We start from the raw sequence: 57,259 nt of genomic DNA, 5'->3' as shown, positions 1-57,259 counted from the left end.
TACGGTTAGCGCCACTACTGCAGATAGTACAGTGCCGCAAAATTTGGGGCAGATTTCGCTGGCAAAATTCATTAACCCAGCGGGCTTGGAAGCGGTCGGTGGCAACTTGTTTAAAGAAACCGAAGCCAGTGGTCAGGCAGAAGAGTTGATTCCCGGTGAAGATGGGGCTGGAAGCATTAAACAAGGGGCGCTTGAGGGTTCCAACGTGCAGGTAGTGGAAGAAATGGTCGATATGATCACCACTCAGCGTGCTTATGAGATGAATGCAAAAGTGGTTTCTGCGGCTGATGACATGCTCAAGTTTGTCGCTCAATCAGTATAAGTGGTCGCGTTACGCGTAAGGATTTTTGACATGACATGGCGTTCAATATTGATCACTGCAATGCTATTGCTCGGCGTAACCGGATGTTCTGTCCGTCAAGAGTTCGTGCCGCCAGAGCCCGACGAGCAAAAATACGCTCCACCAGTGCTTAACTACGATTTACCAGAAGCGGAGGGCGGCAGTCTGTATCGCCACCGCTATAACTTAACCTTGTTTCAGGACCGTCGAGCATACCGTGTCGGTGACATGCTGACGATTTTGCTTGCTGAAGAAACGCAATCCAGTAAGAAAGCCGATACCAAATTTGGCAAATCGTCGAGTGTAAACTTTGGAGCAGCCACCATTGGCGGTAAAACGCTGGATGAAACCGCGGTTGGTCTCAATGGTGACCGTAATTTTGATGGCTCCGCCGCCAGTTCGCAGGGCAACAGCTTGGAAGGGGCGATTACCGTCACCGTACATGAGGTGTTGCCTAATGGCGTATTGCGAGTCAGTGGAGAGAAATGGATTCGCCTTAATCAAGGGGACGAATTTATTCGCGTAACAGGGATCGTGCGCATTGATGATGTCGACCGTTACAACCAAGTATTTTCCCATCGTATTGGTGATGCCCGTATCACTTACTCAGGACGTGGCGCATTAGCCGACAGTAACTCAGCTGGGTGGTTAACGCAGTTCTTTACCAGCCCATGGATACCTTTTTAATGAATCGACAACAAATAATGTGCACCACGCTGTTTTTGGTGCTGACACTAGGCATGGTGACGACGACAAAAGCAGAGACGCCGATTCCAATTATGGACTTGGTGGATGTGCAAGGCATCCGCAACAACCAGTTGGTCGGCTATGGTTTGGTGGTGGGATTAGACGGTCAGGGTGACCGTAACCAAGTCAAATTTACCGCTCAGTCCATCATGAACATGTTGCGTCAATTTGGCGTACAAATTGATGATGCCGACAACCCAAAACTGCGTAATGTGGCGTCGGTCAGTGTCACGGCGATGGTCGATCCAATGGCGGGGCCGGGACAAGCCTTAGATATTGTCGTGTCTTCTATTGGTGATGCGAAAAGCCTGCGAGGCGGCACGCTTTTACTTACGCCATTACGCGGCGTCGATGGAGAAGTATACGCAGTCGCACAAGGTAACTTGGTGATTGGTGGTGTATCGGCAGAGGGTCGAAGTGGTTCGAAAATTGCCGTGAATACGCCAACCTCGGGACGCATTCCTAATGGCGCCATACTAGAGCGAGAAATTCCATCAGACTTTAATAGCCGCGACCAAGTCACTTTGCATCTGCGCAAAGCTAGCTTTACCACGGCGAAAAATATTGCTCGTGAGATTAACGCGACGTTTGGGCCAGATGTCGCCATTGCGGTGAATAAAGCGCGCGTGGATATGCGTGCCCCACAAGATACTCAGCAGCGAGTCACCATGATGTCGATGTTAGAAGAAATGAGTGTGGTCGAAGGGCGTAAGCCTGCGCGTATCGTATTTAACTCTCGTTCTGGCACGGTGGTGATTGGTAAAAATGTCAAAGTTAGCGAAGCGGCAGTGAGCCACGGTAATTTGACAGTGACCATTTCCGAGTCACAACGAGTAAGCCAACCGAATGCGTTTGCCGATGGCGACACCGTCGTTGTTGACCAATCAAAAATCGATATTAGTGAAGACCAAGCTCAAATGGTGATTTGGCCGCCTGGCACTGAGCTAAATACCATTGTGAACGCCGTGAACAGTTTAGGGGCTACCCCAACGGATTTGATGTCTATTTTACAGGCGCTGCACGAAGCGGGTGCGCTTAACGCAGAACTTGTCGTGATTTAGGAGAGCAGTATGAAGATAGATACGACGAATTCGGCGATGAAAACGCAAGTGCTGTATCACGACAATGCGGCGTTAGCGAACATCAAGCACAGCACGGATTCTCAAACGGCACTCAAAGAAGTCGCCGGGCAGTTTGAGGCGATGTTCTTGCAAATGGTGCTGAGACAAATGCGCAGCAGCAGCGATGTGCTTGCCGATGAAGACAGCCCATTTTCATCGCAGCAACAAGGGGTATTTCGAGATATGCACGATGGCCAGCTGTCTATTGAGCTAGCCAGAAAGCAGCATTCCGGTATTGCCGACATGCTGGTTAAGCAATTGAGCCCCTCTCATGCAGAAGTGCAGTTCGATACCAACAGCGCGTTGGCCATGGCGTCTGCGAATGATCTGGAAGCAAGCTCACAAGCCCTGCCGATAGAGAACAACAAAGTTGCCTCTGAGGTTAATGCGCCACCTGGCAAGGTCGCCTTTACTTTGCAATCACCGCAAGAGTCTGCCACCACGATGGCATTTTCCCAGCCTCTCATGAGAACAACGGAGCGTGAGCTATTATGAATCTCGTTAACATTGCGTTATCTGGCATGAATGCCAATCGCGTTGCGCTTGATGTGACGGCGCAAAATGTGGCCAATATTAATACCCCAGGCTACAGCCGTCAGCAGGCGATGATGGCGTCCGTCGCTGGGGGAAAGTACAACGCGACTAGCCCGGGCATGGGGGTCGAGGTCACCAGTATTCGCCGTGTTACCGACCAGTATTTAGTGTCTCAAACATGGTCGACTAGCAGCGCTGCCAACTACTCAGCCAGCTACATGAGTAGCATGAGCCAGCTCGAAAGCATGCTCGGTGCTGATGGCTTTAGTTTGAACCAAGGATTGGACTCTCTGTTTGCCTCGCTTAATGATGCGACCTCAAAGCCAGAGTCCACACCACTCAGACAGCAAATTATTAATGAATCTGAAGCACTGGCTCGCCGTTTTAATACCCTGACAGAGTCCTTGCATAATCAACACAAAGATACGCACGAGCAGAGAAATGCCGCAATTTCTCATGCCAACAGTCTTCTGGCCAATATCGCAGAAGTGAACAAACAGATTGTTGAGACCAATGGTACAGGCGGCAATCCTGCTCAACTCATGGATACCCGCGATAACCTCATTGGTTCGTTGTCGGAAGTGATGGCCGTGAAAACCACGAATCAACCCGATGGCAGTGTGCAGGTATCACTTGCCTCTGGGCAGCCTCTCGTCTTAGGCGGTGATGCAGGTTCAATTACTGCGATTCCAGATGCCAGTGATCCGTATTTAGCTCAGCTGCATATAAAGTTTGGTCAACAAACTTTTGCCACCAACGGCGATATTGGCGGTAAGTTAGGCGCACTGCATGAATACCAAATCGACGTACTCAAACCTAATCAAGATGCCTTGAATGACATGGCGATGCATCTCGCCGATGAATTTAATACCACGTTATCGGCGGGTTTAGATCTCAATGGCAATGCGGGTAAGCCTTTGTTTACCTATGACCCTGCCAACCCAGCAGCCAGCCTTTCTATCAGTGATATCAAAGCCGATGAATTGGCCTTGTCTGGCGATGGTAATCCGGGTAACAGCGACAATTTAACCGATCTTATTGCTATCAGTAATAAACCAGTAGCGGTGTCGGGGTTTGGGTCGTTATCACTCAATGATGCTTTTACCGCCATGATTGGTGAAACGGCGATTAAAGCCCGCCAAGCCGAGTCTGATTATCAGGCGAAAAACGCTATGAATGAACAAGCTGTTGCAGCGCGCGATAATGTGAGTGCGGTGAGTAGCGATGAAGAAGCGGCAAACCTGATGACGTTTGCCAATGCTCATAATGCCAACATGAAAGTGATCAGCACTGCGAATCAATTGTTTGATTCCGTGCTGCAACTGTTTTAAGGAGCAATGATGAGAATCAGTGATACCCAATTTAGCCAAATGATGCTGCAAAGCTTGCAGTTAAATAATGCCGGTTTAGGCAAAGTGATGCAGCAAATGGCAACCGGGGATAGGCTCACCAAGCTATCGGATGATCCCATGGCGTCGATCAAGTTGCTCAACTTAGAGCGAGAGGGCAGCGCCATTAATCAATATCATCGCAATATTGCCAACGTTAAAACGACGCTGTCGAGTCAGGAAATTCAACTTGATTCAGTGACAGAAAGCTTACAAAGCATGAGAGAACTCGTGCTTTGGGGTTCCAATGGTACGTTAACCGATGAAGACCGTGCTGGCATGATCACCGAGCTTGAAAGCTTGCGAGACTCTGTCGTGTCTTCGTTTAACGCTCAAGATGAAGAAGGGCACTTTTTGTTCTCTGGGACCAAAACGGATACCGCGGCGGTGTCGAATTCAGGGGCCGGTTATACCATTGATGGCAATAGCGATAAGCGGGTTGTGACCGTCGCCAAGGGCGTGACGATGACGTCCAACATGACGGCACAAGATATTCTTGACCTTGGTGGAGGCAGCAATGTTCTTAATCAAATTGATGCACTCATTGTCGAATTTAAGAACCCGAGCCCAAATTTTAGACCTGAAGTTGATGCCAGCCTTGCGGCGATCGATGATAGCTTGGGTAACGTATTGGGGGCGATGACCGAAATTGGTGGGCGTCATAATAATCTCGATTTACTTGATGACGCACACAGTGAAAGTCAATTATTTGTTGATAAGGTCACCAGCGACATCTCCGCTCTGGATTATGGAGAAGCCTCGGTACGCTTAAGCAATTATATGGCGGCGCTGCAAGCCACGCAGGCCAGTTATGTGAAAATCAATGATCTGTCATTGTTTGATCGAATTTAACGCATGAAGAGTCAATTAGGGAACGTAATATGGCAGTAAGCACCGTGGAAGTAAGACCGCATAGTATTAAATTAAGCGGGCAGGAAACCACTAATATTGCGCCATCCCAAGCGTCTGAACCCAGCTCGTCGCTGTCTAAACGTTACCTAACGCCCCAAGCGAATATGACGCCTACGTCCTATTCGCTTTCTGGTATTTTGCTCACGCAAGGCCAGCAACAGGCAACATCGGTACAAATCGCTGATAAAGCGCTGCATAGTGTGGGGAAAGAGCTGACTCAGATAAAGCGCACGTTAACTCAGGCGCTTAACCAAGGGGCGTCTCCCGCTCTGACCAATGTACTATCTCGGTCAAAACACAATATTGAATCAGCGTTAGAGCAGGCACGTTTTGATGATAAGCGTGTCGTGGATAATGAGCTTAAGCTGAAATTAAACAGTGCGGATGTTAGGCACTTTTCTATTCCTGGCTTAAACGTCAACAGAATGAGCGACCGCACTGAGCAGGTACGTCTTGATTTTTCCGGTCACGGCACGGTTATCATGCAGTTTGATGGACAATCTCAGGGTGATCGCACCGTTAAGCAATTGGATCGAAATTTGATTCCAATGGGTATGCGAGCAAGCCTTGCTCAGGATGGTAATATCGTGTTTCAAGCACAAGAGTCCGCTTACCTTGCGATGCAGCAACAAGTTAACGTTACCGGACAGGGACATCGTTTCCCCGCAGGTCAAGCGAACACGTTTACCGTAAAAGCAGAGCCAGATGGCATCGCTGAACTGCGTTTTGATTTGGGTTCTCGCGAGGGTATTAAACAGTCTATTACCACCGTGAATCAGCACCTTCAGCAAGCCCAATCTAGCCTGAGAGAGAGCAAACAATTCCAGTCTCAACTTAACGCGCAAATGTCGCGACTTCAAAGCCAATCCAACCTTCCCTCAGCCAATCAGGTGAGTGGTTCTCTGGCGCAATTTAGCCAGCAATCCAATGATTTCACCAGCACCTTCCAAGCCCTCAATGCCCAAGCTAACGTGCGCCGCCACACGGTTGTGGCGTTGTTGAAGTAGTGACTTAACGGCGATGCTCTATTTTTTTTCCTCATAATCCTCAGTATCAGTATCAGTATCAGTATCAGTATCAGAGCAGCTTACCTATCGTAATGAGTAAGCTGCCCTCACACCAAAAAGAAAAAATACAAAAAGCAGATAAATGCCAACAGAGTAGCAGAGAGGGTTGGGTAGATAATGTAACCATCTCGTTGTCGGGTGCGTCTAAAGCACAGTGAGCTGAGGAGTACATTGTAGATGACCAGCAACAGGCTGATACCGGTTCCTGCTCTGAGTGATAGCGTTGCGAGCTGACTTAAGAATAGGGCTAAGAGTGCATAATCGACAATGACCAACCACAAAAACGCCTTCTTTAGCGGGTCTGGGTGAGACGCTGCAATATGTGGAGGGGTTTGGTTCATAAAGACTCAACTTAAACTCATCAATAGGCGACCTATTTAGGGTCGGTCACCTTCATTCATAACAAACTCGTGTCGATTGCTAGCAAGTCATCATAAGCATAGAACTTGTTAGCAATAAAACCATTAGAGAGGTTGAGGGGTTATAGGGGGAGAGGTATCCACCGAATAACCAATCGTCTCGTGTCTGAATACGGGTTGATTGAACTTGGCCTTTTGTCGCGCTTTATTTAGCTCGCTGGTCGGTTGCTCGCCAAATAGGGTGCTAATGACCTGAGCTGCGGGTGTGGTGAGAACAAACAGCTCGATGCGTCTATTTTCGCTCGATTTGGGTTCTTCTCGGTTTAGCAATGCCCGGTCCGACATGCCGGTGACTTGCAATACTCGCTGCTCTGGCATGCCTCCTGCGACAAGGGTTTGCCTTGCTCGATTGGCGCGGGAGGAAGACAGCTCCCAGTTTGATGAGTCACGAAAGGCTTTTTGATATTGCGTGGCATCGGTATGACCACTAATAATCATCGGGTTTTCAACGCGGTTAAAGATAGGCGCTAAAGCCAGTAATAAGTCTTCAAAAAATGGCGTTAATGTTGAACCACCTCGTCGGAACATATTTTGTTTGTAGTCATCTTGCAGCACGATCCTTAGGCCTTGTGGCGTGACCGTGATGTCGACATTACCTTCGGCATTAATCTGACGCATAGCGTCATTGATGACCTTGGCAAGGGTGGCGAGACGCTCCTGAGTATCAAATGTGCCGTCAATCAGCGAGTCGGATTCGGGCCCATCGCGATCCCCTTGAAAAAAAGAGCTCACCGTATGCACCGAATCATGACGGCTAGCAACAGAGGAGTCTGAAGTCAGATCGATAGGCGAGATACTTTGTGAGGTATCAAAGAGGTTACCTGTACTCTTATCAAAGACACTGGCCATTTGTAGGTGAGCGACAATCGCTTTTCGCTCTTCTTTATCAACGACTTGCATCACCCATAATACGAGAAACAGAGCCATGAGTGCGATCATAAAGTCGGCGAATGCGACTTTCCATGCGCCGCCATGGAACTCTTCTTCATGGCGGCGGCTTGAGCGCCTAAAGACAACGTGCTCTTGTTTTTGCATTATCCCTCCTGTTCAGCGAGCCACCTCTCCATTTGGTTGAAGGTTGGTTTGATGTCGAGCTGAATGTGTTTGCGGCCAGCGTCAATGGCGAGCAGTGTTGGCTTTTTGGCAACGTACGCCACTAGGGTGGCGCGGATGCAATCAAAGGCTGACATGTCTCGTTTTACGCGCTGAGCCATGGCGTTACTCGCTGGGTCTAAGCAGCAATAACAGCCAAAAATTCCTAAAAATGTGCCCACTAGAGCCGCGGCAACGTGATAACCAATCATCGCGATTGAACCATCAATGGCCTGCATGGTGATAATAATGCCGCCAACAGCTGCCAAGATGCCAAAACCTGGTAGGGCTTCTGCAGTTCTTTGCATCGAACGTGACGGCAGAAGAAGGTCCGCTTGTATGGCTTCGATCTCTTGTTCTAGTAGCCCCTCTAATTCATGAGGCGACATTTGTCCCATTGCCATTAAACGTAAATTGTCGGTTATGAAAGAAACGAGGCGATAGTCACGGCTAACCAGTGGGTAGCGGTTAAATAATGGGCTTTCTTCTGGATTTTCAATGTGCTTATCCAGCGCTTTAAAGCCGCCGCTGCGCACGGTTTCTAACAGGATTTGTAGTAGTGCCATCAGCTCCATGAAAAAGGCTTGCTCTTCTTTATGGGGTGATAAGATAGAGCGCAGTTGGAGACGCATTTCTTTGAGTACTTGTGGTGGGTTACCAATGATCAGCGAGCCAACCGTTGCACCAATAATGATGAGGAATTCAGCCGGTTGCCAGATCGCCATTAGGCTGCCTCCAGCCCAAACGTAGCCGCCGAAGACACACATCAAAATGATGACCGCGCCCATAAATTTTTGCATAGGTGACTCCTAAGAAGATAACAATTGATTGAGTTGCTTGAGAGCTTGCTTGTGAAGCTGACAGATGCGTGGTGGCGTTAAATCGAGTACTAACGCAATTTCGTGAAGATTCATGTCGTGTTGGTAAAACAGGGTCATGAGAAGCTGTTCACGCTTGGCCAATTGACCTAGTGCGACTTCAAGGCTGCGCCGATGGTGTTCATGTTGAGTGGCGTCATAAGCAGAATGAATGTTACCTTCAAGACCACTATCGAGCAGTTGATCGAGGCTTTGCATTTCTCCTGCCATGGAAGCATTAAGACGAGCTAAGTAATCCGCTTGGTCGGTACCCAAAGCGCTGATGATTTCTTTGTCTGTGGGCAGGCGACCTAAAGATTTGGTGAGGTCACGCGTGATGTCGTTGAGTTCGTGGGCTTGCTGACGGGTTTTACGCGAGCGCCAATCGAGCCGACGTAATTCATCTAAAATCGAACCACGAATTCGGCATACGGCAAACGCTGGAAATTGACTGTCATCGATATCGCCATAACGTCGCCCCGCTTCCAGTAACCCAATAAGTCCAATTTGCTGCATGTCTTCTATGCTGCAATGGGTGGTGGCGTGATGACGCAGTTGGTTAACAACGCGCTTCACTAAAATCTGATGCTGACTCAGCAACCGCTGCTCATCAATAGGTACTGAGGGGGATTGAATCTCTTCCTCAATGCCATAACTGTCCCTGTGATTCATATCCAACATAACATCACCTACTGCACGACATATTTAGTCAGGAGCACATCGTCAATATCGCGGACGAGATCCGTTTTCTCGAACGCGCCAAGTACAGTCACTTTGACTTCATCTTGCAGCATCGCTAATGCATTTTCGCCGTGCAGCTCCTCATAGGTTTTTTGGCTAAAGAGGTTGAGCATGGCGTTGCGAACCACTGGCATGTAGTCATTTATATTTTCCATGCGCTCTGGGCGACGGGTTTCAATGGCGAGCTCTAGCATGACAAAGTGAGTTTGCTTCTTTCCTCTCACACTGAGAACTAACTTATCAAGCGCTTGAAAGCTTGGCTGTAGTTGACGCTCTGGCTGATTATTAAATAACTCCGATAGCCATGAATTACTGGTCAAGGTGTCGTTTTTTTCTTGCTGTAGGTACCACGCGGTGCCAAAAATCGTCCCGCCAGAGACTAATGCACTGCAGATAATGGTGGCGATAAAGAGAGCAAAAATTTGTTGTTTGGTCATGACCTATTTCCTTATGAATGCACTAGGCGTGAATGTTGAGCCAGTGGCCAGAAGATGAGTGTGATGAGAAACTCGTCGGCTGCTCATTTCGTTCTCGCGCGGCGAAGATGCCTACCTCTTCATCGCGATTTGGTGTGTTGGAAGAAGGGTTAGGGTTATCACCAGAACCGACTTGCACCTCGACTTGCAGAATATTTTGTTGCTGCAATTCACTGCGTAGCCGATCAGAAACTTGCATTAACGCCTCGCGCGTGGCCGCGGCATTGGCGTTAATTTGCACACTGAGCCTATCGCCCTCGACTCTAACGGTTAGGTCGAGCTTGCCTAAATCAGGTGGGTCAAGTCGAATGCGTGCCTCTTGTAAGTTTTGCTGGGACTGCAAGGTCACTCGGTCATGCAGTACCTGAAGCATCTGCTCTCCCCATTTCCCAGCTTGAGTATCAATACGGACATTGGCCCACTGCGCCGTACTGGTTTCTGTATTGCTACTGACTGCAGGCGGCGCTGGAGAATGCGTGGCTGACGGGCTACTAGCTGCGGTTGCCGTCATTAGTAATGAAGGAATGTCATTGCCTAATGCTGACGTATTGAGTCGCGAGTGAGCCAAAGTCGTAGCATGAGCCTGTTGTCCAATTGATGCTTCAAAAGATCGCTCTGTAGACTGACTAGGTGTGCTTACTCTGGCATCAATAAGTGGACTAACTCCCTGTTCAGAAAGGTGAGCTTGAGCCTGCATAGCACCGTTTTGAACGGTACGGCTTTGTGTAGCCAGTGTCATATTACGTAGCGCGTTCGGTGGTGCGTGAAATGCTCCGTCACTGGGAGGGTGAGGCGTGGGCGGCAATGCCATGGTCAATGGTGGTACTAGTGTATCTGCGGTGGCATTCATTGCTATCGCGTCGCTAGGCAGCGCATCCGCTTCGTTTGATGATGACGGTTGTGTTTTTTTGTCGCCGACCAATTTTTTGAATGACGCGGGCGGGTTTTGTCGCGCATTTTCTTGGCTTGATGGGGCGATAGAGCGCTCACCCTCAGTTCCGCGATGCGGCGGCGTTTGAGTGGTGGTATTTGTTGCAGAAGGTATGGTTACCATGGGTTACTCCAGACTCATCGCCAGTTGGTAAGCTTGCGCCCGTTCTTTTTGCTCATCGGCTTCACCAAGCTGTGTTTTTAACGCATTGGTCGCTTCGGATAGCGCAATAAATGCTCGTAAGTGCGCTTGTTTTGCCCGCTCTATCTCAGCGGCTAAACGTGGGTCTTGGCGGCCTCCCTTAGTAAAAGGATCATGGGTGACCAAAAGCTCCCTAAGCTGCAAGTCATAGCGCTGAAGGGTGGGCCAGTCTTGTGTTTTTGTTGCGATTTCAATGAGTTGACTTAGGTGCCGAAATCGTTCAGGGGACACCTTATGCGTGTTTGCCAAAATTTAGCCACCCCTCTTTGATTGTGTCCATGACGCGCTCAACGTTCGTCAATCTGTCAATATCGTTGTTGACGCTTGCCTGATACAGTTCGACTTGGCAAAAGTCATAGAGCTGATGGAGATTTTCGGCAATTTCACCGCCAGTATCGGGATCGAGCGCACTGTCGAGTCCGACCAAAATGTTCATGCTTTTGCTGATGCCTTGACCTTTTTCAGCGAGTCGACCTGCCGTGATATGACCGCGCACCCGTTCTATTTCATCGAGTAGCCCATCAATGAGCATTACAACTAATTGATGAGGGGTAGCAGCTGCTGCTTGTGCATTGAGATCGACTTGTTGGTATGAGTCGTAGCCAGAATCCATTAGCATAATTGTGTTCTCCGAGTGCTAACCAAACATGCTCATGGTTTGGTTCATTTGATTCATGATGGTGTTCATCTGCGTAAATTGTTTTAGGTAGCGGTTGTAGGTCATATCGTATTTTCTATCGAGCCCAGCTTGTTTATCGTCGATGCGATCGAGACTTTGTTGTAGGCCATCTTTTCGTCCTTTCAGTAGGCCGGATGAAAAAGAAAGGTAGGGGTCAATCATGTTGTCGATATTATCGAGTAGGTTGTTTTTGCCGTTAAACATGGCTTCAAGAGCAGCACCGTTGGTTTTTTGTGCTTGTTCGAATTTATCTGAATCGAGGGTCATTTTTCCGTAACGGTCGATTTCCAGTCCAACTTGGCTCAATCGTAGCCCTTCATATTCGCCGCGCACTAAGCCACTTAATTGACTCTCAATGGAGCGTAATGTGGCATCGCCCGCTAAGACACCGCGTTCGCTATCTTCTCCACCGATTTGGGTGTACTGATCCAGAGTGGAAACAAGAGTGTTATAGGCATCGATAAATCCATTAACTTGCTCTTTTGTGGCTTCAGAGTCCGCCCCAATTTCCATGGTAAGTGGTTGTTCTCCGCTGCTTTGTGCTTTCGTGACTGTGAGGTCAACCCCGTCGATGACACCAGTGAAAGTATTGCTGCTGTTTTCTAGTTTCAGCCCTGAATCTTTGGCGCCGAGCCAGATCACTGCATCTTGTGGACTGCTGATGGTATTGGTGTTGGTAAAGGCGTCTTCAAACCATGTTGCGCCTGTTGCGGATGCGGACACATTGATGGTATTGGCAGCGCCAGTTTCAGTACCTGACAGCATGAAGTGGGTTTGACCATTTGAGCGTACCAGTGTGGCATTGACTCCAGGATTATTAGGGTCGCTGTTAATCGCAGAGACCAAGTCACTCATGGTCGCGGTGCCACTGCCATTGGTGTCTAATGTTGATAGATCGATCGAGAGGCTTTCACCGTTAACGGTAAAATCTAATGTGCCTGTGGTCGGGATCACTGTGTTCGCATCGAGATCGGCAGGCATACTGGTTGATAACTGGTGCGTTGTTGCAAGTTGCTCAACAAAAATTTGGTAACTGCCTTGCAGTGCATTGGCGTCAGCAGTAGCAGAAAAAAAGCCATCTTGAGAGACACTTGCGCTATTTTTTATGATGCTTGAACCGGCTTCATTCATTGCCTCAACGGCGGACCGAAAGTCGCTTAGTGCCGTTTCAACCTTTCCCCATGCGGCAACTTGCGCTTGAAAGCGAGCGGCCTGGGCTTGATAGCGCTGCTGAAATGGTTGAACCTCTAGCGCGGCGAGCTGCTGTGCCATTGTGGCTGGATCAATCGAACTCATTACTGCTCCTTAGTATGGTCTATAGCCGTTTTATCGAACAAAGCTATGAAGGGTTAAATCAAGAACTATGCCACGCATTCATGTGTTATGAATCAATGGGTTAGTTATCTTATGTTTTGATTGCGGAAGGCCAGTTTCCAGTGGTGTGGTTCCGCATTTCCACTAAAATAGCTTCTAGCTTCTAGCTTCTAGCTTCTAGCTTCTAGGTTGTTATGTTAAGGCGACCAAGGTGTGTGCGGGGTTTAACGGTTATGGTGAGTATTGTGGAAGAGTGAGATCTTGCTTCACGATGTGGTGTTTTAATCAGTGGGATGTGCAGCGTGATTGGTGATTTAGGACGATAAAAAACCTCCCGAAGGAGGTTCTAAAGGACGGATGAAACGTTAACAAAGGAACATTCATCTTATCCACAATCAGTCATACGTTAAAAGGTACGGCTGATTAGGATGCGATTAACCTAGTAGAGACATTGCCATACCTGGTAGTTGGTTGGTACGAGATAGAACTGTCGTACCCGCTTGCATCAACATTTGGTTTTTCGTCATGCTAGAAGACTCTACTGCGAAGTCAGCATCGGTGATGCGACCTTTCGCCGCTGATAAGTTTTCGCTCATATTCATCAGGTTAGTTACTGTGTGCTCAACACGGTTGACGTTAGCACCTAGTGCTGAACGTGCGGTACCGATAGTTTCGATGAGGCTTTGCATGCCAGCTGCAGAGCCTGCCGCATTAGCTCCTAGTCCACCAATAGCGGTATCAATAGCACCAAGTTCAGTCGAAACATCTACAGAAAGTGCATCTGCTGCTGTTGTACCTAATTGAAAGCTAACTGCTGCTGCACCTAGACCACCGCCTTTTAGTAGTGCTTGACCACCAAAGTTGGTATTCGTCATGATTTTGCCCATTTCAGCGCTAAGTGCTGTAAATTCCGCATCAAGTGCTGTTTGGTCTGCTGCAGTGTTAGAGCCGTTATCGGCTTGTAGTGCAAGGTCGTTCATGCGTTGAGCGATGTTTGTCATCTCATCAAATGCACCTTCAGCGGTTTGCATCATCGAGATAGCGTCTGCGCCGTTACGCATTGCCACTGACATACCACGAGTTTGTGTATCTAGACGGGTTGAAATTTGCATACCTGCTGCATCATCTGCCGCAGAGTTGATGCGGTAACCCGTGCTCAGACGTTCCATCGCTGTGTTTAGTAGGTCATTTGTTTTCGTTAGGTTGTTTTGGCTAACTAACGAAGCGTAATTAGTGTGCATGGTAAGAGCCATTGTCATTCTCCTTGAATTACTATCAATTTGGGACATTCGCCCCGCTCACTAACAAGAGGCGGTCAGTTAATTTCTAGGATTAACTCAAAAGTGAAAAAAATAGCCAAATTGTTGAAATTGGACGTGAATGTGTGAGGTTGGTTCAAGTGAAAGGAGGGTAAATTCGGTTTATGGGCATAGAGCGGTTCCTGGTGCCTAGCTCCTAGAGGGGAGGAGGAGAGTTGAAAGTGGGTCGACATTATTCGCTTTCGTTGACGATAATTATTCGTCCCACATGCTCTCCTCGAACCTTACATCACTTCATTATGCGCATCGCCAAACGATTTAAATGACATGGCAGTGGGTAAGTCACTGAAATAGCCAAAGTAATAGCTCGCCCCAAGTCGTTTGAATTGCGTTAACTCTTCTTGACTGCAGATACGGCCTGCCACCCATTTTATTTTATGTAGCCGACAAAAACGTACTAATGGTAATAAGGCGCTGCGATCTTGTTTACTCTCAATTGTAACTGCGACTTTAAAGGCATCAGGTGCGAGTGGCAGCAAACGGTCGAGTTGCATTTGTGATGGTGAAATATCAAACCACAATGCGTAGGCGTATTCTTTGAGCGTTTCGCTGAGTGGTTGAGTATCGGGATGCAGCGTACTCGTCTCACTTAATTGCAACGAGGGGATGATGTGATAAAACGCACCAGCATGAAAACGTATGATCTGTTTTAGGAAGAACTGCCCTTGTTGCCACAGCAGCGCATCGTGGCTGATGGGAACGACCACATTGCTGATGAGATCAGGGTGGAATGTTTCAATCTGGAATTTAGTTTGTCGCACTGCCAAATATAAGCTGTAGAGATCCAAGCAAAATCGCATGGACGTCGACAAATCGAATTGATAAACACTTTGCTCGCTATGACTGCCAAAGCGCAGAGTAAGATGCTGATATTCAATATCTCCACTATTGGTGTCTCGAATCGCCTGACAGGCATGATGAATGTCGTTGGCTTCGAACGCAGAAAATATCAACTGGTCGTCTTCCGTGACGACGTGCTGACTGATCAATTGGCTGAGATAGTAATACAGCGCTTGATTTGAAGTGAGATTATCCAAGGTTTCCTACCACATTTATCTGTTTGTTATCTGGAATTTCGTTATATGACAGTACCGCTAATCCTTGTGAGAACGTACGTGCATAGCGAGCGAGCAAGGGTCTTAATTGCGGCATCACCAATAAGATTGGCGCCAGCCCTTGTTGTTTAAGTTGCTGTTTGATTAACGGCATATTTTGTTGGAATTGATTGAGAATATTTGGCTCAATCGGGAAACTATCGAGCATGACAGTGCCGCTGGCTTGCGCCTGTTGCAGGGAGGTCATTAACATCTGTTCCAGCTCATCGGACAGCGCATACACATTTAAGTCTTTACGTTGACCCGCGATCAAATTCACTAATGTACGGCGCAATGCGCAACGAACATCAGCGGCGAGTAAAATCGGGTCTTTAGTGTTGTCAGCCGATTCCAGCATAGTATTGGCAATGGTGCGAATATCTTTAAGGGGTACCTGATCGACAAGCAGTTGCCTGTACACCTTTAATTGTTGTGACAGGCTTAATGCTGCACTTAATGCTTCGCAAAGTTTAGGAGCTTGTTGGCTTAAGCGCAGGTTCATTGCATCGACATCATCGTGATTAAACAGCTCGGCAAGATGGGTTTTCATTATTTTACTGATATGAGTGGCAATCACGGTCGCATCGTCTACTACCTGATAACCCATATTAAGAGCTTTGGCCTTGTCTTGATGTGTTATCCATACCGCTGGTAAGTGATAGGCGGGGTCACTACCCAAAATGCCGTCAATTTCTCCATAGGTTTCGCCCACCGCAATGGCCATTAATCGGTCAGGCTCGATCAAGCCTTCTTCAATGACTTCACCATTGAGAGATAAGGTGTATTGGTTAGGTTTGAGGTTTAAATTATCTCGTATGGCGACCTCGGGTAACAAATACCCCACCTGCTCGGAAAGGTTTTTTCGTACGCCACGGATGCGTTGTGCCAGCGGTGCACCTTGCTCTTTATTAACCAAATGAACCAAGCGATAGCCTAGCGCTAGCGATAGACTGTGGACATGGGGAATATCTTCCCACGCCAATGCAATATCGGGGTTGTCGTGCATGGCCTGAGAGATCGCTGCGACTTCATCAAGCTGTGGATCGACAGGAGTCGACTTGGACTGTCGCCAGCCAGCAAACCCGAGCGCTGCAGCAAAGGTAAAAAAGGCCAAGTGAGGCATACCGGGAACCATGCCGATGATCAGCATGACGGTTGCTACCGTGAATAAGGTCGACGGAGTCGCAAGTAATTGCTTTTGCATGGTCTCAGCCATGCTATTTTCGCTGTCGTTAATACGAGTCACGATGATAGCGGCTGAGGTTGCCAAGAGTAGAGATGGAATTTGTGCGACTAGGCCATCACCGATGGTGAGTAAGGCATAGGTTTTAAAGGCTTCTGAGGCGGCAAGACCGTGCTCAAATACCCCGATACTGATACCACCAATAATATTAATGAACAGAATCATTAAACCGGCAATAGCGTCACCGCGAACAAACTTTGAAGCGCCATCCATTGAACCGTGGAAGTCGGCTTCGTTTGCCACTTCTTGTCGACGTTGTCTTGCCGATTCTTGATCGATGAGACCTGCGTTAAGATCGGCGTCAATGGCCATTTGTTTGCCGGGCAGTGCATCAAGGGTGAAACGCGCGGAGACTTCCGAAATACGCTCGCCACCTTTGGTGATAACGACAAAGTTGATGATCATCAAAATGACAAATATCACCATACCGACCACGTAATTGCCGCCGATCACGACCTCACCAAAGGCTTGAATAACTTTACCTGCTGCATCGCCACCTTGATGCCCTTCCAAAAGGACGATACGGGTGGAGGCGACATTAAGCGTTAATCGCATGAGTGTCGCGATAAGCAAAATGGTCGGGAAGATTGAGAAGTCCAATGGTCGTTTTGCGGTGGTGCTAACCAGCAGGACTAAGATGGCAAGAACAATATTGAAGGTGAACAACGCATCCAGCAATAGAGGTGGAAGTGGCAAAATGACCATTGCCAGAATCATCAGCAGCACGACAGGGATACCAATGTACCCTTTGCTGGTTCGCTGAAGTTGTTTGATTCGGTTCAACATGAAGGTTCCTTTTTCTCTATAGTTGGCGGTGAGAGATAGTTGGCGATGAGTGATAGTGGTGTACTGCACTCAATATAAATGCCGTAATTTCAACGCTAGTGTTGTAAATGTTTTGGGATCGAAAACTGCGGTATCGGCAGCGGTTTCTCTCCTGCTCCACGGCGAAATGATCTCAGCTGCATGACGTAGGTCAGGATATGTGCGACCGCAATGTAGAGCTGACTCGGTATGGCTTGTTCTATCGCAGTCGTGTGATAAATCGATCGTGTCAGGGGCGGTGAGTTTAAGATCTCCACCTGATTTTCACGTGCGATGCGCTGGATGTGCATGGCGGCTTCATCAATGCCTTTTGCCACCACAAATGGCGCATCCGATAGGCTGGTGTCGTATTTTAAAGCCACCGCATAATGCGTAGGGTTGGTGATCACCACATCGGCTTTCGGCACGGTTTTTTCTATTTTACGACGCGCAAACTGTTGCTGTATTTGTCGAATACGTTGTTTGACCTCAGGTCGACCCTCATTATTTTTGTACTCTTCTTTGAGTTCTTGTTTGGTCATTTTGAGCTGTTTTAGGTGTTCCCAGCGTTGATAGGGAATGTCGATGACACCGAATATCAACAGTGCCACCCCCATCAATAGTAAGCCTTCGAATAAAATGGTCATCACCATGGTGACACCTTGGTTTAGGGTGAGCTGTTGCATGCCTAACAAGTGTTGAAGGTTACTGTTGAGGTAGCTGTAGAGCAGAGCAAAAATGACCGAAACCTTGAACGTTGATTTGAGCAACTCGGCCAGTGAGCGGGTAGAAAACATGCGTTTAATGCCAGACAGCGGACTGAGTTTACTGAGCTTTGGTTGGACATTTGCCGGGCGAAACATCCAGCCACCTAAAATCAGGCTGCTGGCAACCGCGACAATTACAATAACTAAGAACATGGGCAGCAGCATGTCGATTAGGATCCCCAAGCTATGACCGAGTTGCTCAATCATTTGCATTGGATTATCAAGATCCTCGCGAGTCAGGCTCATATTGAAACGAAAAATACCGGAAATATGCGCCCAAATACTGGGCAGTTGGCTGTTAAAAAACAGCGCTACGGCCAGGAAGATAACTGCGGAGGAAAATTCTTTGGCTCGCGGAATTTGTCCCTCTTGGCGCGCTTTTTTTACCTTCTGCGGTGAGGCTTTTTCTGATTTATCTTGGCTAGATTGTTCGCTCATACGCCCCCCACAACAAATCCATTGAGATGGCGAAGCACCTCATGAACCAAGGCGGTATAGCGACTTGGAATACCCGTAACGGTGAGCAGGATGCTGAATAGACCAAGCAGCATGGTCATCGGAAAACCGAGCGCGTAGACATTTAAGCTGGGTGCGGCGCGATTCATCACACCAAAACTGATATTGGCGAGTAACATTGAAACAATAGCAGGCAGTGCGAGCGCAAGAGCGGAAGCAAACATCCAGCCAAATAGCCCAATTACTTGATTGAGCGCGCTCATGCTGAGACCAGAGCCTACCGGCCAAATCACAAAGCTTTGTACGAGAATATCAATCACTAAAAGGTGTCCTTCTAGCGTTAAAAAAAGCAGGGTGGAGAGCAGTAAAAATATACGCCCTAGAATCGCGACCGACAGCCCGTTTACCGGATCATTCATGATCGCCATGCCTAGCCCCATTTGCATGGAAACAATTTGTCCAAGCATGGTGAAAATAGTAAAAAACAGATGCAAAATCAGACCGAAAAACACCCCCCATAGCGCTTGCTCAAAGGCAAGGAATAAGGATGTCATAGAAAATAATTCGACCGCAGGCATGGGCGGCATAAGGGGCGCGGTAATGACGACGATGGACAGCGCGAGTAAGCTGCGTACCCAAACCGGAATCAGCGCATCACCAAAAAAGGGTAAGGACAGGAATGCCGCCCCAATGCGAAAAAACGGCCACCATAGCTGCCCTAGCCATTGTGATAGATCGGCAAAGGTCAGGTGCATTAGCCAATCATCCCTGGGATGTTGTGGAACAGGTAATCGAACAATTCCATGATTTTTCGTAACATCCAGTGGCCAGCAAAAATCACCATTAATAAGGTCGCCAGCAATTTAGGTAAGAAGCTTAGCGTTTGCTCTTGTATTTGAGTTGCTGCTTGAAAAATAGCAATAATCAAACCTACACCTAATCCCGGCAGGACCAGCACCATCACCATGTTGATGATAAGCCAGATGGCATTAGAAAATAGCGTGACGGTCATTTCTGGGGTCATAGGTTGTCCTTTGCGCTATCCAAAGCTGGCCGAGAGTGTGCCAACGGTCATCGCCCAGCCGTCCACTAATACAAAGACCACAAGCTTAAAAGGCAGAGAGACAATGAGTGGTGAAAGCATCATCATCCCCATCGCCATTAGGACACTAGCGACGACGAGGTCTATGATGAGGAACGGGATGAACAGCATGAAACCGATTTGAAATGCGGTTTTGAGTTCGCTAATGACAAAGGCCGGCAAAATCACCGCAAAGGAAATATCTTCAATATTTTGATTCAGCGGCTCGTTGGCGATACGCAGCATTTGCTCTAGCGCGTTTTGCTGGGTTTGTGCCAACATAAAGTTACGCACAGGTTTTTCTGCGGTGGAAAATGCCTGCATCAAGGTGATTTCACCCTGATCGTAAGGTTGAAAAGCATTTTGATAAACGTCGCTCCAGACAGGGCGCATGATTAAAATACTTAGGCTAAGTGCGATGCCGACTAACACGCGATTAGGCGGGCTTTGCTGCAGACCAAGCGCTTGTCGCAAAATGGCGAGGACGACGATGATCCGTGTGAAGCTAGTGGCCATCAAAATAAATGCCGGCAGAAAGCTCAGCGCGGTCATGAGCAGTAAAATCTGTAACTTGACGCTATACGCTTGGTCGGTCTGTCCATCATTGACAGTTAGAAAGGTTAATCCGTTGTCAGCAGCAACAGGGAAACTGATTAAGCTCACCAGTACGATGAGCTTCCAAGGGAGATGACACAGCAAGGTAGGGAGGCGTTTTAGCGATTTAATAACCTTGTGAGTAAGCGGATGAGACACTAACTATTGCCCCATTGTTGTTAGTGTGGAATCCACTACGTCGATCAGCTTTAAGCCGTATTTGTCATTGATGACAACGACTTCTGCGTGCCCCATTAGTGAGCCATTCACTTTCACATCAAGAGGCTCACCATTGAGCTTGTCTAGCTCAATAACACTGCCTTCACCAGCACTCATTAGCTCACCTAACGCGATTTCTTTACTGGCGACTTCAAGGGTGACGGTGACAGGAATACTTTTAAAGAAGCTGAGGTCACGTTGGGCTGAAACTGGTGCAGCAAGTGGTGCATCCGTGTCAAAGCCTTCTAGCTGAAAGTCATCAAAGCTTAATTCGTCCCCATCAAATGCATTTTGTTCAGGCGTATCGCTCATGAGTTACTTTCCTTTTCATTATTTAAAATTAAGACCAGTTGTCCGTCTTGCTCTGCGACACGACCGGTAAATAGGCGCTCTTTTCCAATATGGACAGGGACGCTAGAGAGTAAGTTGATAGGTAAAATATCGTCGGGTTGTAGACGTAATACTTGAGTTAATGGCAGTTGAGTTTTACTGAGTTGTACATTAAGCCGCACAGGCGTTGCCTGCAGTGCATGTTGAAAGTCGCTGGCGATATGAGGGTTGGGCGTGAGGGACAGTTCATTCACAAGTGTTTGCACTAACATACTGTCGAGCTGAACGATAAGGTTAGCTTTCATATCACCAAGGGTTGGGTGGCAGTAAGTAATGGACAGGGTCGCAACAATCCCTATCCCTTGATGAGGGGTTGCTTCACTGGGATGCCAGTGATCTATTGGAGCAATCCAAGCGCTGATTAATTTTGCGATTCGTTCCTGAAGCCTTAGGTCACTGGCAGAGAGAGCTTGAGTCGTTCGCTCAATGTTCGCGCCATAAAACTGGTCGGCTAGGTGGATAAGTAATGTGCTGGAGAGATGGATAGACAGCTGTCCACCAGTTTCATGCTGTAAAGCACTGATGTTCTCGAAATCCTGATGTTTATGGCTGTCACTGCTAATCGTGATCGCTTGAATGATAACATCTACATTAGATGAATTGAGCCAAGATTGTATGGCTTGGCGCAAGGAGTGACGAGAGCGCTTAAATTCGTCTTCCAGCTTATTTTTTACTCGATGAATCGGCTTTCCAAGAAGCTCGATATTGAGTGATGGTACGTGATCTAATGTTAAAGAATGCTCAGAATCCATAATATTTCCGAAAAGTGATTGAGATGCTGATATGGCTAAATACTAGCCTCTCAAATTAATAACTAGCCGTTATTGTTTTAGTCTACTCTGATTTTTTTATATCTTTTTAGTCGTAAAATTTAAATTTGTGAGCTTGGTTCATATGTTTGTTTATGCATTATACAAGCATCTTTAAATAAAAAATAAATAGGGTTAGTTTGTTTAAATAATAAATATTATAAAAATCTAAATATAGCGACTATCTATCGAAGCCCTCGATTATGTTTGCTTCGAGCATGGTGTTGCACGATTAAGATTTTGTTTTGAAAGATATAAATATAGTTTCTTTTTGTGTGCCGATATTTACTTGAATATATGAGCCTAGTTACATGTCAGAATTGGTATTGATATGAATAGTAAAGTTATTCGTAATGATGACTTCAAATTAATTACTTTTTTGCAAAGTCTACTTGTGAGGAAGGTGAATAATTCATTCCGGGCGGAAGGGTTATTTCCGCTAGTGGTTTTCTGCATCGTTATTTTTTGGGGCAATGTCTCATTTGCTGCTAAAAATAACATCCCAATGGATATGGTAAATTGGCAATTTGTTCAGAGTGAATTTAAATGTCAGCTACGTTACTCATTATCTAACTCGGAATATATTTCTTTTGTCGCCGAGCCGAATAGCGCGATGGCACTGATAAAAACGCATGTGAATTACCCTCAAGCAAGGTTGCTACAAACTTCTCCGCCTTGGCAGGCGCTAGCGTACTCCAATACGATTTCAACGTCTCGCCAAACTTCATCGGGTATGGTGGAATTTCGTCATGGTATCGACGCTTTTTTGACAGCGTTTGCTAAAGGGGCGTGGATGCGCTTGGAGTTTGGTCACGAGCGTGACCAAGGTGAGCTTTTAGTCAGTGAAGGCGTTACCGTTCCTTCGGTACGAATCGAGCAAGCGTATAGTCAGTTCAACGATTGTCGCGCAGCATTGCCGAGCATGTCTTATGAGCAAGCTCGAGATGTTGAATTGAGTTTTCGTGTTGGGCAACGAGTACTTGACGCCTCGCAACGCCAAGCGCTGAAAGCGATATCGAGCTATATCCAATCTGACAAAACTGTCCAGCGAGTGTTGATTGATGGACACACAGATAATCTGGGCTCCTCAATGGCGAATCTGCAACTCTCGCGGGTACGTGCCGATGATGTGGCCAGCCTCTTAACTGAGTTTGGCACACCAAATCCGTTAATTGAGGTGAGAGCACACGGTGATCGCTATCCCGTGAGTAGTAATGCGACAAAAAGTGGTCAAGCCAAAAATCGACGAGTGACCGTCAGAGTCATTCGTCAGTCTGTGAACACATTGACGCCTTCTCAGGATGAGAAGACGGGGGTGACATTGAAATGAATAAGGATATTTTACTCGTTGAACCTTGCGACAATGATGCTCGACCGATTATTGATGTGTTGCAGCAGCAGGGGTTCCTCGTACGTCATGTTCGAACGGGGCGAGCAGCATTATTGGAGCCGACGGCGGCGATCAGTTTAGTCAGTTCAAACCTACCGGATATGAGTGTCCGTGAGTGGGTGGTGTGTCAGCAACGTAAGGCGAACGCAGGCGTTGCTATTGCTATTGTTGAACAGGATCAAGGCGTGCTCGCTGCTGAATCTATGAAAGCGGGTGCCACGGATTATCTGTTGCGCCCTTTTGAAGCGATGCAGCTAATCAACTTACTCAATCGTGTCGAAGCGATGGAAAAACCCATGGCCAACATTGTTGCGGAGTCATGGCGTAGCAAGCAGGTGTTGCAATTGGCTCATCGTGCGGCGTGCACCAGCGCCAGTGTCTTGATTTCAGGTGAGTCAGGGACGGGTAAGGAAGTGCTTGCGCATTATGTGCATGACCAATCTCCTCGAGCATCCCAGCCTTTTATCGCAGTGAACTGTGCGGCGATACCGGAGTCAATGCTGGAAGCGGTGCTATTTGGTCATGTTAAAGGCGCATTTACCGGGGCGTCAGGCTCTCAGAGCGGTAAGTTTGAAGAAGCCAACGGCGGCACGATTTTATTGGATGAAATTGGTGAAATGTCACCGGCGGTTCAAGCTAAGTTGCTTCGCGTGTTACAAGAGCGAGAAGTTGAGCGGGTTGGCAGTCATAAGTCTATCAAACTCGATATTCGTGTGATTGCCGCGACCAATAAAGACCTGAGAAGTGAAGTGCAGAAAGGCCAGTTCCGGGAAGACCTTTATTATCGATTGGATGTGCTGCCGTTGTATTGGCCACCACTTCGTGAGCGTCAGGAAGATATCTTGCCGATTAGCCAATTTTTTATCAATAAATATAAAGAGAAGGCGGCTTGCCATCTTTCTGAAGATGCGCAACAAGCGCTTTGTCAGTATCACTGGCCAGGCAATATTCGTGAATTAGAAAACGTTATTCAACGTGCATTAGTGATGCGTCACGGCGATTTTATTACTGCCCAAGATCTGATGCTTCCTATTGAACTTGCGGTATCACCACATTCACTCTCTGCCCCATCCCTGTCAAATACCGAGACGTCTACTCATAGAGCAGCGAGTGCTTCTTTCGGACACGTGGAAGTAAAAAAACAGGCAGAGTTCCAATTTATCCTAGAGCAACTGCGTCAGTTTGGTGGTAATCGAACTAAAACGGCGAACGCGATGGGTGTTTCAACGCGTGCGCTGCGCTATAAGTTGGCGGCAATGCGCGAGCAAGGAATTGATCTGCAGTCGGCATTAGGCTCGGCTGCGTAAAGGAGAAATATGATGGCAATGCAACCTATCAATAGCGCGGTCTCGGCGGAACAACTCATGCTGACCAAGCTTCAATCGATGCAACAACAAATACAACCAGACTTTGTGGTGTCATCAAATCCTGTTGATGTGCAGCAATCCTTGTCACCTTTATCTTTTTCGACGGCGATGAAAGGAGTGTTGGATCGGGTTAATGAGCACCAGTCATTGGCAAGCAGCAAAATGACGGCCGTCGAAACTGGACAAAGTGATGACTTGGTTGGAGCGATGGTCGCGAGCCAAAAAGCGAGCTTATCATTTTCGGCCCTGATGCAGGTTCGTAATAAAGTCGTGTCTTCATTTGATGAAATCATGAAAATGCCGGTGTAGATAATGTCAGAAATAACCTCTCAAGCGATACCTAGCATAACGGCGATGGATTCGTCATCCTCTAATAATCAGCCGTTGACTCAGACCAAATCAGTCGGTGATGTGAGCCAGAAGTTGAAGCGATTGTGGTCAAGCTCGCAGCGTAACCTAGTGCTGTCAGCCGTACTGGCTGCCATTGTTGCGGCGATTATCGTTGTGGCTTTATGGAGCTCGTCGCAAAGCTATCGCCCTTTATACAGTCAACAAGAACGCTTTGATACCGGTGAAATCATCTCAGTGCTGGAGTCGGAAAGCATTGCTTATCGGTTACAGGAGGAAAATGGGCAAGTCTTAGTCGCCGAAGGTCAGGTGGCGAAAGTGCGTATGTTACTTGCCGCAAAAGGCGTAAAGGCTCAACTGCCGACAGGCTTGGATGCACTGAAAGAAGACAGTTCACTTGGTACTAGTCAATTCATGGAAAACGCTCGTTATCGTCATGGGTTGGAGGGCGAGTTAGTTCGCACCATTATTTCCTTAAATTCGATAGTGAATGCGAGAGTTCATCTTGCGATACCTCGTCAGACGTTGTTTGTCCGCCAGCAAAGTGAAGAGCCTTCTGCTTCAGTTATGCTTGAACTCAAGACCGGTGATGACCTAAAACCGGAGCAAGTGGAGGCCATTGTTAACTTGGTGGTGGGCAGTGTGACGGCAATGAAACCTGAGTTTGTTTCCGTTATTGATCAATATGGTCGATTGCTTAGTGCTGATATTGGCTCGATGGAAGCCGGTAAGGTAAATGCAAAATATCTAGACTATCAGAAGAGTGTCGAAAAGCAGGTGATTCAACGCGCGGCCGATATGCTCACGCCTATTGTTGGACCAAGTAACTACCGGGTTCAAGTTGCTGCCGATCTTAACTTCAGTCAAGTGGAAGAAACGCAAGAGATCCTTGATTCGACTCCTGTCGTTCGTAATGAACACAGTATTCAAAATAATAGCATCGATAATATTGCGTTAGGTATTCCCGGAGCGTTAAGTAACCAGCCACCGGTTACGGGTGAGGTCGAAACACAAGACAGTAAAAATACCAACGCGCGCAGTGAGTTGAATCGCCAGTATGCGGTGGGCAGCAGTATTCGCCGAACGCAATATCAGCAAGGCGAAGTAGAGCAATTAAGTGTGTCGGTATTGCTTAATGAAGCGGCAGCGCCGAATGGTACAGCCTGGACAGACGCTGAACGCAATCAGATTTCGGACATGATTATGGATGCGGTGGGGATCTCTGCAGGTCGTGGCGATCGCCTTAACGTGATGAGCTTTAACTTTACGCCGATTGAAATTGACGTTCCAGTTGCCATGCCATGGTGGCAAGATCCGACGGTCCAGCAACCTTTACGTTATGTGATTGGCGGCTTGCTGGGTATGGCGATGATTATGTTTGTGTTGCGTCCTTTGATCATGCATTTAACGGGTGCCGATCAGCGCAATGTAAACCTTGAGTTTGCTGAGAGTCCTCAGGATGACTATCAAGAAAATGTGCAAACTAGAGAAGAGCGAGAGCGAGAGGAATTGCTCAATCGCAAGCTGTCTGAGAAGGGAATTACGTCGGCTTCATCGGGTCTGGATGCGAGCAGCGATATGTTACCGCCGGCGGGTTCTCCGCTAGAGATTCAATTAAAACATCTGCAGCTTATTGCTAACGAAGAGCCTGAGCGTGTCGCAGAAGTACTAAAACAATGGGTGAACGTGAATGAAAACAGCGCAGTCAAAAGCAGCCACGCTTAGTCATGTTGAGCGCACAGCGCTTGTATTGCTAGGGATGGGAGAAGATGCCGCCGCACAGGTATTTCAACATTTCACTCGTGATGAAACCCAGCGTGTGACCAAAGCAATGGCACGGTTGAGTGGTATCAAAAGTGATAATGCTAAGCAGGTGATTCAACATTTTTTTGATGACTTTCGTCAACATAGTGGCATACGCGGCGCCTCCAAAGCGTATTTATCGAATACGTTACGTAAAGCTTTGGGGAATGATTTAGCCAAAGGGCTGCTCAATAATTTATATGGCGATGAGATTCGCAATAACATGCAACGGCTGCAGTGGGTTGATGCGGACACGCTGGCTCGTTTTATTTCACAAGAGCACCCTCAGATGCAGGCTATTTTCTTGGCTTATTTGCCCCCAGAAACGTCCTCTAAGGTATTGGAGCAGTTACCGGCGGATTACCATGATGAGCTGCTGTATCGGATTGCTCGCTTACAGGACATCGACCATGACGTGGTCAGTGATCTTAATGAGTTGATTGAACGTTGTATTGAGCATGTATCTAGCAGCCAAAGTGCGCCACTATCTGGTGTTAAACAGGTGGCGGATATTATTAATCGTTTCTCTGGAGACAAGGGCATGCTGATGGAAATGCTCAAACTTCATGATGAAGACGTGGTGAATGAAATTGAAGAAAACATGTTTGACTTTATGGTACTTGGACGGCAGCGTGAAGACACGATGGACCGGTTGGTGCAGCAAGTGCCGCTTGAGTTATGGGGGACAGCACTGAAAGGGGCGGAAATTGCTCTGCAACAAGCAATAAAACGCTCTATGCCTCAGCGTTTAGTTCAAGCGCTGGAAGATGATATGCAATTGCGGGGCGCTGTTCCTGTTAGTGCAGTTGAGCGGGCGCGCAGTGAGATTATGCAGATGGTTAAGGCCATGTCTGAGGCGGGCGAAATAGAATTGGTGTTGTATGAAGAGCAGACGGTGGAATAGTGATGACTCAGAAATACAGAACGTCATTTTCAGCAAAAAACGTTCTTGCCGTAGAGAATAAACCGATACTTCGCTTAGCCGCTTCTGAGTATAGACTTCATCGCTTCCCTCCTGTCGCCCCCGTAATTCAGGATAATGAGCTTTCTTCGGAAATGATGTGGGGAGAAGAAGCGTCACAGGCAGACGTGCAAGAAAAACTCGAGATAGGATTTCAGCAAGGGCTTGAGCAAGGGCATCGAGAAGGGGTGCAACAAGGTCTTGAACAAGGGCAGCAGCAAGGGCTGCTTGAAGGGCAGAAGGAAGGGTTTCAAAAAGGGTTTATTTCCGGTGAGCAGTCAGGAAAGCAGGCTTTTTTAGAGGCAATTAAACCCGTCAACGAGATTTACCATCATTTAGAGCGTTGGCAGGAAGAGAAAGATCAACAGCAGCGCCACGTGATTTGTGAATTAGTGCAAAAGGTTGCCCAGCAGGTCATTCGTGCAGAACTGACGCTTATGCCGCAGCAAATACTTGCGCTGGTGGATGAAACGTTGGAAGCGATGCCAGGTAAGACTGAAAAAGTGACGGTGCATTTGAATCCGCAAGATTTAGAGCGTATCGCCAACATCAATGCCGAACTGCCACATAATTGGAAATTGGTGGCAAAAGCAGAACTTCCTGTGGGCGGTTGTCATTTGGTCACGGATGATGCAGAAGCGGATGCCAGTTGTGATGCGCGCTTAGAAACGTGTATGGATAATGTGAAGAATCATCTACTTGATGAAACATTGCCAGCGCGACATGAGTCCAATCATGACTAGCGCTGCGTTGTTACCTTTGACGGCGAGGCTTCATGATGCGATGGCGTCACTAGAGGCGGTGCCGGTTGCGAAAGTGACAGGCCGCTTAGTTAAAGTGAATGGATTAATGCTGCAAGCGGTGGGTTGCCGTTTTAAGCTTGATCAACGATTTTTGGTTGAAACGGCAGAAGGCGACATGATTGAAGCGCAAGTGGTTGGGTTTGATCATACGATAGCTTATCTCATGCCGATTCGTCGCTTAGGAGGCTTATTTGCCGGCGCTAAGGTGATTCCATTAGAAGGGGACAGCCATGTGCACCTGGGGCATCACTGGTTAGGACGTGTGGTTAATGGTTTAGGTGAAGTTCTTGATGATGGGGCGCCGCTAACCGGGGGGGATCGAGTATCGCTGGATCCTCAGCCGATTAATCCATTAAAACGTCGTCCGGTAGACACACCCCTTGATGTGGGAGTGCGTGCCATTAATGGTTTGCTTACCGTGGGAAAAGGCCAACGAATTGGATTAATGGCCGGCAGTGGAGTCGGGAAAAGTGTCTTGATGGGGATGATTACCCAAAACACCGAAGCTGACGTCATTGTGGTCGGGCTTATTGGTGAGCGAGGTCGTGAGGTGCGTGAGTTTGTTGAGCGTAATCTCACACCAGAATCCCGACGCAAAGCCATTATTATTGCCGCGCCCGCGGATGAATCACCGTTGATGCGATTACGAGCTACATTGCTGTGTCACCGAGTCGCCGAATATTTTCGTGACAAAGGTAAAGATGTCTTGTTGTTGATGGATTCATTAACACGTTATGCCATGGCTCAGAGAGAAATTGCTTTAGCATTGGGAGAGCCACCTGCTTCACGGGGGTATCCGCCTTCAGTCTTTAGTATCTTGCCGCAATTGTTAGAAAGAGCAGGGAACAGTGAGCACCCCGATGGCAGTCTTACGGCGATCTACACGGTACTAGCGGAAGGTGATGATCAGCAAGACCCGGTGGTCGACTCTGCGCGAGCTATATTAGATGGTCACGTTGTGCTTTCTAGGCAGCTTGCGGAGCAAGGGCATTATCCAGCGATAGATATTAATGCGTCGATTAGCCGATGCATGAATGCTTGTACTGAAAAGCCACATCACATGATTGCTAATCAATTTCGTCAATGCTATGCCAGCTACTTGCAGGTCAAAGAGCTGTTGCCGCTAGGCGGTTATCAACCTGGGCAAGATCCCGAGCTTGATCGCGCAGTGATGATGCATCCTCAATTGAAAGCCTATTTACTTCAAGGCGCTGACGAGACGTTGGATTACTCGCAAAGCTTAACGCAATTGGCGCAGCTCTTTGCCAGTGAAGCGACATCGTCGTAAGAGTGCCAATATTGCGTGCTGACTATCAGGGAAGGGTATCATGGAGAGTAAAATAAAAGCGGTCGGTGCGTTGACTATGCTTGAAGAAACTCAACGCGACCGAATTGGATCACAACTGGATGCTGCACGTCAACAAACCGAGAAACTCGAGTCGCGATTATCGGCATTAGCTGAACTGAAATCCTTTCACCATGGTCATGGAGTGCAATCTCGTAGTCGACTGAGTTTGATGAACATGACAATGGTCGATCGTATGTTGCAAGGCATGTTAAACCACCAAGTTCATGAGCAGGCGGTGATGCAGGCGGAGTGTCATGCTATACAGGCACAATTGCAGCAAAAGTCGCAGCGCGTACATGGCTTAGAGCAAGTGCTTGAGCGTTGGAAAAGCAAGCAAAAATATGAAAAAGCCAAACGTGATCAAAAGCTAATGGAAGACATAATTAATTCGCGACTTAAGCTGAGAAAACTGTAAATATCTGGACATTTATCCAGTATAAATTACCATTAGCATTAGACGAAACGCTGATGGCTGACCAAACATGCAATGGATAATTGATCACCAAACTCTCCTACTTTCAATCACTTCAATCTCTACCTGCCTGGGTTTTTCGGCAGCCGCCATATTTCATTTTAAAGCGCGACAAACCGCTGAAATCATCGAGCAAAAAGCAGACATGGTTCAAATGAACTTAGAACAAGAGATTGACCGTTTGCAGCAGGCATTAAAAGAAGCCAAGCAAGAGTTAGACGAGCTTGATGATGAGCGAGATAAATCGGCATTTGAGCTTAAACAAGCCCACGGTAAGGTGATGGCTGCGGTGGAAAAACTGCGCTATTTTGAGGCGGTGAAACAAGAGCGTCAGCACTATGCTGAGGAACTTGAACGTGTGCGTCAGGCGCGCGCCTTATCGGAAACCGAATTACGCGAGCAGCTGGCCACCTTTCAACAGCAGCAGCGTTCAGATACCGAAAAGTTGCAGCTTCTTGAGCAATCGGAGTTGCGATTAAAAGAGCAATTTGAGCGCTTGGCTAACCAAGTGTTAGAAGCCAATAGCAATAAAGTGGATGCGCAGAACCGCCAGAGTCTTGATGGTATTTTAACGCCTTTAAAACAACAGCTTGAAGGGTTTAAAAAGCAGGTCAATGACAGCTTTAACCAAGAAGCGAAAGAGCGCCATACCCTAGTACATGAACTGAAAAACCTGCAGCGCTTGAATGATCAGATGACTCGCGAGGCGATGAACTTAACTCAGGCACTCAAGGGTGATAACAAACAGCAAGGTAACTGGGGAGAAGTGGTGCTTGCACGCGTACTCGCCGAGTCTGGCTTACGTGAAGGGCATGAATACGAAACTCAGGTGAATTTGCAAAATGAAGCGGGTAAGCGTTTTCAACCAGATGTGATTGTACATTTACCACAAGATAAACAAGTTGTGATTGACTCTAAAATGGCGCTGGTGGCTTTTGAGCGTTATTTCAATGCCGATCTAGATACAGAGAAAGAGCAGGCGTTGCGCGATCACTTACTAGCGCTAAGAAATCACATTCGTGGTTTATCACAAAAAGACTATCACCAACTGAAAGGTATTCGTTCACTGGATTACGTATTGATGTTTATTCCAGTTGAGCCTGCTTTTCAGGTCGCGATTCAAGCTGATCCAAGTTTGGTAAAAGATGCGATGGAGCACAATATTATTGTCGTGAGCCCGACCACACTGTTGGTGGCCTTACGTACCATCGATAATTTGTGGCGTAACGAAAGGCAGAATCAAAATGCGCAAATTATTGCCGATAAAGCAAGCAAACTGTATGACAAGCTAAGATTGTTTGTCGATGATATGGAAGCACTAGGCGGCGCATTAGATAAAGCGAATCAGAATTATCAAGGTGCCATGAATAAACTGGCGACTGGGCGAGGAAACGCCATTCGTCAGGCTGAAAGCTTTAAAGAGCTGGGTGTGGAAGTGAAACGCTCAATTTCTTCCTCCATCACAGAAATTGCACAAAATGATGCGTTGGTGGAAAGACAACCAGAGACGGATAAAGTAAACTGACCGTCGGCAGCGCCGGGGTAATGTTGCGCTGCGTATGAGGAAGGATAATGACGGATACTAACGTGCAATCGAATCAAGTAAATCAACAAGATGAAACCACGCATTTTGGTTTCGAAACGGTTTCTAAGGGTGAAAAAGTCACGCGTGTTGCGGAGGTTTTTCACTCAGTAGCCGCTAAGTACGACATTATGAACGATCTAATGTCGGGCGGAGTCCATCGATTATGGAAACGCTTTACGATTGATTGCAGTGGTGCAAGACCGGGTCAGCGTATTCTTGACTTAGGTGGCGGTACGGGCGATCTTACGGCGAAGTTCTCACGTATTGTCGGTGATCAAGGCCACGTTATCTTGGCGGATATCAACAACTCCATGCTGAATGTGGGTCGTGATAAGTTAAGAGATACGGGCATCGTTGGTAATGTTCATTATGTCCAAGCGAACGCTGAAGAACTGCCATTCCCAGACAATTATTTTGATTGTATTACGATCAGCTTCTGCCTTCGTAATGTCACGGACAAAGATAAAGCGTTACGTTCAATGTATCGCGTGCTTAAGCCGGGTGGTCGTTTATTGGTTTTAGAGTTCTCTAAACCTATCTTAGATCCGCTGTCAAAAATTTATGACGCCTACTCTTTCCACTTATTGCCGAAAATAGGTGAAATTGTGGCAAATGATGCCGAGAGTTACCGTTATTTGGCCGAGTCTATCCGTATGCACCCAGATCAAGAAACATTGGAAGGGATGATGCAAGAAGCCGGCTTTGAACATACTAAGTACTTTAACCTGACCGGTGGTATTGTCGCCTTGCACCGCGGCTATAAATTCTAAGGATAGGTAAATGCCATTTGATCCACTAGTGACGGCGGTGGTTGAGACCACGCTGAATACTTTGATTAAAGATGATGATGACCTCGTTAAACGCGTGGCTCGTTTAAAAGGTCAAGCCATCCAAATTCACCTGCGTGAGTTCAATAAGTCGCTGACCTTTATCTTTAGCCATCAATTAGATGTGTTAGCGAACTATGAAGGGGTGGCGAATTGTTCGCTGTCGCTGAATTTATCTGTGCTACCTGAACTAAGAGAGCAGGCCAATATCACTCGTTTGATTAAGCAAGATAAGCTTGAACTTGAAGGCGATATTCAACTGGCACAAAAGTTTGCTCAATTAATGACTGACTGTAAGCCTGATTTGGAAGAGTGGTTATCTCGTGTGACGGGCGATGTCGTTGCACATACCCTTGTACAAAGTGCCAAAGGGGCGGTTGGTTTTGTTTCTTCTCAAGTAAGAAAGCATCAAGATCACTTAGGACAAGTGCTGACGGAAGAGTGGAAAATAGCACCTGCACCACTAGAAATTGCAGCGTTTTGCGATCAAGTGGATGATGTGCGCAGTGCGGCAGACAAGCTTGCTGTGCGTATTGAGCGTTTATTGGAAGCCAATGCGTTGAATGCGCTTGCAGCTTCGAAAGAAGATAACTCGGAGCCCCTATGACTCCGAGTGAAATGAAGCGGTTATATCAAATTGTCAAAGTGCAGCTAGAGTATGGTTTAGATGAGTTGGTTCCAACGCATCAGTTAACCAAGGCTCCTTTACTAGCACGAAAATCCCTATTTTGGATTAAAAATGCTCACCCAGAAAAGCCCCTAGGTGAGCGTTTACGTTTAGCTTTGCAGGAATTGGGGCCGGTTTGGGTGAAGTTTGGTCAAATGATGTCGACGCGCCGAGATCTGTTTCCCCCTCATATTGCTGACCAGCTTGCTTTGCTACAAGACCAAGTCTCTGCGTTTGATGGTGAGTTGGCAAAGACGCATATTGAAAACGCATTGGGTGGTTCAGTTGAACAATGGTTTAGTGACTTTGATGTACAACCACTCGCATCAGCGTCGATCGCTCAGGTTCATACCGCCAAGCTAAAAGAAAGTGGACGCGAGGTGGTGCTCAAAGTTATTCGCCCTGATATTCGTCCTGTCATCGATGCGGATATTAAGTTGATGTATCGTTTGGCACGTATTGTTGAAAAAGCGCTGCCAGAAGCTCGTCGTCTGAAACCGGTTCAGGTTGTAAGAGAATATGAGAAAACGCTGCTAGATGAGTTGGATTTGCGTCGCGAGGCAGCCAATGCCATTCAACTTAGACGCAACTTTGAAGGCAGTGAAGAGCTGTATGTTCCTGAGGTATTACCGGATTTTAGCAGTGAAAGCCTGATGGTTTCCGAGCGAATCTATGGGATTCAAGTAAGCGATATTCCTACCTTGCAAGCCAATGGCACCAATATGAAGTTGTTGGCTGAGCGTGGTGTGAGTGTCTTCTTTACGCAAGTTTTTCGAGACAGCTTTTTTCATGCAGACATGCACCCTGGTAATGTGTTTGTTAGTTATGAGCATCCAGAGAACCCTAAATGGATTGGTTTGGATTGTGGCATTGTCGGTACGTTAAATAGTGAAGATAAGCGTTATTTGGCTGAAAACTTATTGGCGTTCTTTAACCGAGACTACCGAAAAGTAGCGGAGCTGCATGTGGACTCTGGTTGGGTGCCAGCCGATACGAATGTGGATGAGTTTGAGTTCTCTATACGTATGGTGTGTGAGCCGATTTTTGCTAAGCCGTTGGGTGAAATCTCGTTTGGTCATGTCCTACTTAATTTATTCAACACTGCTCGTCGCTTTAATATGGAGGTTCAGCCTCAATTAGTGTTGTTGCAAAAGACGTTATTGTACATTGAGGGGTTGGGTCGCCAGCTATATCCACAACTCGATTTGTGGGAAACCGCGATGCCATTTTTGGAAAAGTGGATGGCCAATCAAGTGGGACCTCAAGCTGTTATTAATGGTATTAAGGAGCGCGCGCCATTTTGGGCAGAAAAGTTACCTGAATTACCAGAGTTGCTGTACGATAGCTTGAAACAAGGTCGCATGATGAATCAGCGTGTAGACACGCTTTATCATGGGTATCGTGAAACAAAACGGCAACATGCGACTGGACAATTTTTATTTGGCGTTGGTGCGACTTTAATCGTATGCTCAGCCATATTGCTAGAAGGGTCTTACCAAGAGTTATCCGGTGTATCCGGTGCTGTCGGTATCACATTTTGGCTGTTAAGTTGGCGTAGTTATCGACGTTAAGCGATAAACTTCAATTTTATTATTCTTTGTTAATCAAGACCCGAGGTAAAGAAAATGGGTGGTATTAGTATTTGGCAACTTCTTATTATTGCTGTCATCGTTGTACTGTTATTCGGCACTAAGAAATTACGCGGAATTGGTGGTGATTTAGGTGGTGCAGTAAAAGGCTTCAAAAAAGCCATGAGCGAAGATGAGTCTGCGGATAAGTCTAAGACAAAAGATGCGGACTTTGAGCCGAAGAATCTTGAGCAACAGAAAACGGAAGCTCAAGCGGAACCAACGGAAACTAAGAAAGACAAAGAGCAGGTTTAATCTGTGTTTGATATCGGTTTTTGGGAACTGGTACTCATATCGGTGGTTGGTTTAGTCGTTCTTGGACCAGAGCGTTTACCAACTGCTATCCGCAGCGTCTCTCGTTTCATTAGTTCAGCAAAGAGCATGGCAAATAATGTCAAAGACGAGCTCGCGCATGAACTTAAGGTTCAGGAGTTGCAAGAAAATTTGCGTAAAGCTGAGAAAATGGGCATGGAAGACCTGTCTCCAGAACTGAAAAGTTCTGTAGAAGAACTCAAGCAAGCTGCGCAAGAGGTTACTCGTCCTTATGCTAAGGACAAGGTGAAAACAACCACACCAGATGCGTCAGAGCCTTCATCAGTCGTTGAAGAGGTGGTTAAACCTGTGGAAACTGAGTCGCCAGATAAAAAAGTGCAATAAGGGCGGTAATCCGCTCTTATTTTTTATATATCGAAGATAGCCCTGCTTTAGTTTAGTCATCTTCTTATTTGTTTGAGGTTTTCATGTCTACCGTTGAACAGACGCAACCTTTAATTAGCCATTTGCTCGAATTAAGAAACAGATTGTTGCGTGCAATTGGTGCCGTGCTGGTTGTTTTTATTTGTTTGATTTATTTCTCTGGCGATATCTACGACTTTGTTTCCAAACCACTCGTTGAGCGTTTGCCTGAAGGGGCAACGATGATTGCGACCGATGTGGCATCGCCGTTTTTTACGCCACTTAAATTAACGCTCATCGCTTCAATATTTATATCCGTACCTTTTATATTGCATCAGGTATGGTCGTTTGTTGCGCCAGGCTTGTACAAGCATGAAAAACGCTTAGTCATGCCGTTGATGTTTTCTAGCTCATTGCTATTTTATTGTGGTGTGGCGTTTGCCTACTTTGTGGTCTTTCCCTTAGTGTTTGGCTTTTTTACTGCCATTTCATTGGGTGGTGTTGAGTTTGCTACCGATATATCGAGCTATCTCGATTTTGTGTTAGCGCTGTTTTTAGCGTTTGGTATCGCCTTTGAAGTACCCGTTGCTATCATTTTATTGTGCTGGACTGGCGCAACGGATGTAAAAAGCTTGAAAGAGAAGCGCCCGTATATTGTGGTTGGGGCGTTTATTGTCGGCATGATGCTAACGCCACCCGATATGATTTCACAAACATTGTTAGCGATTCCAATGTGTTTGTTGTTCGAAGTCGGATTGTTCTTTGCTAGGTTCTACACTCGTAAAGATGATGAGTTAGAAGAGCAAGACGAAGATTAAATCAAAGACAAATAAAAATAGCGGCGATTGAGCCGCTATTTTTTTAACTTTTCACCCTGATGGTATAGCCGCATGCACAGCAAATATAGATTTGCTTTATTCCAATAAGCTTTTGCCAAATGGAACGCTTATGGCGTAGTAGCAAGGCTCCGTGCTCACACATGTTTATCTCCGTATTGTCCATAAAATGCTCTTACTGGGCGGCATCGACAATGCATTCTATTGACAGTTAGATTGACTGGGAATGCCAATTTGGAAGCAATGTCACAATTTGATATAAATGGAGTGAATGGGGTTTGGATTAAGTGTGAGGACTATATATTTGTCAGGCGATGCTGAATGTCAGTCGTGAATTGAGCCTAGGGCGGCTGAATCAGTCTTGGAATGTTATATGAGAACAGATAGCTCGGATTAGATAGACAAAAGCCACCTTTGATGACGGTGGCTTGATTTTGTAGACGTAGAGTTGGGTCGGCTATCTAACAATGACCGTATGGCCGCACCCTGAGCAAATATAAATTTCTTTAATGCCCTTTAATCGTTGCCAAAGCGTACGTTTTTGTCGTTGTAATAAACTGCCGTGTTCGCACATACTCACCTACCTAATATGACTCAGAAGTTGGTATGACGACCAACCAATATGCTATGGGTGAGTATTCTACTTGTTGCCCTTGTGTTGTTCTATCTTTTTGTGATGTTAATTCAATATTTGTATATGCTTTTTATATAGTTACAGCGAAAATAGCGCTTTTGCATTGCCTGTTGTCATCTCGATCAGCGATGCCTTATCGGTCTCTTTATACTGCGCCATTCGATCAACGATCAAAGAGGTATAGGCAGGCTCATTGCGTTTCCCTCTATGCGGGACTGGCGCTAAGTAGGGGCAATCAGTCTCAAGAAGCAGCCACTTTGCATCGAGCTCAGGAATAACTTTATCCATACCCGCATTCTTAAATGTTGAAACGCCACCAATGCCTAGATGAAAGCCTAATTCATTGATCGCTTTTGCTTCTTCTAAGCTACCGCCAAAACAGTGGAAAACCCCTTTCAATGTACCGTCTTGTTCTTTTCTAAGCAGCGAAAGAGTTTCTTCAATGGAATCTCGAGTATGAATCACAACGGGAAGGTTACGCTCTTTAGCCCAATTGAGTTGGGTGATGAAGGCATATTCTTGCTCGGCTTTGTAAGTTTTATCCCAATAGAGATCGATGCCAATTTCACCCACGGCAATAAAGTTGTGTTTATCGAACCAAGCATGGATCTCGTTGAGGGTGTCTTTGACATTACCATCGACGTAACAGGGGTGCAGACCCATCATTGAACGACAAATGGATGGATAAGCCGCTTCGGTGGCGAGCATAGGCTCAATTGATGCTAAATCGATGTTCGGTAAGAGGATCTTTTCTACGCCAGCAGCAAGTGCGCGTTGTACTACGTCATCTCTATCTGCATCAAACTCTTCGGCGTATATGTGGGCATGGGTGTCGATCATAGGATTACTTTACTGTCTAAATGATGGTGTAAGTATATACACAAGTTCTTGCGGCGAAAATCACTGTCGTGATATCAACCGATACAATATATAGGGCGATGCAATTGAATGTGGATCGGCATTTTCCAGTATTACTACTAGCATGCAGCATTGAGAGTGCTATGCTTGGTTTTCGCATTTTCCAGACAAGGAGCACAAAGTGTCTGTATCGATTCAAGGTCAATTTCCAGCAAGACGTATGCGCCGTTTGCGCAAGCACGATTTTAGCCGTCGCTTGATGGCGGAAAACCAGATTTCTGTCGATGATTTGATTTACCCAATGTTTATTTTGATGGGTAAAAATCGTCGTGAATCGGTGGAGTCGATGCCAGGTGTTGAACGCCTGTCTATTGATTTGATGCTGGAAGAAGCCGAGTACTTAGCAAAGTTGGGCGTGCCAGCAATAGCGCTATTCCCGGTCGTCAACCAAGATGCCAAAAGTATCTGCGCAGCTGAAGCCTACAATCCAGAAGGACTTGTGCAACGCGCGGTGAAGTTACTGAAGCAAAACGTACCAGATATGGGTGTCATTACTGATGTGGCTTTGGACCCGTTCACTACTCATGGTCAAGATGGCATTATTGACGATGATGGTTATGTACAAAATGATGAGACAACCGAAGTGCTGATCAAGCAGGCGTTGTCGCATGCTGAAGCAGGGGCTGATGTGGTTGCCCCGTCTGATATGATGGATGGACGTATCGGAAGAATTCGTGAGGCGCTAGAAGAAGCGGGTTATATTCATACTCAAATCATGGCGTACTCAGCAAAATATGCATCTAACTACTATGGGCCATTCCGTGATGCCGTCGGTTCAGCATCGAACCTGAAAGGGGGAAATAAGAAAAATTACCAGATGGATCCTGCCAATAGTGATGAAGCCTTGCACGAAGTGGCAATGGACATCAATGAAGGGGCGGATATGGTGATGGTGAAGCCAGGAATGCCATATCTTGATGTGGTACGCCGAGTGAAATCTGAACTTCAGGTGCCGACGTTTGCCTATCAAGTCTCGGGTGAGTATGCGATGCACAAAGCCGCGATTCAAAATGGCTGGCTTAAAGAGCGCGAGACGGTGCTTGAATCACTGGTTTGTTTCAAGCGAGCGGGAGCCGATGGCATTCTTACCTATTTTGCTAAAGATGTAGCAGAATGGCTTGCTGAAACGAATGGTGAGGCAAAAAGTCACCTTCGTTAAGTGGAAGTATTAGTGTGTCATGAAGGTCGGCATCTGCCGACCTTTTTTATGGGAGAAAGGTATGTTGATTCGCGAAGGTAGCTTGAAAGAAGTCGCTGAAATTGTTGCGACCATAGATGAGTTTTCTCATAAGGAAAGTGTAGAGAGCTTAGCATCTCGTTTAAGTGACAGACGCAGCCTTGTTTTGGTGGCAGAAAGCAGTGGCGAGCTACTTGGGTTTAAAATTGGTTATGAAATTGATAATCACACTTTTTATAGCTGGTTTGGGGGGGTGACAAGTCACGCTCGTCGACTCGGGGTTGCACAGGCGTTACTTGAGTGGCAAGAACGCTGGGTGACGGCACAGTCTTACCAAGCCATTACAGTCAAATCCAGAAATCAGTTTCCTTCAATGTTGAGATTGCTGCTCAAAAATGGCTACTTGATCGAGGGATATGAACAAAGGACGCCTTTGATAGAGTCACGGATCATGTTTATCAAAACGCTAGGCAGTGGAAATAAAAGCACGGCTAATTAAATGATAATAATTCGCAATTAGTTGTTGACGATTTAAATGAGAATGATTATTATTAGTCTCGTCTTAAGGGGAAACACTCCAGATAAGCCTATTTTTTAAGCGGTGCTTTTAGGGTAGAGGTTATCAGCGGAATGGATTCGTTTTTGACACGACATTGCTCACATTGCTTCCAGTGTATTTATAGCTTTTGGTAGGGTAGATGTACTCAGTTTTGAGATGCCCATCCCTCTATTTTGCTAGGCGACATCTATGATGTCGCTTTTTTTCTATCTAAAATTTGCTCGTTCTATCTACACAGCTTGTCAGCACTGTATTCTATACCATGAGATTTCCCGCCAAAATGGTTTTCCACATTGCGTGATCTATTAAGGATCATCTCCATTGTGGTTGATCTGTATTATTTTCCTTTTAAAACAGTATGTTACCTGTGTTTTTTTTAGTGGCTTGTAAAGTTATTGTCAAGCGTTAACAACACTATAAACAGACTTATCCACAGGCGAGGGGAGAGATTACCTTACTAAAAGGTGAGCGCTGTGTATCTAACCAGTGAAAGGTCATAGCATAGTGTAAACAGACGTGGCATCCTTAGACTAAATCCCCCAATTTTGGATGACTAGACATGGCTCATATACCAGACAACCCGCTGATTCTTATTGATGGCTCTTCTTATCTTTATCGCGCATTTCACGCTTACCCTGAAACGATGAGTAACGGTGAGATCCCCACCAATGCGGTTTATGGTGTTGTGAATATGCTGAGAAGCATGATGCGACAATTTGCCTCTGATCGTATTGCGGTTGTGTTTGATGCTAAAGGCAAAACATTCCGCGACGATATGTATCCTGAATACAAAGCGAATCGTCCCCCTATGCCTGATGATCTTCGTTGCCAAATTGAGCCGCTGCATAATGTTATTCGAGCGATGGGGTTACCACTGATTTGTGTACCCGGCGTGGAAGCAGATGATGTGATTGGAACATTAGCTCACCAAGCTTCTCAAGCCGGTATGCCGGTACTAATCAGTACTGGTGATAAAGATATGGCTCAATTGGTTGATGAGAATGTGACACTTATAAATACCATGACGAATACCGTCATGGATGTTGAAGGTGTTGTCGAGAAGTTTGGTATTCCACCTGAGTTGATTATTGACTATCTAGCCTTAATGGGTGACAAAGTTGATAACATTCCAGGCGTACCCGGCGTTGGGGACAAGACCGCCACCGCTTTATTGCAAGGTATCGGTAGTATCCAAAGTATTTATGAGCGTCTTGATGATATCGCAGCCCTCGGTTTCCGCGGGTCGAAAACGATGGCTAAAAAGCTGGTAGAGCATAAAGATAACGCGACGCTTTCTTATGAACTCGCTACGATAAAACTTGATGTTGAGCTTGATTACAAACCAGATGAGCTACTGAAACAGACGCCAAATACCGACGAGTTGACGACCTTATTTGCTCAGTTGACGTTTAAGTCGTGGTTGAATGAGTTGCTAGAAGGTGGCACTGGTGAGGTTGTTGCGGACTCTCGTTCAGCATCTGGTTCTGCTTCTTCGAAAGACTCTGACTCTGATATGGATGTGTCTGCGGTAACGATTGATCGCAGTGAATATGAGACGATTTTAACCGAAGCGCAGTTTGCTACTTGGCTTGAAAAGCTTAAGTCGAGCTCGGTATTTGCCTTAGATACTGAAACCGACAGCCTTAATTATATGGTGGCGAACCTTATTGGCTTGTCATTTGCTACTGAAGAAGGTGTTGCTGCGTACCTTCCTGTTGCGCACGACTATATGGGCGCACCAGAGCAACTTGATAGAGATTGGGTACTTGCACAGTTAAAGCCTCTACTTGAAGACCCAAGTCTAAAGAAAGTGGGTCAGAACTTGAAATACGATGCCAGTGTATTAGCTCGTTATGATATCGAGCTGAAAGGTATTCAATTTGACACCATGTTAGCGTCTTATGTTTACAACAGTGTGGGTGGTAAGCATGACATGGATAGTCTGGCACTGCGATTCCTACAGCATAGCTGTATTTCTTTCGAACAAATTGCAGGTAAGGGCAAGTCTCAGCTGACATTTAACCAGATTGAATTAGATGAAGCTTCGCCTTATGCCGCGGAAGACGCAGATGTGACGCTAAGACTGCATCAACGTTTAAACAGTGAGATTGAAAAAAATGAAGCCCTTCAGCGGATCTATCAAGAGATAGAAGTCCCACTGGTTCCTGTACTGTCACGCATCGAACGAACCGGCGTACTCATTGACGATATGTTATTGGGGGCACAATCTCAAGAACTAGCCGTTAGACTAGATGAACTCGAACAGCAAGCTTACGACGTGGCTGGTCAAGAGTTTAACCTTAGTTCGCCGAAGCAATTACAAGCTATCTTATTTGAGAAAATGGCACTGCCCGTGATCAAGAAAACGCCATCAGGTGCACCCTCTACCAATGAAGAAGTGTTGCAAGAGTTAGCGTTGGACTATCCGTTACCAAAACTAATTTTAGAGTATCGTGGCTTAGCAAAATTGAAGTCCACGTATACCGATAAATTACCGAAGATGATTAACCCAGAAACAGGCAGAGTCCATACGTCATATCACCAAGCGGTGACAGCGACAGGCCGTCTCTCGTCGACCGATCCTAACTTGCAAAATATCCCAATCAGGAATGAAGAGGGGCGTCGGATTCGTCAAGCGTTTGTTGCACCGCACGGTTGGAAGATTTTGGCTGTCGATTACTCTCAAATTGAGCTGAGAATTATGGCGCATTTGTCCGGTGATCCGGCACTTCTGGAAGCTTTTAAATTGGGCAAAGATATTCATGCTGCTACCGCGGCTGAAATTCTTGGGGTTGATATTGAGCAGGTATCGACAGAACAGCGCCGCCGAGCGAAAGCGATCAACTTTGGTTTGATTTATGGGATGAGTGCATTCGGTTTGTCGAAGCAATTAGGTATTCCACGCCGCGAAGCTCAAGAGTATATGGATACGTATTTTGAGCGTTATCCTGGTGTGATGCAGTATATGGAAGATACTCGTTCCGCCGCGTCTGAAAATGGCTATGTGGAAACGATCTTTGGTCGTCGTCTGCACTTACCTGAAATTAAGTCTCGTAATGCCATGCGTCGTAAAGCGGCAGAGCGAGCAGCGATCAATGCGCCAATGCAAGGCACAGCGGCCGATATTATTAAGAAAGCGATGCTGCTTGTTGATGAGTGGGTTGAAAATGAAGGCGATGGAAAGGTTCGTATTTTAATGCAGGTTCACGATGAATTGGTATTTGAAGTGGAATCGTCATTCTTAGGCGAAATTGAAAGTAAAATACAAGAGTTGATGGAATCTGCAGCAGATCTTGCTGTACCGTTAGTTGCCGATTCTGGTCATGGAGACAATTGGGATCAGGCTCATTAGACAGTTATTGACCATTATTAGATAAAAATCATGAGCCAGCGCACAAACACTGGCTTTTTTGTATCAAGAATAAAGCGATATTCGTTTGATTCATTTCGTTGGTTAATAAAAATATGGTGAAAAAAAACTACAAAATCTGTTTCATTTTTAGATCAGTTGTTGTACATTGGTCGTGTAGGGTACAGAGGTAAGATGTTCTATCTTTCAGACCTTTTGTTTCACGTTATTGGATTAGGCTGATTCAGCCGCCCCAGTCAGTATTTGACTGGGGCGTTTTTTCTTGTGCGAAAGAAAAAATTAATTCAGCCCGCTTTTCCTTTATTTTCTCGTTGTTTTAGACCATTCATGTGTCTTTATTATCTATCGTTTTGTAATTTAATCACCTTCACACTATTGATAATTTCAGTATGAAATCAAGTCTGTAGAAGTTTGCGGAAATGTGTTTTTAAGATATTGAAAAATATGGAATAGAATCAGTTTTTCTTTGTGTGGTTTACGAGGAAGTAAAGAGAGGGAGAGCCGAGGAGGTCACATTTTATAGACCATTGAATTGAAAAAATAGTTATCTTGATGAATTCTTACATCAAACAATAACTAAATCTTCTCTCTCCCATTGCCCTGCCAGGACGGCGGGGCGTTTTGTTTCTATCGTTGGGAAATTACAACGAATTATTCAGACGGCTTTTGGACGGCGTCTTCGTCTTGTGCTTCAGCTTCTTCTAAGTGTGCAAATGCTGGAGCAAACCACGTATCGAGTTTACGACGAAGTTGTTCGACCCCCATCCCTTTCAGTGATGAGAATGCATCTACTTGTACGTCACCATCAAACGTAGCTTCTGCTTGCTCGCGAATCTTTAGAATTTGAGCGTTGCGAGCGCCACTTTTTAGTTTGTCTGCTTTCGTTAGCAACACTTGCACTGGGATATTGGATTCAACTGCCCAAACAATGAGTTGCTGATCAAGATCTTTCATTGGGTGACGAATATCCATGAGAACAACTAATCCTTTTAAGGATTTGCGTTTTTGTAAATACTCACCAAGCGAACGCTGCCATTTTTTCTTCAATTCTAATGGAACCTGAGCAAAACCATATCCCGGTAGGTCGACGATATGACAGCCTTCATCCACTTTGAAGAGGTTGATTAACTGAGTTCGACCAGGTGTCTTACTGGTTTTAGCCAAACTTCTTTGGTTGGTAAGTCGGTTCAATGAACTCGATTTACCTGCGTTGGAGCGTCCTGCAAACGCAATTTCGATACCTTCATCTTCTGGTAAGTGACGGATATCGGGCGCACTTGTTATAAAATGCGTGTTTTGATAATGAATTTTTACGCTCACTGTTAACTCCATCTCGACTTTGTGTAGTCGATTGATTACTTTTTTGTGAAATTGTGTAAAATAACCGTGCTCGGCATATGGCCACACATTGTACCATGAACGGTGTTAATTGCCCGAGTTACCTTATTTTGCTCGTCAAACGAATAATAAACGTGTAACTCTGATGGAAAGTGGTACTGGAAGCTTGATAATTATAATGGAATGTCATGAAAAAATTAGCGCTAATCTTGAGTCTTGTAGCCAGCTGTTCAGTATGGGCTGAAGGCAATATTGAAGCTGGTAAAGCAAAATCCCTAACTTGTGTTGCTTGTCATGGTACTGACGGTAACAGTCAGTTGACGATGTACCCTAAAATTGCAGGCCAGCACGCAAAATACATCGAAAAACAATTGAAAGACCTAAAACTGGGCATGACGAGTGCCGGTAAGCAAGGTCGTTACGATCCCGTAATGGGTGGTATGGCAATGCCGCTATCTGAAGAAGATATGGCTGATTTGGCTGCCTACTATGCATCAATGCCCATTTCAGCGAATAGCACGCCAGAAAATGTCGTTGAACAAGGTAAGACCCTTTATACGGCTGGTGATGCTGAGCGTGGTATTACCGCATGTATCGCGTGTCATGGGCCAAGAGGTAACGGCACCGAGCTATCTGGTTTCCCTAAAATATCAGGTCAGCATGCCGAATACATTCAAGCCCAGTTGGAAAAATTCCGCAGTGGCGATAGAAATAACGATATGAACGCCATGATGCGAGATATCGCCAAGAAATTGAACGATGAAGATATTACGACATTGTCGAAGTACGTTGGTGGTTTGCACTAATAGATTGCCCGACACTGTTTAGAATACGTGAGCCCAACGTCTGTTTCTTTTTGCCCGTATCCGAGCTAACAAAGCCCTTCATTTGAAGGGCTTTGTTATTTCTAGGCATCGTGCACATATTTCTGTAGAGAGGTGAGTACCATAGATGATGCTTTTCTGAGGGTGGTGTGAGATATTTGCCATACTTACTATCGCTGATTACTAGTGCTTTGTGTCTAAGTGATTGAATAATAGTGTTTTAATTCGATGTCGAGAAATGATGGCTCATAATTATTTTCAAGCGGTTGTTTTCGTCTTTGGTTCGGGTAAATTAGTCCGGGTCGACAGGGTGTTGCGAGATGGATTTGGTGTCAGGATGACCACCAAGGATGCTTGGCTAGGAAGCTAAGAAGAATAAATGGAAAACTTGAACTTGGAGTTCAGGTTTACAGGGATGGTGACCTCTCTCAAGGCTGAGAAAATTAAGGGACAGGGTTTAGGAAGAACTCTCGCAGATGGTTTTGCTAGGGAATATGAAAACGCATCAGGATGATGACAAATAAGAATTAGCAGTGGAAGCACGAATAACAAATGGATATTTGTGAGGCATTAATAGTGCCGACCGATTTCGCCAAATGGCGATGGAAAGCGACAGGTTATCCTGTCGCTTTTTTTACATATCCATAAAGCTAAATGAGAGTTAATATCATTTAACTTGCGACTGCATTTGAGATCGATTATCATTTGCTCATCTACAGGGGATGTGCAAATGACGACTCACAAGCAACCAGTTACAAAAACGCTAAATGTACCGACCAAGTTACTTAGGCCGCTATGGTTTAGAAGCCGAGAGAGCTTGCTGGATGATGGGCTTGTCTATGATCCTATCGCAGCGTATGCATGCCGTCGGTGCCATCTTGCCTCCGATTGTCTATCTGGTAACGTCGACCAAGGGCAGCTGCTGCACGCGACTTTGACGCAAATCTGTGACCTGCAAGTTAGACGTTTCTTGGAGTCGAACCCTAATGGTTTAGTTATTAATGTTGGGGCTGGATTAGACACACGTTTTTATCGACTCGATAATGGCCGTTGTCGCTGGATAGAAGTGGATACCAATGAACATTTAGTTTGGCGCCAACGATTATTTCATCGTAGTGAACGTTATCAACTGATGTGTGGTTCGATCGATGACATGACTTGGCTTCATGAGTTGCCGAGCGAACAATCCCAACCCGTTTTGGTGGTTTGTGAGCAAGCGCTTTTGGATCGACGAGAGAATAGAGTGGCACATTTTGTTCAGTCTATTGGTTGCCATTTTCAACACGCTCAAGCGTGCGTTGTATTAGCGGGTGACCTGAGTCAAAACCGTTTGGGTCAGAGAATGGGCTGTGAAGAGTATCAACACGGTTTTAAAAGGCCTACTCAGTCTCTGCTGAATTGGCTGCCATGGATTCACCGAGCTACTCTGATTTCCCCAATAGATCAGCATTGCCAGCGTTGGAGTCGCTGGCAGCGAGTTCTTGCTAAATTACCCGTCTACAAGAATAGATTGACACCCAATGTTATCAATATTCAGTGGTAATTCAGCAGCTTCATAGCGTAATAATTTTTTTCATACTGTCTACCCATTAGGATTAGCGATACCATTACCTCTTTGCTGTGGTTGTTTGCCATGATTGCAATGGTGATGTGTCGAGGTTGGTGTGCTATCAAATCCGTTTTCGCTTTTACTTAATATGTCCTTACATCGTAGGGTATTGTTGCTCGCTATCCCTATGGTTCTGTCTAATATTACGGTGCCTTTACTTGGCCTTGTCGATGCCGCTGTCATTGGGCATCTCGAGCATGCGTGGTTCTTAGGTGGTGTTGCGTTAGGTAGCACGATGATTAGTGTGACATTTTGGCTACTTGGGTTTCTGAGGATGTCAACAACTGGACTTACCGCTCAGGCTTATGGAGCGCAGGATAAACGTCAGCTCGCCTTAGTGTTTTTGCAAGGCAGTTTGATGGCATTAGGTTTTGCCGCCCTTTTTTTAGTATTTCACTCGTGGTTGTCTGACGTGGTGTTCTCACTGAGCAGTGCAAGTGATCAAGTGAAATACTATGGCGCGCAATATTTTGCGATTCGAGCTTGGAGTGCCCCAGCGGCGCTGATGAATTTCGTTCTATTGGGTTGGCTATTGGGTACCCAAAATTCGAAAGCGCCAATGTGGATGGTACTGATTACCAATGTTATCAACATTGTGCTCGATGTCGTGTTTGTTATTGGTTTTGAATGGCAGGTGGAAGGTGCGGCATTCGCTTCCGTGATTGCTGATTATAGTGGTTGTCTCTTTGGTTTGCTTTGTGTCGCCAAAACATGGAAAAGCCGACACTTACCTAAGCTCACTTCTCTCTACGCGGAAGCGACACAAGATATTGCTCGTTTCGTACGACTAAATCGAGATATATTTCTACGTTCGTTATGTTTGCAAGCGACATTCAGCTTTATGACGTTTCAAGGCGCGGCCTTTGGTGATGACATTGTCGCAGCCAACGCGGTATTGATGAGTTTTCTCATGATTATCTCTTATGGTATGGATGGCTTTGCTTACGCGATGGAAGCAATGGTCGGGAAGGCGATGGGAGCAAAAAGTAAGGAGGAGCTAGTGGAGTCCTTAGTAGGGACATTTTTTTGGAGTTTCATTATTTGTGTCGTGTTGACCGTGCTTTTTGCTATTGCAGGGACATCATTGATTGCTTTGATTACTTCGATAGAGACGGTGCAGCAGCAAGCTCAACATTACTTACCCTGGTTGATTGCGATGCCTCTGGTATCCATGTGGTGCTTTCTATTTGATGGTATTTTTATAGGTGCAACAAAAGGGAAGGAGATGAGAAATAGTATGTTCATTGCGACGTGTTGCTTCTTTCTGCTCTTCACGCTGTCGGCTGGATGGGGCAATCATGCGTTATGGTTTGCCATGATCAGCTTTATGTTAATGCGCGGTGTTGGGCTTGCGGTGATCTTTATCCAACAATGGCGTAAAGGGGCATTCTTGGCCGCTTAAGGTATGAGGTGAAGTGCGAGTCTGTTACTGATTTAAAAAAATAGGACGAAATTAATATCGTCCTATTTTATGAGGAAGGATTAGAGCAGCGCTTAGAATAGTCGATTGAGCCCATTCAGTGCGGCGACTCGATAAGCCTCTGCCATTGTGGGGTAGTTAAATGTGGTATTAACAAAGTACTCGATGGTATTTGCTTCTCCTTTTTGCTCCATAATGGCCTGCCCGATATGAATGATTTCAGCGGCTCGCTCGCCAAAACAGTGTATCCCCAAAATCTCTTTGGTTTCTCGGTGAAATAGAATCTTAAGGCTTCCTACATCTTTGCCGGCTATTTGCGCTCTGGCAAGATGCTTAAAGGAGGATCGTCCTACTTCATAAGGCACTTTTGCTTCCGTCAGTTCTTGTTCGGTTTTACCGACAGAGCTAATTTCAGGAATGGTGTAAATCCCTGTTGGAATATCTTCAATCAGTGTGCCTTCCGCTTCACCTTGTGTGATGGCTTGGGCGACAAATCGCCCTTGGTCATAAGCGGCGCTCGCTAAGCTCGGGTAGCCAATAACATCACCGACTGCGTAAATATTATCGATTTCTGTTCGATAATTACCATCTACTTTTAGCTGACCGCGTGAATCAGGTGTTAGACCGACAGAGGAGAGGTTGAGCGCATCAGTATTACCGGTGCGACCATTAGCGAAGAGAATACAGTCAGCACGCATTTTTTTGCCAGAGTTGAGATGGACAATAACGCCATCTTCCGTACCTTCAATTTTTGCGTAAGTCTCGTCATTACGAATCATCATACCGCTGTTCCAAAAGTGATAGGACAATGAGTCAGACATTTCGTTATCAAGGAAGGCGAGCAATCGGTCTCGGGTATTGATGAGGTCGGTCTTCACGCCAAGCCCACGGAAAACGGAAGCGTATTCACAACCAATGACACCTGCGCCGTAAATAATGATATGACGAGGGTCGTGTTCTAGCGACAAAATGGAATCACTGTCGTAGATACGCGAGTGGTCAAAATCCACATCATCAGGGCGATAAGGGCGTGAACCTGTGGCGATAACAAATTTATCCGCAGAATAAGTATCAATAGTGCCGTCTTGCTTGGTGACCTCTAGTGTATTTGCGTCAGTAAAGCGTGCTGTTCCAAAAAGAAGCGTGCACTCATTGCGGTCATAGAAGCCTTGACGCAAGCGAGTTTGCTTGTCGATAACGGATTTCGCATGACCGAGAATATTGGAAAAGGTCGAATGCAAGCTGGTGTTGTTTTTGCAAAATAGGGGGTTGCTGTTGAATTCGATAATTCGACTTACGGCGTGGCGCAGGGATTTAGATGGGATGGTACCCCAGTGTGTACATCCGCCGCCGACACTGGCTTCTTTTTCTATGATCGCGACATTTAGACCTGCTTTGGTCAAACCCATAGCAGCCCCTTCGCCACCAGGACCACTACCAATAACGATTGCATCAAAGTGTTTGGAGCGACTCATAAAATAATCCTCGTTTCGCGGTAATACCAAGCAATACCCTATATTGGCTTTAAAGCGCCAGAGGAAAGTGGGAGGGCATATCGTTAATTAAGGTGGACTAACGTTATTGCTGGTTAACATCGCGTAAATTTATGTTATCGAGATTCTAACGGATTATTAACGCAGGTAAACGGATCTGAGGCGATACAGTGTGAATGATCACGGACTTTGCACTGAAATTACAGCGCAGTAGAGATTTAGATAATAGCATTATCACTTTGATGTGTTGTGATTGGTTACAAACTGAAGTGAGAGTTGTAAAAGGTTTTAGTAAAAATCCTTTTCCCTACACTTATACAAAATCACTATTCGCGTTATATTACTGGCTCTCCCTCGATTACCGCCATGAGCGGTAAACAACAAGTACACCTAGGTTAAGTATGAAATCAATGGGAATCCGTGCACAACAAAAAGAAAAAACGCGTCGTTCATTGATTGATGCTGCGTTTAGCCAGTTAAGTGCTGATCGCAGTTTTTCCAATTTGAGCTTGCGTGAAGTGGCGCGAGAAGCGGGCATTGCCCCAACTTCTTTTTATCGTCACTTTAAAGACATGGATGAACTGGGTCTCACCATGGTAGACGAAGGGGGCTTACTGCTTAGGCAGTTAATGCGACAAGCGCGCCAACGTATTGTCAAAGAAGGCAGTGTGATTCGCACTTCGGTCGAAACTTTCATGGAGTTTATTGCGAGTAGTCCAAATGTTTTCCGACTATTGTTGAGAGAACGTTCGGGCACGTCGTTTGAATTTCGTGCCGCGGTAGCAAGGGAAATTCAGCACTTTTCTGCAGAGCTGACTGAGTATTTGGTTAGTACTGGTATGGATCGTGATGAAGCATTTGCCCAGGCAGAAGCGTCGGTCATTCTGGTATTCAGTTCAGGTGCTGAAGCACTTGATTTGAGTAAAGCGGAAAGATATGAACTCGCTGAAAGGTTGATTGTCCAATTAAGAATCGTGGCCAAGGGCGCACACTGGTACCGTAAAGAACGTGAACGAAACCGTCTAAAAGAAGGGTCGAACTGATGTCTAAAGAAATTTCCTCTGAAAGCAGTAACAGCGGTAAAAAAACACTGGTACTAGCACTTATCGCTGGTATGTGTGGTAATGCTATGTTGTCTTGGTTGACGATTAGCGAAATGACTTTCTCTATTTTTCCTTTGATTGCACTCGTGCTATCACTGCAGGCGCTTTATCAAGAGTACCTAAAAAATCCGATTCCTGAAGATTTTCCTATGGTTGGCCTAGCGGCATTTTTTGTTGGGGCATTTGGACACTCTGCGTTTACTAAGGCGCAGTATCCGGATGCAGGTGGCAACTTCTTCGCGATTATTGTCGTGCTGGTGCTGCTTTTCTGGATTGGTAAGAAATTAGGTTACATCATGAAAGAAGCCTAAGTTGAATATAGAAATAAAAAAACGAGCCTGATGGCTCGTTTTTTTATTTCTGGCAGTTGAACAATATTAGTCAACTTTGCGCTCTAACATGACACCCGCTTCAATGTGATGTGTGAACGGGAATTGGTCAAAAAGTGCGAACCGAGTAATAGTGTGTGTTTCACCAAGGAGGTCAAGGTTGTCTTTTAAGGTTTCAGGGTTACACGAAATGTAGAGAATACGTTCGTAGCCTTGCACCATTTTACATGTGTCTACATCCATTCCTGAGCGGGGTGGATCGACAAAAATCGTATTGCAGTTGTAGCTTCTTAAGTCGACATTTTGCTGTTTTAGGCGGCGGAATTCACGCTTTCCTTCCATTGCTTCAGTAAAATCTTCTGCTGACATTCGAATAATTTGCACATTATCGATGTGGTTTGCTGCAATGTTGAATTGTGCAGAGTCAACAGAAGGCTTGGCAAGTTCAGTCGCAAGAACACGCTCGAAGTTTTGTGCCAGAGCAAGAGAGAAATTACCATTTCCACAGTAAAGCTCCAGCAGATCGCCTTTGCTCTCTTGTGTACAATCTACTGCCCATTCCAACATTTTCTGCGCCACAGGACCATTGGGTTGTGTGAAGCTGTTTTCAACTTGTTGGTAGTGGTATGGCTGATTGTTTACGTGCAACGTTTCCATCACGTAGTCTTGGTCTAGTACGATTTTCATTTTTCGGGCACGACCAATTAGATTGAGTTTAAAGCCCTCGTCATTCAATCTTTGCTTCAGCGCTTGAGCGTCAACCTTCCAAGCGTCATCCAGCTGACGGTGATAAAGCAGGGAAACTAAAATCTCACCGCTGAGCGTGGAAAGAAAATCTACTTGGAATAGCTTCTTACGTAAAACGTCATTACCTTTCATCGCATCGATAAGGAGCGGCATCAAATCATTGATGAGGCGGCTCGCTGCTGGGAATTGGTCGACACGATACTTTTCACGAGTTTCTTGGTTGAACATGACGTAGTACATGTCTTCACCTTCGTGCCAAACACGGAATTCAGCACGCATGCGATAGTGCTTCTCAGGAGAAGTAAAGACTTCGAGTTCAGGAGCAGAATAAGGCGCCATCATGTCGATCAGTCGTTGAGATTTTTCGTCGAGCTGAATTTGGTAGCCTTCTGGTGTGAAGTCGAGGTTTGCCATTATAGTTGCCTATCGTCGGTAATGAGTTTTTAAAGGAGGGCAGATTTTATTCAATCTCCCGGCGTTGTCCAGTTTTTCCCAGAAATGTCTTTTATTAGGGCTGTATATCTATAGCTTAGTTCAATCTGTTATGGACAAATTATCATGTTGTTAATACCATGCCGCTTAGCTGGTGTGAGAATGACAAAGGAATCTCACTGAAAAGGGAATCTGGTGTAAATCCAGAACTGACGCGCAGCGGTAAAAGAGAACGAACACTCATAAGACACTGTATTGCATACGGGAAGTCGAGTTAATAGGTTTAGGAACATGATGTTCCTAGTGCTCTTAAGTCCGAATACCTGCCAGCAGCCAAGCTGCTCACTCAATAACCAATGTGAGCGACTCGGAAGGACTTACGCGATTAGGACAATATAACAATGAACCAATCTATTTTGGCGATAGCAGTGGCTGCATCGCTCTCTTCTTATGCTTCTTTTTCACGGGCGCAAGAGCAAGAAAAGCCAACCCAAGAAACCGCTAATGAAACGATGGTAGTGACAGCTAATCGTTTTGAGCAAAACGAAGCGTCTGTCATCGCCCCGATTAGTGTCGTAACTCGTCAAGAAATTGAAGTTATTCAAGCTAAAAGTATGTCTGATGTTTTAAGGCGTCTACCGGGTGTTGAAATCACTCAAAATGGAGGTCGTGGGCAAGCTACATCGATCTATTTGCGAGGAACAAATAGCAACCATGTTTTGATGTTGATTGATGGTATTCGTTACAGTAGCGATACGACCAGTATGTCAATAAATCAATTCCCTGTCGGCTTGGTTGAGCAAGTTGAAGTGATTCGTGGGCCAAGTGCAGCTATTTATGGCTCCGATGCAATAGGAGGTGTGATTAATATCATTACTCGTACTGAATCTAATGATGAACGAAAACAGATAAATGTTGGTGCTGCGAGCCATAACGGTAAAGATGCTAATTTTGTGGCCAAATCAAAGATAAATGATAAAGGTCATATTCAGATCGCTGGTGGGTATGAGAAAACTGATGGCTACGACTTTAAAGCAGTACCTGATGGTACTAATTATGGTTATGAAAACCGCAACTTACACCTTGGCTATAAGCACGAATTTAATCGAAATTGGAGTGGATTAATCGATTATCGCTGGTTTGATAGTATTGGTGAGTATAATAGTAACGGGACTGTGAAAAAGGGTTCAGTTGACAACCAGAGTGTATCTGGACGTTTAGATTTCGATAGAGATGCGTATAAAACGTTCCTTACGTTAAATTATACCTTAATTGAAAAGCGCGATTATGCTCAGTCAGTAGGTTCTGCTAATGCGGACACGCATAGTCAAACTGGTGCACTCAATGCCCAGTGGTCCAATTTATATCAATTAAACGAAGTTCTAGCTCTAGGCGGTGGGATTGACTATAGACAAGAAACTCTCTCTGATGATGCGATGAGTTGGGGGAGTGCTCATAAACTTGCAGGAGAAACGCGTGATACTATAGGTGGATATATTTCTGGTCGAGCTGATTATGAGAAAGTCTCTATAGAAGCAAATGCTCGCTATGATAAGCATGATAAATACGATGATTATTCAACTTGGTCATTGGCTGCAAAATATAGTTTTGCGAGAAACTATAGTACTTATGCGAGTGTTGGCACTGCATTTAAAGCACCGAGTTTTAATAGCTTAACAACTACCCCAGATTTAGAGCCAGAAAATTCTCGCAATATAGAGATCGGGATTACAGGCTTGACTGGCTTTTTGGATTGGCAGTTATCAGCGTACAATAACAAAGTCGATAACTTGTTGATTTGGTACACCGTGCCAGGTAACCCATTCGGTAAAACGTATAATGTCGATGCGGATATTAAAGGGCTAGAAGTTGAAGGTCGTTTTGATACTGGTCCCTTCCACCATACTCTGATAGCCGAATATAAAGATCACAAAGATGTTAATGGCACGCAATTAGCGCGACGAGCTAAAGAAAACTTCAAATGGATTAGTGAAGCAGCGCTTGGTGATTTTGATTTAAGTTTGACATATATCTACACTGGCAAGCGACTTGATCTGCCAACAATGAATCCGACAGATAGCGACTATCTACCGGCAACAAGTTTGTGGGATACGGCGGTATCGTATTGGATAGCAGATAATCTTGCTGTTCGTGGTCGTATAGATAATGTGTTTGACGAGGAGTATGAGACAGCGAAAGGCTATCGCTCTCCGGGTCGCACATTCTATGCTTCGGCAACGGTTCTATTTTAGGATAAGTGGTTAATAATCACGTCACTGCCTAGTGGTGGCGTGATTTAGACGTAATATGAAAAAAAACATTATTATCAGCTGGTCATCAGGAAAAGATTCTACGCTAACCCTAGAAAGGTTAATGGAGTCTGAGGATTACCATGTAGTAGGGTTGTACACGACGCACGTAAATGGTGAAGTCCCTTTTCAAGTGACGCCATTATCTGTCGTAGAGATGCAAGCACAAAGACTAGGTCTACCGCTCGTAGCCATAGAGTTGCCGGCCGTCTTTCCTAGTAACGAGATCTATCAGTCTAAAGTGATTCAAGGAATACAAACATCTGGATTGCCAGTTGATGGCATCGCCTTTGGTGACATGTTCTGTAACGGCATTGTTGATTACCGCAAGAGTTATGTCGAACCGGCGGGTTATGAGGCTATTTTTCCGCTACTGGGAGAAGACAGTTATACCTTGGCGAAAGAAATACTGCAGCGTGGCATTGAAACGGTAATGGTGACGGTGGATCGCAACGTGTTACCAGAGTCCATCTGTGGACGGTTTTATACTCAAGAGCTAATTGATAATCTACCTAAGCATGTTGACCCTTGTGGCGAGGATGGGGAGTTTCATACCTTAGTAGTTCATTCTCAATACTTTTCGTCTTCAATCGAACTGGAGCATTGCGGCATTGAAACCGCCGAGCGATTTAGCCATCTTCGCTACCGTGTCGTGTCAGATTAACATTAACCAGGTTTACGCTAACCATGCTTGTCAGTATGATTAGCGGCAATATCGCTAAAGTTTTGTTGTTATGTCGAATCAAATAACCAAGAAAAATATTCTCATCTTTGACTCTGGTGTCGGTGGACTCTCAGTTTTTAAAGAGATCTATGCTCGATTGCCTAACGAGAATTATATCTATTTGTTTGATAATGAAGCCTACCCTTATGGCGAATTGGCTCAAGATGTCTTAATTACTAGAACTTGCGCATTAGTGAAGCAAATGGTGTCGGTGACGAAGATTGATATTATCGTAATCGCTTGCAATACGGCGAGTACGATAGTGTTGCCTCATTTGCGTCAGCAGACATCTATTCCCGTTGTTGGTGTCGTTCCTGCAATAAAGCCAGCCTCAATACTGTCGAAGACCGCGGTAGCATTGATTGCGACTCCGGCCACAATTACAAGACAGTATACGCAAGACCTGATTCGTGACTTTTCAACAGATAGAGAAGTTAAGCTTATTGGTTCAACTCGTTTAGTTGAGTTAGCGGAAGATAAACTGAGAGGCCGTGCTATAGACCAAAGTGAGATCGGGCAGATCCTTTCATCACTTAACAACAATATTGATGTAGCAGTTTTAGGGTGTACTCACTTTCCTCTATTAAGAGAAGAGATCGGTCACGCACTCGGTGATAAGGTTGAATTGATTGATTCTGGTGAAGCTATAGCAAGAAGGGTAGCGAGTCTTTTAGGAGAAACAGAGGAAGAGACGGAAGAAGGGCTATTGAGTATTTTTTGTAGTGCGCCCCCTGTAGAGGAGGCGGCACTAAATAACGCAGTACAATTGTTAGGCTTTACACCTATTCAACTATTTCCCCTTCAGGGTGTTTAGGGTCGTTAGCGACACGAACTTTCAATGTACGCTGCATGTAATCTTTTTCGTTGATAGCATTGATAGCGGCATCGACATCAGAACTAGCCATAACAACAAATCCAAAGCCTCTGCGTTTACCTGTTCTTTTATCCTTCATTAGCCTCACAGCAAAGACCTCCCCGTATTCACCAAATAGATCTCTTACATGAGACTCATTAGCTTTATACGGTAGGTTCCCTACATAGAGAGTTTTAGTTGAATTCGATGATTCGGATACTTGCTTAGGTGCGGAGGTTGAAAGCTTTACGACGAAAAAAGTGGCAACCACACCAACAACAAATGCGAGAGCTGGCGAAACTGTAAGTTGAGAGAAGATGATTCCCCCTAATACGGCAACAGCGATCACCAGAAAGACTGATTTTTTAGAATCCATATTTAAATACTACTTTTCTTAATTGCGAATAATGACATCTATCGTTAAAAAATAGATATAAGAATATTACGTAGTTGAGGGGGATTTTTCCAATTAATTGATGTGATGTATTTCAAATGTTGGATTTTAATCAAGAAAAAAGCATCTTGATGGCATTTTGAGCAAACAATAATTAATTTGGAAAAAACACTTGTCATCAGTTGAGTGATCTCTATAATGCCGCCTCACCGACACGGAGTGAGACGAAAGTCACATTGGCGAGTCGGTTTGGAGTAGAAAAGAAAGTTTGAAAAAACATCTTGACTCTCCAGTCGGGAAGCGTAAGATACGCACCCCTAACGACGAGACGCCAAGCGACGAAGACGTTAGAAATGTTCTTTAAAAATTTAGACCTATATCAATCTGTGTGGACACTTGTTGATGATAATCATTATGTTTACTTCTGCTTTGAGCGGAGATAAACCACTTCTTCGGAAGTAAAATGGTTTTCAATGAACACGTGACTTAAGGGTAGTAAGTTCGCTTACTGTCACACAGTCAAAATTCATTATCGTTCTGTTGGAACGATAATAGCTTTAAAATTACTTCTTACTTTTTAAGTAAGGGACAGTTTTGAAGTCAGTATTCATTGAGCCGACAAAATCTTAAATTGAAGAGTTTGATCATGGCTCAGATTGAACGCTGGCGGCAGGCCTAACACATGCAAGTCGAGCGGAAACGACAACATTGACCCTTCGGG

General features: G+C 45.7%; 56 protein-coding genes, 1 rRNA gene, 1 pseudogene and 1 riboswitch (1 of these 59 cut by a window edge). Of the genes and pseudogenes, 35 read left to right on the top strand and 23 right to left on the bottom strand.

The annotated features are described in order from the left end of the window. The 7 genes in view from flgG to L4D74_RS18285 are tightly spaced (at most 30 nt apart) and all read left to right on the top strand, a layout consistent with a single transcriptional unit that may run on beyond the window. Positions 1 to 322, top strand: partial view of a flagellar basal-body rod protein FlgG gene (flgG, locus tag L4D74_RS18315; RefSeq protein WP_428753834.1) — the final stretch only. 464 nt of this gene lie to the left of the window's left edge; only the last 322 of its 786 coding nucleotides appear in the window; its start codon lies beyond the left edge, outside the window; the stop codon is at positions 320 to 322. 30 nt (positions 323 to 352) lie between these two features. Next, positions 353 to 1,027 (top strand): flagellar basal body L-ring protein FlgH, encoded by a 675-nt coding sequence (flgH, locus tag L4D74_RS18310; protein ID WP_428753832.1) that lies wholly within the window; start codon positions 353 to 355, stop codon positions 1,025 to 1,027. After that, entirely contained in the window at positions 1,027 to 2,148 is a 1,122-nt protein-coding gene (locus L4D74_RS18305) for a flagellar basal body P-ring protein FlgI (RefSeq protein WP_428753831.1), read from the top strand. The genes flgH and L4D74_RS18305 overlap by 1 nt, the downstream gene beginning before the upstream one ends. Before the next feature lie 9 nt (positions 2,149 to 2,157). Further along, positions 2,158 to 2,703 carry a rod-binding protein gene (locus L4D74_RS18300; protein WP_428753830.1) on the top strand — a complete coding sequence of 182 codons (546 nt, stop codon included), beginning with the start codon at positions 2,158 to 2,160 and terminating at the stop codon, positions 2,701 to 2,703. Continuing rightward, the gene (flgK, locus tag L4D74_RS18295) at positions 2,700 to 4,073 is read left to right on the top strand and encodes a flagellar hook-associated protein FlgK (RefSeq protein ID WP_428753828.1); all 1,374 of its coding nucleotides are present in this window, start codon (positions 2,700 to 2,702) and stop codon (positions 4,071 to 4,073) included. Before L4D74_RS18300 ends, flgK begins: the two co-directional genes overlap by 4 nt. Before the next feature lie 9 nt (positions 4,074 to 4,082). Beyond that, complete coding sequence (flgL, locus tag L4D74_RS18290) at positions 4,083 to 4,982, top strand: flagellar hook-associated protein FlgL (RefSeq protein ID WP_428753924.1); 900 nt, start codon at positions 4,083 to 4,085, stop codon at positions 4,980 to 4,982. Between the two features lie 29 nt (positions 4,983 to 5,011). Next, positions 5,012 to 6,049: an MlaD/PqiB family protein gene (locus L4D74_RS18285; protein WP_428753826.1), complete on the top strand. Its 1,038-nt coding sequence runs from the start codon at positions 5,012 to 5,014 to the stop codon at positions 6,047 to 6,049. 107 nt (positions 6,050 to 6,156) lie between these two features. Here the strand turns inward: L4D74_RS18285 and L4D74_RS18280 are convergent, their stop codons facing one another. The 18 genes from L4D74_RS18280 to L4D74_RS18195 all read right to left on the bottom strand — a co-directional run bounded on the left by L4D74_RS18280 (position 6,157) and on the right by L4D74_RS18195 (position 21,538). Then, entirely contained in the window at positions 6,157 to 6,450 is a 294-nt protein-coding gene (locus L4D74_RS18280; RefSeq protein ID WP_428753825.1) for a hypothetical protein, read from the bottom strand. Positions 6,451 to 6,573: 123 nt separating this feature from the next. Beyond that, positions 6,574 to 7,563 carry a flagellar motor protein MotB gene (locus L4D74_RS18275; RefSeq protein ID WP_428753823.1) on the bottom strand — a complete coding sequence of 330 codons (990 nt, stop codon included), beginning with the start codon at positions 7,561 to 7,563 and terminating at the stop codon, positions 6,574 to 6,576. Continuing rightward, positions 7,563 to 8,420: a flagellar motor stator protein MotA gene (gene motA, locus L4D74_RS18270; protein ID WP_428753821.1), complete on the bottom strand. Its 858-nt coding sequence runs from the start codon at positions 8,418 to 8,420 to the stop codon at positions 7,563 to 7,565. The genes L4D74_RS18275 and motA overlap by 1 nt, the downstream gene beginning before the upstream one ends. A 9-nt stretch (positions 8,421 to 8,429) precedes the next feature. After that, on the bottom strand, positions 8,430 to 9,158 hold the full coding sequence (locus tag L4D74_RS18265) for a FliA/WhiG family RNA polymerase sigma factor (protein ID WP_428753820.1): 729 nt from the start codon (positions 9,156 to 9,158) through the stop codon (positions 8,430 to 8,432). Positions 9,159 to 9,166: 8 nt separating this feature from the next. After that, positions 9,167 to 9,655, bottom strand: a complete 489-nt coding sequence (locus tag L4D74_RS18260; protein WP_428753819.1) for a flagellar basal body-associated FliL family protein — start codon at positions 9,653 to 9,655, stop codon at positions 9,167 to 9,169. Between the two features lie 22 nt (positions 9,656 to 9,677). Then, positions 9,678 to 10,748: a flagellar hook-length control protein FliK gene (locus tag L4D74_RS18255; RefSeq protein WP_428753818.1), complete on the bottom strand. Its 1,071-nt coding sequence runs from the start codon at positions 10,746 to 10,748 to the stop codon at positions 9,678 to 9,680. A gap of 3 nt (positions 10,749 to 10,751) precedes the next feature. Continuing rightward, positions 10,752 to 11,075: a LafD gene (locus tag L4D74_RS18250; RefSeq protein ID WP_428753817.1), complete on the bottom strand. Its 324-nt coding sequence runs from the start codon at positions 11,073 to 11,075 to the stop codon at positions 10,752 to 10,754. Then, entirely contained in the window at positions 11,059 to 11,445 is a 387-nt protein-coding gene (fliS, locus tag L4D74_RS18245) for a flagellar export chaperone FliS (protein WP_428753816.1), read from the bottom strand. The genes L4D74_RS18250 and fliS overlap by 17 nt, the downstream gene beginning before the upstream one ends. A gap of 18 nt (positions 11,446 to 11,463) precedes the next feature. Further along, complete coding sequence (gene fliD, locus L4D74_RS18240; protein WP_428753814.1) at positions 11,464 to 12,801, bottom strand: flagellar filament capping protein FliD; 1,338 nt, start codon at positions 12,799 to 12,801, stop codon at positions 11,464 to 11,466. A gap of 452 nt (positions 12,802 to 13,253) precedes the next feature. Then, positions 13,254 to 14,072, bottom strand: a complete 819-nt coding sequence (lafA, locus tag L4D74_RS18235; RefSeq protein WP_428753812.1) for a lateral flagellin LafA — start codon at positions 14,070 to 14,072, stop codon at positions 13,254 to 13,256. A 290-nt stretch (positions 14,073 to 14,362) separates the two neighbouring features. Next, complete coding sequence (locus L4D74_RS18230; protein WP_428753810.1) at positions 14,363 to 15,175, bottom strand: diguanylate phosphodiesterase; 813 nt, start codon at positions 15,173 to 15,175, stop codon at positions 14,363 to 14,365. Further along, positions 15,168 to 17,261: a flagellar biosynthesis protein FlhA gene (locus L4D74_RS18225; RefSeq protein WP_428753809.1), complete on the bottom strand. Its 2,094-nt coding sequence runs from the start codon at positions 17,259 to 17,261 to the stop codon at positions 15,168 to 15,170. Before L4D74_RS18225 ends, L4D74_RS18230 begins: the two co-directional genes overlap by 8 nt. Before the next feature lie 95 nt (positions 17,262 to 17,356). Beyond that, positions 17,357 to 18,484 carry a flagellar biosynthesis protein FlhB gene (flhB, locus tag L4D74_RS18220; protein ID WP_428753808.1) on the bottom strand — a complete coding sequence of 376 codons (1,128 nt, stop codon included), beginning with the start codon at positions 18,482 to 18,484 and terminating at the stop codon, positions 17,357 to 17,359. After that, positions 18,481 to 19,257 (bottom strand): flagellar biosynthetic protein FliR, encoded by a 777-nt coding sequence (gene fliR / locus L4D74_RS18215; RefSeq protein ID WP_428753806.1) that lies wholly within the window; start codon positions 19,255 to 19,257, stop codon positions 18,481 to 18,483. Before fliR ends, flhB begins: the two co-directional genes overlap by 4 nt. Further along, complete coding sequence (fliQ, locus tag L4D74_RS18210) at positions 19,257 to 19,526, bottom strand: flagellar biosynthesis protein FliQ (protein ID WP_250618800.1); 270 nt, start codon at positions 19,524 to 19,526, stop codon at positions 19,257 to 19,259. The genes fliR and fliQ overlap by 1 nt, the downstream gene beginning before the upstream one ends. A 15-nt stretch (positions 19,527 to 19,541) precedes the next feature. Then, positions 19,542 to 20,282, bottom strand: coding sequence for a flagellar type III secretion system pore protein FliP (gene fliP / locus L4D74_RS18205; protein ID WP_428753922.1), 741 nt, complete (start codon positions 20,280 to 20,282; stop codon positions 19,542 to 19,544). A 57-nt stretch (positions 20,283 to 20,339) separates the two neighbouring features. Then, positions 20,340 to 20,708 carry a flagellar motor switch protein FliN gene (fliN, locus tag L4D74_RS18200; RefSeq protein WP_428753804.1) on the bottom strand — a complete coding sequence of 123 codons (369 nt, stop codon included), beginning with the start codon at positions 20,706 to 20,708 and terminating at the stop codon, positions 20,340 to 20,342. After that, the gene (locus tag L4D74_RS18195; RefSeq protein ID WP_428753803.1) at positions 20,705 to 21,538 is read right to left on the bottom strand and encodes a FliM/FliN family flagellar motor switch protein; all 834 of its coding nucleotides are present in this window, start codon (positions 21,536 to 21,538) and stop codon (positions 20,705 to 20,707) included. The genes fliN and L4D74_RS18195 overlap by 4 nt, the downstream gene beginning before the upstream one ends. A 388-nt stretch (positions 21,539 to 21,926) precedes the next feature. Between L4D74_RS18195 and L4D74_RS18190 the strand changes: the two genes are divergently transcribed. The 15 genes and pseudogenes from L4D74_RS18190 to tatC all read left to right on the top strand — a co-directional run bounded on the left by L4D74_RS18190 (position 21,927) and on the right by tatC (position 36,287). Next, complete coding sequence (locus L4D74_RS18190; protein WP_428753801.1) at positions 21,927 to 22,925, top strand: MotY family protein; 999 nt, start codon at positions 21,927 to 21,929, stop codon at positions 22,923 to 22,925. After that, positions 22,922 to 24,292 carry a sigma 54-interacting transcriptional regulator gene (locus L4D74_RS18185; RefSeq protein ID WP_428753799.1) on the top strand — a complete coding sequence of 457 codons (1,371 nt, stop codon included), beginning with the start codon at positions 22,922 to 22,924 and terminating at the stop codon, positions 24,290 to 24,292. Before L4D74_RS18190 ends, L4D74_RS18185 begins: the two co-directional genes overlap by 4 nt. Positions 24,293 to 24,304: 12 nt before the next feature. Continuing rightward, a complete protein-coding gene (fliE, locus tag L4D74_RS18180; RefSeq protein WP_428753921.1) occupies positions 24,305 to 24,661 on the top strand; it encodes a flagellar hook-basal body complex protein FliE in 357 nt (118 codons plus the stop codon). A 3-nt stretch (positions 24,662 to 24,664) separates the two neighbouring features. Beyond that, the gene (gene fliF / locus L4D74_RS18175) at positions 24,665 to 26,425 is read left to right on the top strand and encodes a flagellar basal-body MS-ring/collar protein FliF (protein ID WP_428753798.1); all 1,761 of its coding nucleotides are present in this window, start codon (positions 24,665 to 24,667) and stop codon (positions 26,423 to 26,425) included. Beyond that, positions 26,391 to 27,407 (top strand): flagellar motor switch protein FliG, encoded by a 1,017-nt coding sequence (locus tag L4D74_RS18170; RefSeq protein WP_428753796.1) that lies wholly within the window; start codon positions 26,391 to 26,393, stop codon positions 27,405 to 27,407. The genes fliF and L4D74_RS18170 overlap by 35 nt, the downstream gene beginning before the upstream one ends. 2 nt (positions 27,408 to 27,409) lie before the next feature. Continuing rightward, positions 27,410 to 28,207: a flagellar assembly protein FliH gene (fliH, locus tag L4D74_RS18165; protein ID WP_428753794.1), complete on the top strand. Its 798-nt coding sequence runs from the start codon at positions 27,410 to 27,412 to the stop codon at positions 28,205 to 28,207. Beyond that, positions 28,200 to 29,555, top strand: a complete 1,356-nt coding sequence (locus tag L4D74_RS18160) for a FliI/YscN family ATPase (RefSeq protein ID WP_428753792.1) — start codon at positions 28,200 to 28,202, stop codon at positions 29,553 to 29,555. The genes fliH and L4D74_RS18160 overlap by 8 nt, the downstream gene beginning before the upstream one ends. 40 nt (positions 29,556 to 29,595) lie before the next feature. Further along, positions 29,596 to 30,030, top strand: a complete 435-nt coding sequence (gene fliJ, locus L4D74_RS18155; protein ID WP_428753790.1) for a flagellar export protein FliJ — start codon at positions 29,596 to 29,598, stop codon at positions 30,028 to 30,030. Between the two features lie 247 nt (positions 30,031 to 30,277). Further along, positions 30,278 to 31,612, top strand: a pseudogene (rmuC, locus tag L4D74_RS18150) (DNA recombination protein RmuC); the annotation flags it as partial. A 47-nt stretch (positions 31,613 to 31,659) separates the two neighbouring features. Next, complete coding sequence (gene ubiE / locus L4D74_RS18145; protein WP_428753788.1) at positions 31,660 to 32,442, top strand: bifunctional demethylmenaquinone methyltransferase/2-methoxy-6-polyprenyl-1,4-benzoquinol methylase UbiE; 783 nt, start codon at positions 31,660 to 31,662, stop codon at positions 32,440 to 32,442. Positions 32,443 to 32,452: 10 nt separating this feature from the next. Then, complete coding sequence (locus tag L4D74_RS18140; protein ID WP_428753787.1) at positions 32,453 to 33,106, top strand: ubiquinone biosynthesis accessory factor UbiJ; 654 nt, start codon at positions 32,453 to 32,455, stop codon at positions 33,104 to 33,106. Beyond that, complete coding sequence (ubiB, locus tag L4D74_RS18135; protein WP_428753786.1) at positions 33,103 to 34,737, top strand: ubiquinone biosynthesis regulatory protein kinase UbiB; 1,635 nt, start codon at positions 33,103 to 33,105, stop codon at positions 34,735 to 34,737. Before L4D74_RS18140 ends, ubiB begins: the two co-directional genes overlap by 4 nt. 54 nt (positions 34,738 to 34,791) lie before the next feature. Next, the gene (gene tatA, locus L4D74_RS18130; RefSeq protein ID WP_250618787.1) at positions 34,792 to 35,049 is read left to right on the top strand and encodes a Sec-independent protein translocase subunit TatA; all 258 of its coding nucleotides are present in this window, start codon (positions 34,792 to 34,794) and stop codon (positions 35,047 to 35,049) included. A gap of 3 nt (positions 35,050 to 35,052) precedes the next feature. Beyond that, complete coding sequence (tatB, locus tag L4D74_RS18125) at positions 35,053 to 35,451, top strand: Sec-independent protein translocase protein TatB (RefSeq protein WP_428753784.1); 399 nt, start codon at positions 35,053 to 35,055, stop codon at positions 35,449 to 35,451. 83 nt (positions 35,452 to 35,534) lie between these two features. After that, entirely contained in the window at positions 35,535 to 36,287 is a 753-nt protein-coding gene (gene tatC, locus L4D74_RS18120) for a twin-arginine translocase subunit TatC (RefSeq protein WP_428753782.1), read from the top strand. A gap of 730 nt (positions 36,288 to 37,017) precedes the next feature. Here the strand turns inward: tatC and L4D74_RS18115 are convergent. Continuing rightward, entirely contained in the window at positions 37,018 to 37,779 is a 762-nt protein-coding gene (locus L4D74_RS18115; RefSeq protein ID WP_428753780.1) for a TatD family hydrolase, read from the bottom strand. A gap of 199 nt (positions 37,780 to 37,978) precedes the next feature. On the opposite strand from L4D74_RS18115, the gene hemB reads away from it, so the two are divergent. From hemB to spfP, 4 genes are all read left to right on the top strand, one after another. Continuing rightward, entirely contained in the window at positions 37,979 to 39,016 is a 1,038-nt protein-coding gene (gene hemB, locus L4D74_RS18110; protein ID WP_428753779.1) for a porphobilinogen synthase, read from the top strand. 61 nt (positions 39,017 to 39,077) lie between these two features. Next, positions 39,078 to 39,533, top strand: a complete 456-nt coding sequence (locus L4D74_RS18105; protein WP_428753778.1) for a GNAT family N-acetyltransferase — start codon at positions 39,078 to 39,080, stop codon at positions 39,531 to 39,533. Between the two features lie 619 nt (positions 39,534 to 40,152). After that, entirely contained in the window at positions 40,153 to 42,945 is a 2,793-nt protein-coding gene (gene polA / locus L4D74_RS18100) for a DNA polymerase I (protein ID WP_428753776.1), read from the top strand. Between the two features lie 192 nt (positions 42,946 to 43,137). Further along, on the top strand, positions 43,138 to 43,185 hold the full coding sequence (gene spfP / locus L4D74_RS25190; protein ID WP_438356636.1) for a small protein SpfP: 48 nt from the start codon (positions 43,138 to 43,140) through the stop codon (positions 43,183 to 43,185). A 429-nt stretch (positions 43,186 to 43,614) separates the two neighbouring features. Here spfP and yihA read toward each other — a convergent pair whose 3' ends face one another. Beyond that, entirely contained in the window at positions 43,615 to 44,295 is a 681-nt protein-coding gene (gene yihA, locus L4D74_RS18095) for a ribosome biogenesis GTP-binding protein YihA/YsxC (RefSeq protein WP_428753920.1), read from the bottom strand. A 194-nt stretch (positions 44,296 to 44,489) separates the two neighbouring features. Here yihA and L4D74_RS18090 point away from each other — a divergent pair, with 194 nt between their 5' ends. The 3 genes from L4D74_RS18090 (at position 44,490) to dinF (ending at position 48,136) form a co-directional block, all read left to right on the top strand. After that, on the top strand, positions 44,490 to 45,107 hold the full coding sequence (locus L4D74_RS18090; RefSeq protein ID WP_265675209.1) for a c-type cytochrome: 618 nt from the start codon (positions 44,490 to 44,492) through the stop codon (positions 45,105 to 45,107). 748 nt (positions 45,108 to 45,855) lie between these two features. Beyond that, positions 45,856 to 46,668, top strand: coding sequence for a class I SAM-dependent methyltransferase (locus L4D74_RS18085; protein ID WP_428753775.1), 813 nt, complete (start codon positions 45,856 to 45,858; stop codon positions 46,666 to 46,668). Positions 46,669 to 46,822: 154 nt separating this feature from the next. Beyond that, the gene (gene dinF, locus L4D74_RS18080) at positions 46,823 to 48,136 is read left to right on the top strand and encodes an MATE family efflux transporter DinF (protein ID WP_428753774.1); all 1,314 of its coding nucleotides are present in this window, start codon (positions 46,823 to 46,825) and stop codon (positions 48,134 to 48,136) included. Positions 48,137 to 48,228: 92 nt separating this feature from the next. Here dinF and sthA read toward each other — a convergent pair whose 3' ends face one another. Next, positions 48,229 to 49,629, bottom strand: a complete 1,401-nt coding sequence (gene sthA / locus L4D74_RS18075) for a Si-specific NAD(P)(+) transhydrogenase (protein ID WP_428753772.1) — start codon at positions 49,627 to 49,629, stop codon at positions 48,229 to 48,231. 419 nt (positions 49,630 to 50,048) lie between these two features. Here sthA and fabR point away from each other — a divergent pair, with 419 nt between their 5' ends. Further along, positions 50,049 to 50,690: an HTH-type transcriptional repressor FabR gene (gene fabR / locus L4D74_RS18070; RefSeq protein ID WP_250618775.1), complete on the top strand. Its 642-nt coding sequence runs from the start codon at positions 50,049 to 50,051 to the stop codon at positions 50,688 to 50,690. After that, positions 50,690 to 51,061, top strand: coding sequence for a YijD family membrane protein (locus L4D74_RS18065; RefSeq protein WP_265675213.1), 372 nt, complete (start codon positions 50,690 to 50,692; stop codon positions 51,059 to 51,061). The genes fabR and L4D74_RS18065 overlap by 1 nt, the downstream gene beginning before the upstream one ends. A gap of 66 nt (positions 51,062 to 51,127) precedes the next feature. Here L4D74_RS18065 and trmA read toward each other — a convergent pair whose 3' ends face one another. Continuing rightward, complete coding sequence (trmA, locus tag L4D74_RS18060) at positions 51,128 to 52,240, bottom strand: tRNA (uridine(54)-C5)-methyltransferase TrmA (RefSeq protein ID WP_428753770.1); 1,113 nt, start codon at positions 52,238 to 52,240, stop codon at positions 51,128 to 51,130. 153 nt (positions 52,241 to 52,393) lie between these two features. After that, positions 52,394 to 52,603, top strand: a riboswitch (cobalamin riboswitch). 56 nt (positions 52,604 to 52,659) lie between these two features. Between trmA and L4D74_RS18055 the strand changes: the two genes are divergently transcribed. The 3 genes from L4D74_RS18055 (at position 52,660) to murI (ending at position 56,105) form a co-directional block, all read left to right on the top strand. Continuing rightward, complete coding sequence (locus tag L4D74_RS18055; protein WP_428753769.1) at positions 52,660 to 54,510, top strand: TonB-dependent receptor domain-containing protein; 1,851 nt, start codon at positions 52,660 to 52,662, stop codon at positions 54,508 to 54,510. Positions 54,511 to 54,565: 55 nt separating this feature from the next. Further along, entirely contained in the window at positions 54,566 to 55,231 is a 666-nt protein-coding gene (locus L4D74_RS18050; protein ID WP_428753767.1) for a Dph6-related ATP pyrophosphatase, read from the top strand. 70 nt (positions 55,232 to 55,301) lie between these two features. After that, on the top strand, positions 55,302 to 56,105 hold the full coding sequence (gene murI / locus L4D74_RS18045) for a glutamate racemase (protein WP_428753765.1): 804 nt from the start codon (positions 55,302 to 55,304) through the stop codon (positions 56,103 to 56,105). Here the strand turns inward: murI and L4D74_RS18040 are convergent. Continuing rightward, positions 56,074 to 56,520 (bottom strand): RNA recognition motif domain-containing protein, encoded by a 447-nt coding sequence (locus tag L4D74_RS18040; protein ID WP_428753764.1) that lies wholly within the window; start codon positions 56,518 to 56,520, stop codon positions 56,074 to 56,076. The two genes, murI and L4D74_RS18040, sit on opposite strands and share 32 nt — an antisense overlap. A 646-nt stretch (positions 56,521 to 57,166) precedes the next feature. Here L4D74_RS18040 and L4D74_RS18035 point away from each other — a divergent pair. After that, a 16S ribosomal RNA gene (locus L4D74_RS18035) occupies positions 57,167 to 57,259 on the top strand; the annotation flags it as partial.

Origin of the sequence: Vibrio cionasavignyae (genome assembly GCF_050337155.1) — a bacterium.
In the GTDB taxonomy this organism is placed as follows: domain Bacteria; phylum Pseudomonadota; class Gammaproteobacteria; order Enterobacterales; family Vibrionaceae; genus Vibrio; species Vibrio nomapromontoriensis.
Note: the sequence above shows the minus strand (reverse complement) of the source record. Positions and strands in the feature narration are given on the sequence as shown.

What these genes read in the sequence shown, in the direction of transcription:
- L4D74_RS18115 (WP_428753780.1), bottom strand. Translation starts at nt 37,779, where the DNA reads ATGATCGACACCCATGCCCACATATACGCCGAAGAGTTTGATGCAGAT.
- lafA (WP_428753812.1), bottom strand. Translation starts at nt 14,072, where the DNA reads ATGGCTCTTACCATGCACACTAATTACGCTTCGTTAGTTAGCCAAAAC.
- fliR (WP_428753806.1), bottom strand. Translation starts at nt 19,257, where the DNA reads ATGCACCTGACCTTTGCCGATCTATCACAATGGCTAGGGCAGCTATGG.
- flhB (WP_428753808.1), bottom strand. Translation starts at nt 18,484, where the DNA reads ATGAGCGAACAATCTAGCCAAGATAAATCAGAAAAAGCCTCACCGCAG.
- L4D74_RS18195 (WP_428753803.1), bottom strand. Translation starts at nt 21,538, where the DNA reads ATGGATTCTGAGCATTCTTTAACATTAGATCACGTACCATCACTCAAT.
- fliS (WP_428753816.1), bottom strand. Translation starts at nt 11,445, where the DNA reads ATGCTAATGGATTCTGGCTACGACTCATACCAACAAGTCGATCTCAAT.
- L4D74_RS18300 (WP_428753830.1), top strand. Translation starts at nt 2,158, where the DNA reads ATGAAGATAGATACGACGAATTCGGCGATGAAAACGCAAGTGCTGTAT.
- fliQ (WP_250618800.1), bottom strand. Translation starts at nt 19,526, where the DNA reads ATGACCCCAGAAATGACCGTCACGCTATTTTCTAATGCCATCTGGCTT.
- yihA (WP_428753920.1), bottom strand. Translation starts at nt 44,295, where the DNA reads ATGGAGTTAACAGTGAGCGTAAAAATTCATTATCAAAACACGCATTTT.
- L4D74_RS18040 (WP_428753764.1), bottom strand. Translation starts at nt 56,520, where the DNA reads ATGGATTCTAAAAAATCAGTCTTTCTGGTGATCGCTGTTGCCGTATTA.
- ubiB (WP_428753786.1), top strand. Translation starts at nt 33,103, where the DNA reads ATGACTCCGAGTGAAATGAAGCGGTTATATCAAATTGTCAAAGTGCAG.
- L4D74_RS18305 (WP_428753831.1), top strand. Translation starts at nt 1,027, where the DNA reads ATGAATCGACAACAAATAATGTGCACCACGCTGTTTTTGGTGCTGACA.
- L4D74_RS18050 (WP_428753767.1), top strand. Translation starts at nt 54,566, where the DNA reads ATGAAAAAAAACATTATTATCAGCTGGTCATCAGGAAAAGATTCTACG.
- tatA (WP_250618787.1), top strand. Translation starts at nt 34,792, where the DNA reads ATGGGTGGTATTAGTATTTGGCAACTTCTTATTATTGCTGTCATCGTT.
- murI (WP_428753765.1), top strand. Translation starts at nt 55,302, where the DNA reads ATGTCGAATCAAATAACCAAGAAAAATATTCTCATCTTTGACTCTGGT.
- motA (WP_428753821.1), bottom strand. Translation starts at nt 8,420, where the DNA reads ATGCAAAAATTTATGGGCGCGGTCATCATTTTGATGTGTGTCTTCGGC.
- L4D74_RS18170 (WP_428753796.1), top strand. Translation starts at nt 26,391, where the DNA reads ATGAAAACAGCGCAGTCAAAAGCAGCCACGCTTAGTCATGTTGAGCGC.
- L4D74_RS18255 (WP_428753818.1), bottom strand. Translation starts at nt 10,748, where the DNA reads ATGGTAACCATACCTTCTGCAACAAATACCACCACTCAAACGCCGCCG.
- fliD (WP_428753814.1), bottom strand. Translation starts at nt 12,801, where the DNA reads ATGAGTTCGATTGATCCAGCCACAATGGCACAGCAGCTCGCCGCGCTA.
- tatC (WP_428753782.1), top strand. Translation starts at nt 35,535, where the DNA reads ATGTCTACCGTTGAACAGACGCAACCTTTAATTAGCCATTTGCTCGAA.
- fliF (WP_428753798.1), top strand. Translation starts at nt 24,665, where the DNA reads ATGTCAGAAATAACCTCTCAAGCGATACCTAGCATAACGGCGATGGAT.
- L4D74_RS18055 (WP_428753769.1), top strand. Translation starts at nt 52,660, where the DNA reads ATGAACCAATCTATTTTGGCGATAGCAGTGGCTGCATCGCTCTCTTCT.
- polA (WP_428753776.1), top strand. Translation starts at nt 40,153, where the DNA reads ATGGCTCATATACCAGACAACCCGCTGATTCTTATTGATGGCTCTTCT.
- dinF (WP_428753774.1), top strand. Translation starts at nt 46,823, where the DNA reads ATGTCCTTACATCGTAGGGTATTGTTGCTCGCTATCCCTATGGTTCTG.
- L4D74_RS18065 (WP_265675213.1), top strand. Translation starts at nt 50,690, where the DNA reads ATGTCTAAAGAAATTTCCTCTGAAAGCAGTAACAGCGGTAAAAAAACA.
- L4D74_RS18140 (WP_428753787.1), top strand. Translation starts at nt 32,453, where the DNA reads ATGCCATTTGATCCACTAGTGACGGCGGTGGTTGAGACCACGCTGAAT.
- fabR (WP_250618775.1), top strand. Translation starts at nt 50,049, where the DNA reads ATGAAATCAATGGGAATCCGTGCACAACAAAAAGAAAAAACGCGTCGT.
- fliJ (WP_428753790.1), top strand. Translation starts at nt 29,596, where the DNA reads ATGGAGAGTAAAATAAAAGCGGTCGGTGCGTTGACTATGCTTGAAGAA.
- L4D74_RS18085 (WP_428753775.1), top strand. Translation starts at nt 45,856, where the DNA reads ATGACGACTCACAAGCAACCAGTTACAAAAACGCTAAATGTACCGACC.
- ubiE (WP_428753788.1), top strand. Translation starts at nt 31,660, where the DNA reads ATGACGGATACTAACGTGCAATCGAATCAAGTAAATCAACAAGATGAA.
- L4D74_RS18260 (WP_428753819.1), bottom strand. Translation starts at nt 9,655, where the DNA reads ATGACCAAACAACAAATTTTTGCTCTCTTTATCGCCACCATTATCTGC.
- fliN (WP_428753804.1), bottom strand. Translation starts at nt 20,708, where the DNA reads ATGAGCGATACGCCTGAACAAAATGCATTTGATGGGGACGAATTAAGC.
- L4D74_RS18285 (WP_428753826.1), top strand. Translation starts at nt 5,012, where the DNA reads ATGGCAGTAAGCACCGTGGAAGTAAGACCGCATAGTATTAAATTAAGC.
- flgK (WP_428753828.1), top strand. Translation starts at nt 2,700, where the DNA reads ATGAATCTCGTTAACATTGCGTTATCTGGCATGAATGCCAATCGCGTT.
- L4D74_RS18105 (WP_428753778.1), top strand. Translation starts at nt 39,078, where the DNA reads ATGTTGATTCGCGAAGGTAGCTTGAAAGAAGTCGCTGAAATTGTTGCG.
- fliE (WP_428753921.1), top strand. Translation starts at nt 24,305, where the DNA reads ATGGCAATGCAACCTATCAATAGCGCGGTCTCGGCGGAACAACTCATG.
- L4D74_RS18275 (WP_428753823.1), bottom strand. Translation starts at nt 7,563, where the DNA reads ATGCAAAAACAAGAGCACGTTGTCTTTAGGCGCTCAAGCCGCCGCCAT.
- flgH (WP_428753832.1), top strand. Translation starts at nt 353, where the DNA reads ATGACATGGCGTTCAATATTGATCACTGCAATGCTATTGCTCGGCGTA.
- L4D74_RS18190 (WP_428753801.1), top strand. Translation starts at nt 21,927, where the DNA reads ATGAATAGTAAAGTTATTCGTAATGATGACTTCAAATTAATTACTTTT.
- L4D74_RS18090 (WP_265675209.1), top strand. Translation starts at nt 44,490, where the DNA reads ATGAAAAAATTAGCGCTAATCTTGAGTCTTGTAGCCAGCTGTTCAGTA.
- L4D74_RS18160 (WP_428753792.1), top strand. Translation starts at nt 28,200, where the DNA reads ATGACTAGCGCTGCGTTGTTACCTTTGACGGCGAGGCTTCATGATGCG.
- trmA (WP_428753770.1), bottom strand. Translation starts at nt 52,240, where the DNA reads ATGGCAAACCTCGACTTCACACCAGAAGGCTACCAAATTCAGCTCGAC.
- L4D74_RS18185 (WP_428753799.1), top strand. Translation starts at nt 22,922, where the DNA reads ATGAATAAGGATATTTTACTCGTTGAACCTTGCGACAATGATGCTCGA.
- L4D74_RS18280 (WP_428753825.1), bottom strand. Translation starts at nt 6,450, where the DNA reads ATGAACCAAACCCCTCCACATATTGCAGCGTCTCACCCAGACCCGCTA.
- fliH (WP_428753794.1), top strand. Translation starts at nt 27,410, where the DNA reads ATGACTCAGAAATACAGAACGTCATTTTCAGCAAAAAACGTTCTTGCC.
- L4D74_RS18265 (WP_428753820.1), bottom strand. Translation starts at nt 9,158, where the DNA reads ATGTTGGATATGAATCACAGGGACAGTTATGGCATTGAGGAAGAGATT.
- flgL (WP_428753924.1), top strand. Translation starts at nt 4,083, where the DNA reads ATGAGAATCAGTGATACCCAATTTAGCCAAATGATGCTGCAAAGCTTG.
- L4D74_RS18225 (WP_428753809.1), bottom strand. Translation starts at nt 17,261, where the DNA reads ATGTTGAACCGAATCAAACAACTTCAGCGAACCAGCAAAGGGTACATT.
- sthA (WP_428753772.1), bottom strand. Translation starts at nt 49,629, where the DNA reads ATGAGTCGCTCCAAACACTTTGATGCAATCGTTATTGGTAGTGGTCCT.